The sequence below is a fragment of the Caballeronia sp. LZ032 genome (assembly GCF_031451315.1).
Classification (GTDB): Bacteria; Pseudomonadota; Gammaproteobacteria; order Burkholderiales; family Burkholderiaceae; genus Caballeronia.
Genome location: NZ_JARUXP010000002.1, coordinates 500,600 through 558,270, shown reverse-complemented (window position 1 = coordinate 558,270; position 57,671 = coordinate 500,600). Strand labels below are relative to the sequence as shown.

General features: G+C 65.3%; 50 protein-coding genes (1 of these 50 cut by a window edge). 36 read left to right on the top strand and 14 right to left on the bottom strand.

The annotated features are described in order from the left end of the window. Nucleotides 1-564 carry the 3' portion of a GntR family transcriptional regulator gene (locus tag QCE69_RS18000; protein WP_309921086.1) on the top strand. The gene continues 192 nt to the left of window position 1, outside the view, so the window shows 564 of its 756 coding nt (coding positions 193-756); the start codon falls outside the window, past its left edge; the stop codon is at nt 562-564. Nucleotides 565-579: 15 nt separating this feature from the next. Here QCE69_RS18000 and QCE69_RS17995 read toward each other — a convergent pair whose 3' ends face one another. Together QCE69_RS17995 and QCE69_RS17990 are read right to left on the bottom strand one after the other, a co-directional pair. Continuing rightward, entirely contained in the window at nt 580-1,323 is a 744-nt protein-coding gene (locus tag QCE69_RS17995) for a GntR family transcriptional regulator (protein ID WP_309791185.1), read from the bottom strand. A gap of 30 nt (nt 1,324-1,353) precedes the next feature. Beyond that, complete coding sequence (locus QCE69_RS17990; protein ID WP_309921082.1) at nt 1,354-2,991, bottom strand: GMC family oxidoreductase N-terminal domain-containing protein; 1,638 nt, start codon at nt 2,989-2,991, stop codon at nt 1,354-1,356. Nucleotides 2,992-3,129: 138 nt separating this feature from the next. Here QCE69_RS17990 and QCE69_RS17985 point away from each other — a divergent pair, with 138 nt between their 5' ends. Genes QCE69_RS17985 through QCE69_RS17975 form a run of 3 tightly spaced genes read left to right on the top strand, consistent with a single transcriptional unit; the run spans nt 3,130 to nt 7,194 of the window. Continuing rightward, nucleotides 3,130-4,308: a mandelate racemase/muconate lactonizing enzyme family protein gene (locus QCE69_RS17985; RefSeq protein ID WP_309921079.1), complete on the top strand. Its 1,179-nt coding sequence runs from the start codon at nt 3,130-3,132 to the stop codon at nt 4,306-4,308. Nucleotides 4,309-4,347: 39 nt separating this feature from the next. Continuing rightward, entirely contained in the window at nt 4,348-5,730 is a 1,383-nt protein-coding gene (locus QCE69_RS17980) for an MFS transporter (protein ID WP_309921076.1), read from the top strand. Between the two features lie 15 nt (nt 5,731-5,745). After that, entirely contained in the window at nt 5,746-7,194 is a 1,449-nt protein-coding gene (locus QCE69_RS17975; RefSeq protein ID WP_309932134.1) for an NAD-dependent succinate-semialdehyde dehydrogenase, read from the top strand. 30 nt (nt 7,195-7,224) lie between these two features. Here the strand turns inward: QCE69_RS17975 and QCE69_RS17970 are convergent, their stop codons facing one another. The 5 genes from QCE69_RS17970 to QCE69_RS17950 form a co-directional block, all read right to left on the bottom strand. Continuing rightward, nucleotides 7,225-7,476, bottom strand: coding sequence for a hypothetical protein (locus QCE69_RS17970; protein ID WP_309932133.1), 252 nt, complete (start codon nt 7,474-7,476; stop codon nt 7,225-7,227). A gap of 104 nt (nt 7,477-7,580) precedes the next feature. After that, nucleotides 7,581-8,720 carry a porin gene (locus tag QCE69_RS17965; protein WP_409021210.1) on the bottom strand — a complete coding sequence of 380 codons (1,140 nt, stop codon included), beginning with the start codon at nt 8,718-8,720 and terminating at the stop codon, nt 7,581-7,583. 226 nt (nt 8,721-8,946) lie between these two features. After that, on the bottom strand, nt 8,947-10,485 hold the full coding sequence (locus tag QCE69_RS17960) for a tripartite tricarboxylate transporter permease (protein ID WP_309921063.1): 1,539 nt from the start codon (nt 10,483-10,485) through the stop codon (nt 8,947-8,949). Between the two features lie 3 nt (nt 10,486-10,488). After that, the gene (locus QCE69_RS17955) at nt 10,489-10,896 is read right to left on the bottom strand and encodes a tripartite tricarboxylate transporter TctB family protein (RefSeq protein ID WP_309922877.1); all 408 of its coding nucleotides are present in this window, start codon (nt 10,894-10,896) and stop codon (nt 10,489-10,491) included. 176 nt (nt 10,897-11,072) lie between these two features. Further along, the gene (locus QCE69_RS17950) at nt 11,073-11,405 is read right to left on the bottom strand and encodes a carboxymuconolactone decarboxylase family protein (RefSeq protein WP_309791174.1); all 333 of its coding nucleotides are present in this window, start codon (nt 11,403-11,405) and stop codon (nt 11,073-11,075) included. Nucleotides 11,406-11,589: 184 nt separating this feature from the next. On the opposite strand from QCE69_RS17950, the gene QCE69_RS17945 reads away from it, so the two are divergent. The 10 genes from QCE69_RS17945 (at nt 11,590) to QCE69_RS17900 (ending at nt 22,400) form a co-directional block, all read left to right on the top strand. After that, the gene (locus QCE69_RS17945) at nt 11,590-13,053 is read left to right on the top strand and encodes an FAD-binding oxidoreductase (RefSeq protein ID WP_309932132.1); all 1,464 of its coding nucleotides are present in this window, start codon (nt 11,590-11,592) and stop codon (nt 13,051-13,053) included. 12 nt (nt 13,054-13,065) lie between these two features. Continuing rightward, the gene (purB, locus tag QCE69_RS17940; RefSeq protein WP_309932131.1) at nt 13,066-14,430 is read left to right on the top strand and encodes an adenylosuccinate lyase; all 1,365 of its coding nucleotides are present in this window, start codon (nt 13,066-13,068) and stop codon (nt 14,428-14,430) included. A 17-nt stretch (nt 14,431-14,447) separates the two neighbouring features. Beyond that, on the top strand, nt 14,448-15,425 hold the full coding sequence (locus QCE69_RS17935; RefSeq protein ID WP_309921058.1) for a LysR family transcriptional regulator: 978 nt from the start codon (nt 14,448-14,450) through the stop codon (nt 15,423-15,425). An 81-nt stretch (nt 15,426-15,506) separates the two neighbouring features. Beyond that, on the top strand, nt 15,507-16,478 hold the full coding sequence (locus tag QCE69_RS17930; RefSeq protein ID WP_309921056.1) for a tripartite tricarboxylate transporter substrate binding protein: 972 nt from the start codon (nt 15,507-15,509) through the stop codon (nt 16,476-16,478). A 46-nt stretch (nt 16,479-16,524) separates the two neighbouring features. Beyond that, nucleotides 16,525-17,523: a tripartite tricarboxylate transporter substrate binding protein gene (locus tag QCE69_RS17925; protein WP_309932130.1), complete on the top strand. Its 999-nt coding sequence runs from the start codon at nt 16,525-16,527 to the stop codon at nt 17,521-17,523. Nucleotides 17,524-17,575: 52 nt separating this feature from the next. Continuing rightward, nucleotides 17,576-18,439, top strand: a complete 864-nt coding sequence (locus tag QCE69_RS17920; RefSeq protein ID WP_309932129.1) for a sulfurtransferase — start codon at nt 17,576-17,578, stop codon at nt 18,437-18,439. Nucleotides 18,440-18,455: 16 nt separating this feature from the next. Further along, complete coding sequence (locus QCE69_RS17915; protein ID WP_309932128.1) at nt 18,456-19,460, top strand: D-2-hydroxyacid dehydrogenase family protein; 1,005 nt, start codon at nt 18,456-18,458, stop codon at nt 19,458-19,460. 43 nt (nt 19,461-19,503) lie between these two features. Further along, the gene (locus tag QCE69_RS17910) at nt 19,504-20,886 is read left to right on the top strand and encodes an MmgE/PrpD family protein (RefSeq protein WP_309932127.1); all 1,383 of its coding nucleotides are present in this window, start codon (nt 19,504-19,506) and stop codon (nt 20,884-20,886) included. Between the two features lie 7 nt (nt 20,887-20,893). Then, on the top strand, nt 20,894-21,613 hold the full coding sequence (locus QCE69_RS17905) for an MBL fold metallo-hydrolase (RefSeq protein WP_309921043.1): 720 nt from the start codon (nt 20,894-20,896) through the stop codon (nt 21,611-21,613). 4 nt (nt 21,614-21,617) lie between these two features. Then, nucleotides 21,618-22,400, top strand: a complete 783-nt coding sequence (locus QCE69_RS17900; protein ID WP_309921040.1) for a sulfite exporter TauE/SafE family protein — start codon at nt 21,618-21,620, stop codon at nt 22,398-22,400. Nucleotides 22,401-22,407: 7 nt separating this feature from the next. Here QCE69_RS17900 and QCE69_RS17895 read toward each other — a convergent pair whose 3' ends face one another. The 3 genes from QCE69_RS17895 to QCE69_RS17885 form a co-directional block, all read right to left on the bottom strand. Continuing rightward, nucleotides 22,408-23,367 carry a formylglycine-generating enzyme family protein gene (locus QCE69_RS17895; protein WP_309921037.1) on the bottom strand — a complete coding sequence of 320 codons (960 nt, stop codon included), beginning with the start codon at nt 23,365-23,367 and terminating at the stop codon, nt 22,408-22,410. Then, complete coding sequence (locus tag QCE69_RS17890; RefSeq protein WP_309921034.1) at nt 23,364-24,992, bottom strand: arylsulfatase; 1,629 nt, start codon at nt 24,990-24,992, stop codon at nt 23,364-23,366. Before QCE69_RS17890 ends, QCE69_RS17895 begins: the two co-directional genes overlap by 4 nt. Before the next feature lie 72 nt (nt 24,993-25,064). Then, nucleotides 25,065-26,339 carry an MFS transporter gene (locus QCE69_RS17885; RefSeq protein ID WP_309921032.1) on the bottom strand — a complete coding sequence of 425 codons (1,275 nt, stop codon included), beginning with the start codon at nt 26,337-26,339 and terminating at the stop codon, nt 25,065-25,067. A 297-nt stretch (nt 26,340-26,636) separates the two neighbouring features. Here QCE69_RS17885 and glpD point away from each other — a divergent pair, with 297 nt between their 5' ends. Then, nucleotides 26,637-28,205 (top strand): glycerol-3-phosphate dehydrogenase, encoded by a 1,569-nt coding sequence (gene glpD / locus QCE69_RS17880; protein WP_309932126.1) that lies wholly within the window; start codon nt 26,637-26,639, stop codon nt 28,203-28,205. Nucleotides 28,206-28,254: 49 nt separating this feature from the next. Next, the gene (gene glpK / locus QCE69_RS17875; protein WP_309932125.1) at nt 28,255-29,784 is read left to right on the top strand and encodes a glycerol kinase GlpK; all 1,530 of its coding nucleotides are present in this window, start codon (nt 28,255-28,257) and stop codon (nt 29,782-29,784) included. A gap of 21 nt (nt 29,785-29,805) precedes the next feature. On the opposite strand, the gene QCE69_RS17870 is transcribed toward glpK, so the two are convergent. Together QCE69_RS17870 and QCE69_RS17865 are read right to left on the bottom strand one after the other, a co-directional pair. Further along, nucleotides 29,806-30,450, bottom strand: a complete 645-nt coding sequence (locus QCE69_RS17870) for a TetR/AcrR family transcriptional regulator (RefSeq protein WP_309921027.1) — start codon at nt 30,448-30,450, stop codon at nt 29,806-29,808. Between the two features lie 149 nt (nt 30,451-30,599). After that, the gene (locus QCE69_RS17865) at nt 30,600-31,487 is read right to left on the bottom strand and encodes a LysR family transcriptional regulator (RefSeq protein ID WP_309921025.1); all 888 of its coding nucleotides are present in this window, start codon (nt 31,485-31,487) and stop codon (nt 30,600-30,602) included. A 109-nt stretch (nt 31,488-31,596) separates the two neighbouring features. Here QCE69_RS17865 and QCE69_RS17860 point away from each other — a divergent pair, with 109 nt between their 5' ends. From QCE69_RS17860 to QCE69_RS17840, 5 genes are read left to right on the top strand one after another with little or no spacing between them, the layout of a single operon-like run. Then, on the top strand, nt 31,597-32,490 hold the full coding sequence (locus tag QCE69_RS17860; protein ID WP_309932124.1) for a CoA ester lyase: 894 nt from the start codon (nt 31,597-31,599) through the stop codon (nt 32,488-32,490). 14 nt (nt 32,491-32,504) lie between these two features. Further along, a complete protein-coding gene (locus QCE69_RS17855; RefSeq protein WP_309932123.1) occupies nt 32,505-33,695 on the top strand; it encodes a CoA transferase in 1,191 nt (396 codons plus the stop codon). Nucleotides 33,696-33,711: 16 nt separating this feature from the next. Further along, nucleotides 33,712-34,521 (top strand): amidohydrolase family protein, encoded by an 810-nt coding sequence (locus QCE69_RS17850; RefSeq protein WP_309932122.1) that lies wholly within the window; start codon nt 33,712-33,714, stop codon nt 34,519-34,521. Nucleotides 34,522-34,549: 28 nt separating this feature from the next. Continuing rightward, on the top strand, nt 34,550-35,914 hold the full coding sequence (locus QCE69_RS17845; protein ID WP_309932121.1) for a TIGR00366 family protein: 1,365 nt from the start codon (nt 34,550-34,552) through the stop codon (nt 35,912-35,914). Between the two features lie 24 nt (nt 35,915-35,938). Beyond that, complete coding sequence (locus QCE69_RS17840) at nt 35,939-37,273, top strand: 2-hydroxycarboxylate transporter family protein (RefSeq protein ID WP_309932120.1); 1,335 nt, start codon at nt 35,939-35,941, stop codon at nt 37,271-37,273. Nucleotides 37,274-37,492: 219 nt separating this feature from the next. Here the strand turns inward: QCE69_RS17840 and QCE69_RS17835 are convergent, their stop codons facing one another. Continuing rightward, nucleotides 37,493-37,663: a hypothetical protein gene (locus tag QCE69_RS17835; RefSeq protein WP_309932119.1), complete on the bottom strand. Its 171-nt coding sequence runs from the start codon at nt 37,661-37,663 to the stop codon at nt 37,493-37,495. A 42-nt stretch (nt 37,664-37,705) separates the two neighbouring features. Here QCE69_RS17835 and QCE69_RS17830 point away from each other — a divergent pair, with 42 nt between their 5' ends. Further along, a complete protein-coding gene (locus tag QCE69_RS17830; RefSeq protein WP_309921002.1) occupies nt 37,706-39,985 on the top strand; it encodes a phosphocholine-specific phospholipase C in 2,280 nt (759 codons plus the stop codon). A 33-nt stretch (nt 39,986-40,018) separates the two neighbouring features. On the opposite strand, the gene QCE69_RS17825 is transcribed toward QCE69_RS17830, so the two are convergent. Continuing rightward, nucleotides 40,019-40,957, bottom strand: coding sequence for a LysR family transcriptional regulator (locus QCE69_RS17825; RefSeq protein WP_309932118.1), 939 nt, complete (start codon nt 40,955-40,957; stop codon nt 40,019-40,021). Between the two features lie 285 nt (nt 40,958-41,242). Here QCE69_RS17825 and QCE69_RS17820 point away from each other — a divergent pair, with 285 nt between their 5' ends. From QCE69_RS17820 to QCE69_RS17755, 14 genes are all read left to right on the top strand, one after another. Next, nucleotides 41,243-41,986 (top strand): hypothetical protein, encoded by a 744-nt coding sequence (locus QCE69_RS17820; RefSeq protein ID WP_309932117.1) that lies wholly within the window; start codon nt 41,243-41,245, stop codon nt 41,984-41,986. A 230-nt stretch (nt 41,987-42,216) separates the two neighbouring features. Continuing rightward, nucleotides 42,217-42,831 carry a M15 family metallopeptidase gene (locus tag QCE69_RS17815; RefSeq protein ID WP_309932116.1) on the top strand — a complete coding sequence of 205 codons (615 nt, stop codon included), beginning with the start codon at nt 42,217-42,219 and terminating at the stop codon, nt 42,829-42,831. Between the two features lie 152 nt (nt 42,832-42,983). After that, the gene (locus QCE69_RS17810) at nt 42,984-43,799 is read left to right on the top strand and encodes an IclR family transcriptional regulator (protein WP_309932115.1); all 816 of its coding nucleotides are present in this window, start codon (nt 42,984-42,986) and stop codon (nt 43,797-43,799) included. A 153-nt stretch (nt 43,800-43,952) separates the two neighbouring features. Further along, nucleotides 43,953-45,281 carry an MFS transporter gene (locus QCE69_RS17805; RefSeq protein WP_309932114.1) on the top strand — a complete coding sequence of 443 codons (1,329 nt, stop codon included), beginning with the start codon at nt 43,953-43,955 and terminating at the stop codon, nt 45,279-45,281. Nucleotides 45,282-45,317: 36 nt separating this feature from the next. Continuing rightward, nucleotides 45,318-45,968, top strand: a complete 651-nt coding sequence (locus QCE69_RS17800; protein ID WP_309932113.1) for a DUF4286 family protein — start codon at nt 45,318-45,320, stop codon at nt 45,966-45,968. A gap of 704 nt (nt 45,969-46,672) precedes the next feature. Beyond that, nucleotides 46,673-47,749: a type VI secretion system protein TssA gene (gene tssA / locus QCE69_RS17795; RefSeq protein ID WP_309932112.1), complete on the top strand. Its 1,077-nt coding sequence runs from the start codon at nt 46,673-46,675 to the stop codon at nt 47,747-47,749. A 59-nt stretch (nt 47,750-47,808) separates the two neighbouring features. Further along, the gene (tssB, locus tag QCE69_RS17790; protein ID WP_309920978.1) at nt 47,809-48,381 is read left to right on the top strand and encodes a type VI secretion system contractile sheath small subunit; all 573 of its coding nucleotides are present in this window, start codon (nt 47,809-47,811) and stop codon (nt 48,379-48,381) included. 118 nt (nt 48,382-48,499) lie between these two features. Further along, nucleotides 48,500-49,957: a type VI secretion system contractile sheath large subunit gene (tssC, locus tag QCE69_RS17785; RefSeq protein ID WP_309906520.1), complete on the top strand. Its 1,458-nt coding sequence runs from the start codon at nt 48,500-48,502 to the stop codon at nt 49,955-49,957. Between the two features lie 61 nt (nt 49,958-50,018). After that, entirely contained in the window at nt 50,019-50,501 is a 483-nt protein-coding gene (locus QCE69_RS17780) for a type VI secretion system tube protein Hcp (protein ID WP_309920975.1), read from the top strand. Nucleotides 50,502-50,622: 121 nt separating this feature from the next. Beyond that, nucleotides 50,623-51,153, top strand: coding sequence for a type VI secretion system baseplate subunit TssE (gene tssE, locus QCE69_RS17775; RefSeq protein ID WP_309932111.1), 531 nt, complete (start codon nt 50,623-50,625; stop codon nt 51,151-51,153). Beyond that, nucleotides 51,153-53,021 (top strand): type VI secretion system baseplate subunit TssF, encoded by a 1,869-nt coding sequence (gene tssF, locus QCE69_RS17770; protein ID WP_309922873.1) that lies wholly within the window; start codon nt 51,153-51,155, stop codon nt 53,019-53,021. The genes tssE and tssF overlap by 1 nt, the downstream gene beginning before the upstream one ends. After that, the gene (tssG, locus tag QCE69_RS17765; protein ID WP_309932110.1) at nt 52,985-54,151 is read left to right on the top strand and encodes a type VI secretion system baseplate subunit TssG; all 1,167 of its coding nucleotides are present in this window, start codon (nt 52,985-52,987) and stop codon (nt 54,149-54,151) included. Before tssF ends, tssG begins: the two co-directional genes overlap by 37 nt. Further along, a complete protein-coding gene (tssH, locus tag QCE69_RS17760) occupies nt 54,144-56,747 on the top strand; it encodes a type VI secretion system ATPase TssH (protein ID WP_309932109.1) in 2,604 nt (867 codons plus the stop codon). Before tssG ends, tssH begins: the two co-directional genes overlap by 8 nt. Nucleotides 56,748-56,789: 42 nt before the next feature. Next, the coding region (locus tag QCE69_RS17755) for a type VI secretion system tip protein TssI/VgrG (protein ID WP_309932108.1) at nt 56,790-57,671 on the top strand (882 nt) is incomplete at its 3' end.

The following is a 57,671-nucleotide window of genomic DNA, read 5'->3' as shown; positions in this document are numbered from 1 at the left end:
GAGAACATCCTGATCCGGCATCAAGGGCTGGGCACCTTCGTCGCGCAGCATCGGCGTGACCGGCATTTCTTCCGCTATTTCCGCGTGGCGCGGCGCGATGGCGACCGCGCCTATCCCGTGGTGACGCTGGTCAACTTCAAGCGCGCGAAGACGCCGCCGGCGGTGGCCGCGCGGCTGGGCATCGCCGAAGGGACGCGGCTGTTCGTGTTCACGAACGCGCTCGCGCTGCATGACAAGGTCGTGGTGGTGGACACGGTCATGCTGCCGGAAACCAAGTTCCCCGGCCTGACCGAAAGCATGTTGCGCGAACGGCCGAACACGCTCTACAACTTCTATCAGGATGCGTTCGGCATCAACGTGACCAGCACGGATGAACGCCTGCGGGTCGCGCGCGCGAGCGAGCTGGAAGGCAAGCTGCTCGAACTCGAAGCGGGCGCGCCCGTGCTGGAAGTGGAGCGCGTGGCCTACTCGATCAACCAGAAGCCGGTTGAGTATCGGATCACGCACATCAACACGGACGAGTACGAGTATCTGGCGGGAGGGGCGCGGAATGGGGAGAGTTGATCGGACGGGGGCCCGTCACTTCTTCTTGACGAGCGTTCCGCCCAGATCCATCTCGAGGCGCACCACGTCGCCGCGATAGACGACATCGGCGTAATAGATCACCACGCCGTCACGGTCATTGAACACGCGCTCCACGCGCGCAATGGGCGATTCAGCAGGCACGCGCAACAGCCGCGCGGTTTCCGCGTCGGCGCTCCCGATCGTCAGGGTCTGATGCGCCTTCGCAATGGGACACGGCTTCAGATCCATCAGCAGCGGAATGACCGTTTGCGAGCGAAAGCGCTCGGGTGACTTGGAGAAAATGCGCTCGTCCAGATAGAGCGAGATGACGCAGTACGGCGCCCCCTCTGTGGAATGCACGCGCTTCATGTGCGTGTACGCGGGCGCGAGCGCGCCGAGCGAAGCGCCCACCGCCGGCGCGCGGCTGTTCTCGTCCACCGTGAGCAGCTCCGGCGTGGTCGAACGGTACATCTCCGCGAGTTCCTGCAGGTTGGTCACGACCTGCACCGGCTTGATGGAGGGCGCTGCCGCCGACACGAACGTGCCGCGTCCGCGCTGCGGCGTCAGCGCGCCTTCGGTCATCAACATCTGCACGGCCTGCCGCGCGGTCACGCGCGCGACATCGAACTCGTCGGCGATCTGTTCGAGCGTCGGGATCAGTTGCCCCTGCTGCCAGACGCCGCGCGCGATGCGGTCGCGCAGCGCATCGGCGATCTGAAGGTACAGCGGAATGGGACTGGCCAGCGAGGCACGTGTCATTGTCAGCATGTCTGGACTATAGAGCCTCTACTATAGTGCCTCGGCAAGCGCGGGCGCCGCGATGCGTCCCTGTACGAGCGCCGCGCCCTTCTCGCCGATCATGATCGCGGCCGCGTTCGTATTGGTCGAGATCATGTTGGGCATCACCGACGCATCGATCACACGCAGCCGGTTCACGCCACGCACACGCAGTTCGGCATCGACGACTGACCGGTCGTCGGAACCCATGCGGCAGGTGCCGACCGGATGGAACACCGTGCCGCCCTTCTGCCGCGCAAACGCCTCCAGTTCCGCGTCGCCGCGCAGACCCGCGCCCGGCAGATGTTCCTCGCCGGTCACGAGCGAACGGAAGGTCGGCTGATCGTAGATCTCGCGCAAAATCTTCAACCCCGCCACGAGCGTCTTCACGTCCTTCGTCTCGCGCAGATAGTTTGCGTGGATGAGCGGCGGCGCGAACGGATCGCCGCTGCGCAAACCGACGGTGCCCGACGATTCCGGGCGGCATTGGGTCGCCGAAGCGGAGAATCCCGAGAAGCCGTGCAGCGGGTCGCCAGGCTTGTCGACCGAAAGCGGCATCACGTTGAACAGGACATCGGGACGGCCGCGTTCGGCATGCTCGGTCGCGACGAGCCCGCCCACCTGCCCCGCGCCGACCGTCAACGGGCCGCGCTTGCCGAATAACCACTGCGCGCCCATGCCCGCGAGCTTGAACGGATTGCGCACGTCGTCGTTCAGGGACATGCGGTGCTTGAGCTTGACGATGACGCGCGCCTGATAGTGATCGCGCAGATTGCGTCCGACTTCGGGCGCATGCACGCGCGCGCCGATGCCATGCTGTCGGAGCAGCGCCGCATCGCCGATACCCGACAGTTGCAGCAGTTGCGGCGATTGCAGCGCGCCCGCCGCGAGCAGCGTCTCCTGACTCGCGCGCGCCTGATGCGCGACGCCGTCGAGCACATATTCGACGCCCACTGCATCGTCGCCTTCGAAGAGCACGCGCGTCACATGCACGCCCGTCTTCACGGTGAGATTCGGGCGCTGCCGGACCGGATGCAAAAACGCCGTCGCCGCGCTGCAGCGCCAATGTCCCGCGATGGTCAGTTGATACGGCCCGAGCCCGTCATCCTTCTCGCCGTTGAAGTCTTGCGTGCGCGAAAAGCCTGCTTCCTCGCCCGCACGCAGCCATGCGTCGCAGTAGGGATGATCGTTGCGCAGGTCCGAGACCCCCAGCTCGCCCGAGGCGCCGTGATATACCGTCTCGCCGCCCGCGTACTTCTCCGAGCGCTTGAATAATGGCAGCACGTCGCGATACGACCAGCCGTGTGCGCCGAGCGCGTCCCAGTCGTCGTAATCGGCGCGCTGTCCACGGATATACAGCAAGCCGTTGATCGCGCTGGATCCGCCGAGCACGCGCCCGCGCGGCCAGACGATGGGCCGCATGCCCGTGGTGGCTTCCGGCTCGACTGCGAATTGCCAGGAAAAGCGCGTGTCGTAGATGCTCCGGAAGTAACCGACCGGCAGCTTCAGCCAGAAGTGACGGTCATGCCCGCCGGCCTCCAGCAGCAATACCCGGCACGCCGGATCCGCGGACAGCCGGTTGGCCAATACGCATCCCGCCGATCCCGCGCCGACGATCACATAGTCATAAGCGTCCTGTTTGTTCTGCATGGCGTGTCTCCTGTTGCTCTGATTGTGAACCGGTGGCCCTTGCGGGAAAGCCCGCATCGATACCGATTGCAAAATTCTAAAACATGGTAGTACTATAAACCATACTTTCTAACTTGAAAAATCATCAGGAGGCAGGCAATGACCGAAACGCGACGCGGAGCGTTTCCACGGCTGGATCCGCATGGCATCGAGCCGGTGAGCATCGCGCGGGTGGAAGCGTTCGTGTTCCGCGCCCCGATTGCGACGCCGGTGCGCACCTCCTTCGGCACGATGACGGACCGCCCCGCCGTGTTCGTGCGCATCACGGATTCGGACGGTGTTCAGGGTTTCGGCGAAGTCTGGTGCAATTTCCCGTCGGTGGGCGCGGAGCATCGGGCGCGTCTGGTGGAGTCCGTGTTCGCGCCGATGCTCGTCGAGCATCCGGTCGTGCATCCCGTCGATACCTTCCACATGCTCACGCAGCGCACCGAAGTCCTCGCGCTGCAATCCGGCGAGCCGGGACCGTTCGCGCAGGCCATCGCCGGCCTCGATCTGGCGCTGTGGGATCTGTGGGCCCGCAAGGCGCAGTTGCCGCTGTGGCGTCTGCTCGGCGGCGCATCCGGCGACATCGAGGTGTATGCCAGCGGCCTGAATCCGGTTGGCGCGGAAGCGCTGGTGCGCGAGAAAGCCGCTGAAGGTTATCGCTCGTTCAAGCTGAAGGTCGGTTTCGGGCGCGAGCGCGATCTGGGCAATCTGGCGCGCCTGCGCGAGATCATCGGCGAGCATTGCACGCTGCAAGTCGATGCCAACCAGGCATGGGACCTGCCTGCCGCGATCGAGATGGCGCATGCCTTTGCGCCGTTCGATCTGGGCTGGCTTGAAGAGCCGCTGCGCTGCAACCGTCCGGTGGCCGAATGGCGCGCGCTGCTCGAGCAATCGCCGGTGCCGATTGCAGGCGGCGAGAATCTCGCTGACGCGCAGAGCTTCGCGATGCACATCGAGCAACGCGCCTACGACGTCGTGCAGCCCGACGCCGCCAAGTGGGGCGGCGTTTCCGGCTGCTGGCCGGTGATCCAGGCGACGCGCGCGGCGGGCCTGCGCTACTGTCCGCACTATCTCGGCGGCGGCCTTGGGCTGCTGGCTTCGGCGCACCTGCTGGCGGCGGCGGGCGGCGACGGCATGCTCGAAGTCGACGCCAATCCCAATCCGTTGCGCACCTTGCTGTGCGGGCCGATTGCCCAGCCACACGACGGGCGCGTGGCGCTCGGCGAATTACCCGGCATCGGTTTCGTGCCGCCGCTCGACGAACTGGCGGCACAGTTCAAGCAAGCGTCATAAACAAACACATCAGACGTGGACAGACAGGAGACACAGGACATGGACAGGTTGGTCGTCAAATCGGCGCAGGACATTGAGCGCTTCGTGGATGCGCACCCTTCGGACAAGCGCACGCTCTTGCTCACGCTGGTCGCACTCGGCGGCATCTTCGTGGATGCCTACGACTTCGCGAGCCTGGGCGTCGGCATCGTGCAGTTGCGGCAGGCGTTCCATCTCACGCCGGCGGAAGTCGGCCTCATCACCGCGATCATGGCGCTGGGCGCGTGTCTGGGCGGAATCGTCGGCGGGCGTTACATCGACCGGATCGGGCGCTTCAAGATTCTCATCATCAACGTGGCGCTGCTGGTGGTGGCGGCCATCGGCGCGGCGCTCTCGACCAGCTTCGAAATGCTGCTGGCGTTCCGTCTGCTGATGGGCATCGGCGTCGGTCTCGACTTTCCGGTGGCGCTGTCCTATGTCGCCGAGATCGTCAACAAGAAGTCGAAGACGGCAAGCGTCGGCGCATGGCAGGTCATGTGGTACGTCGCGGCATCGTGCAGCGGTCTCGTTATCCTGCCATTCGACACCGCCATGTTCGGCGATCATCTGTGGCGCTTCGCGATTGGCTTCGGCGCGATTCCGGCGCTGATCATCCTGCTGGCGCGCTACTTCTTCGCCGATGAAAGCCCGCGCTGGGCCGCGCACAATCTGCCGCTGGACCAGGCCGCGAGGATTCTCGAGAAGACCTACAACATTCGCGTCGATCTGCAGCCGTCGGGCTTCGCGGAGAAACGCGAGGCGAAGCAGAGCCTGTCAGCGCTGTTCCAGGGCAAGTATCTGCCGCGCACCATTCTCGCTTCGGCTGTGTGCATCACGCAGGCCATCGAATACTTCTCGGTGGGCTTCAACATCCCGTCGATGTCGCAGGCCATCTTCGGCAACTCCATGGAAAACGCCATTCTCGGCGCCGTGTGCTTCAACGTGTTCGGCATCATCGGCGCGGCGCTCGGCGCGAAGTATTCGGGAAGAGTCGGCGTACGGCGCATGTCGATGCTCGGCTACTGCATCGTCGCGCTGAGCCTGCTCCTGTTCGGCACGATGCATGCGCATCTGAGCCCGTACGTCATGGCGCTGCTGCTCGCCACGATGATCTTCGGCCATTCGATCGGACCGGGACAGGGCATGACGCTCGCAACGCTCTCCTACCCAACCGAACTGCGCGGGCTCGGCTCCGGCTGGGGCCAGGGCATGGCGCGCGGCGGCAGCATCTTCGGCTTCTTCCTGTTTCCGATCATCATGGCGTCGGCGGGCATGGCCACTACGTTGCTGTACATCTCGGTGGTGCCGGTCATCGGGCTCGTGATCGCGCTGATGATCAACTGGGATCCGATCTACGAAGACACTCATGCGGCGCCCAAGGCAGTCTCGGCGTCGCGTACTTAAGGAGACATTCAGGCCATGGCAGCACACCAACCGAATCGCGCGTATTCCGACACGCTGCTTCACATTGGCGGCGCCTGGTGCACAGGCGGTCGCACGCGGCCGGTCGTCAATCCGGCGACGGAGGACATCATCGGCAGCGTCGTGCTCGCGGAAGAGCGGGAACTGGAGGACGCGGTGCGCGCGGCGCAGCACGGCTTCGCAGTCTGGCGCAAGACCGCCGCGTTCGAACGCAGCAAGCTGATGCGCCAGGCCGCTCACAACGTGCGGTCGTGGGCGGAAGCCATCGCCGTGGCGATGACGATGGAGCAAGGCAAGCCGCTCGCGGAAGCGCGTCTGGAGACGCTCGCCGCCGCTGACACCATCGAGTGGTTCGCGGAAGAAGCGCGCCGCACCTACGGCCGCGTGATCCCGGCGCGCGCCGGCGGCGTCACGCAGATCGTCACGCGCGAGCCGGTGGGCATCGTCGCCGCCTTCACGCCGTGGAATTTCCCGCTCAACCAGGCGGTGCGCAAGGTATCGGCGGCGCTGGCGGCGGGTTGCTCGATCATCCTCAAGGGACCCGAGGAAACGCCCGCGAGCTGCGCGGCGCTGGTGCAGGCTTTTGTCGATGCCGGTTTGCCCGAAGGCGTTCTCAATCTCGTCTTCGGCGTGCCGGCGGACGTGTCGAGCTACCTGATCGCCCATCCCGCGGTCGCGAAGATTTCGTTCACAGGGTCGACGCAGGTCGGCAAGTTGCTTGCGTCGATGGCGGGTCAGCACATGAAGCGCGCGACGATGGAACTGGGCGGTCATGCGCCGGCCATCGTCTTCGCCGACGCCGACCTGCCGCGCGCGGCGAAGCTGCTCGCCGCCGCCAAGTTCCGCAACGCCGGACAGGTGTGCATTTCGCCGACGCGCTTTCTCGTCGAAGAGAAGGCATGCGAGGCCTTCACGCAGCATTTCGTCGCGGCAGCGCGTGCGCTCGAAACCGGCGACGGTCTGCATGAAGGCGTGCAGATGGGACCGCTCGCGAATGCGCGGCGCGTCGAAGCAATGGAGCGGCTGGTAGCCGATGCCCTTGCCCACGGCGCGAAGCTGGCGCTCGGCGGACATCGTCCGGAGAGGCGCGGCTTTTTCTTCGAGCCGACCGTGCTGACCGGCGTGCCGCTCGCGGCGCGTGTGATGAACGAGGAACCGTTCGGTCCCATCGCGCCGATCGTCTCGTTCCGCACCTGCGATGAAGTCATCGCGGAAGCGAACCGCCTGCCCGTGGGGCTGGCGGCGTATGCTTACAGCGGCGCGGCCGGCACGCTCGCCGCGCTGTCGCGTGATATCGAAAGCGGCATGATCTCGCTGAACCATCACGGACTCGGCCTGCCGGAAACGCCGTTCGGCGGCGTGAAGGAATCCGGCTACGGGTCGGAAGGCGGCACCGAAGCGATGGAAGCGTATCTCGTCACGAAGTTCGTATCGCAGATGGCTTAGTGGAAAGGGACGCTTCGGAGCGGAGGCCTCTCAGTCCAGGCGATCCGCTCGCGCCAGATGTCTGGCGTGAGCCTGCCGGATCGCAGCATCGAAATCGGGCTCGGTGGCGAGGTGCCGATGGTTCACGCTGACGAGCCAGCCCTCACTGGAACGGCACCAGCGAATGCGGCCTTCCTGACAGGCCAGACAGAACCAGCGCCATAGCTCGGCGTCGCCCCGATTCGCGCGTCTGGCCGCTTCGGTCCGCACTCCGTCTTCGCGCTGCTGCATCAAGGTCGGCACGTCCGCGCCCTCTTCGACACACGATATTGGCGCGCTTCATCGAGCGGCGAAACGCGCAGTTTCCTTGCGGCGACACCTGGCGTGCCGGGTGTCGCCGCCCTTCATCAGAACCGCTGCCGCATCCCGATGACAAAGCCCGTCTGGTCATACCCCGCCGCAACGGTCTTGTAACCGCCCACGCCGAGCGCCGAATTGCCTTCGTTATGCGCATATCCGGCGGTGGCGTAGATATCCGTGCGCTTGGACAGCACGTAGTCCGCGCGCAGCACGAGCAGCCACGGATCCGCATCCGAAGAATTCACATCCTGCAGATAGCCCGCCGCGCTGACGAAGAACGCCGGTGTCACGGCGTAGCGGCCGCCCAGCCAGTACATGTTCGCCGAGCTTGCATCGGAGCCGTTCGCCAGCGCAATCGGGCTCGCGGGCAGGAACTGGCGCGACGCCTGCAAATATCGATAGCCCGCGAACGCCTTCAGCGCACCGATCTCATAGCTCAGCGCGGCCGTCGCGCGCCGCTCGCGGGCCGTGTTGGTCGTCACCGTATTGCTGTTGCGCTGCTCGTACGACACGCTGGCGCCCAGCGGTCCCGCGCCATAGGTCAGCGAACCGCCGAAGTAGCGCCCCGTCAGTTGCGCGCCGGGGACTTCAGCGCCGTAGCCGGTGTCGTAGCGCGTGCTGTACATCGCGGCTGCCTTGAACGCGCCGAAGCTGCCGAGATACTTCACCGAGTTGTCCGCGCGCGCCGACATCGCGTAGTCCACCGACAGCGCCGAATAGCGCGACGACACCGCCATCGGATCGAAGGCGATGGCCTGGTCGTACAGCAGCGTGTTCTGGCGGCCCAGCGTCACGCGCTGTCCTTTCGTCGCGATGCCGACCCACGCCTGCCGGCCGAACAGCCGCGTCGTGGTCGCGGCGTTCGCGCCGATACCCTTGGTGGATTGCGCCGTTGCGCCGTCGTTGATGTTGAAGCCGTCTTCGAGCGTGAACACGGCCTTGACGCCGCCGCCGAGATCCTCGACGCCCTTCAGCCCCCAGCGCGATCCCGACGAATTGCCAGACACCACGCGCGTCTGCGCGCCGCCCGCCGACGTGTTGTTGACGTGTTCCACGCCTGCATCGACGATCCCGTACAGCGTCACGCTGCTCTGCGCATGCGCGCCTGCGGCGCAGAGCAGCGCGCCTGTCATTGCCGTGATGCGCAGCGCCCCCGTGGGTCGTCGATTGTTCGTTGTGGTGTGCATCCAGGTGTCTCCGTTGTGGTCGTTGGCAAGAGAGCGCCTCGCGCGGCGCGGGATCGGGCGGGCAAAGGGAAGTCATCGGGAGATGACGAGACGAGACGGCGCGCACACCGGTTCGGGAACCGGCGCGGGTCGTTCGGATGGCGATGGAATATCCGTCCCGATGCGCAACGCATCGGGCGGCAAGGGCCGGCGCCGCCTCATGACGCGGCGGCCCGGCCCGGAGAGGTCAGCTCGTCGTGCGCAATTGCGCCGTCTGCTGACGCTGCCTGCGCTCACGGTGCATGGCGCGCATGCCGAGCCACACCTGCACGAGAATCAGCACGGCGCTGATGCCCATGAACACCGCGCTGATCGGATGCTCGACGAACACCAGCAGGTCGCCGCGCGAGAGCAGCAGCGCGCGGCGGAAGTTCTCTTCCACCATCGGTCCGAGCACATAGCCGAGCAGGATCGGCGCCACCGGGAACTTGAGCGACGCGAAGATCGCGCCCGCAACGCCGAACACCAGCACCTCGCCGATCTCGAACAGGCTGTTGTTGGTGCTGTACACGCCGATCGCAATGAAGAACAGCGCAGCCGGATACAGGAAGCGATACGGCACGCGCAGCAGACGCACCCACACGCCGATCAGCGGCACATTCAGGATCACCAGCAGCACGTTGCCGATCCAGAAGCTCGCGATGAGCCCCCAGAACAGATCGGCATGTTCGGTGATGAGACGCGGGCCCGGCTGGATGCCGTGAATCAGCAGCGCGCCGAGAATCAGCGCCATGGTGGCGTCGCCGGGAATGCCGAGACTCATGGTCGGGATGAAGTCGACCTGCGTCTTCGAATGCGCGGCCGCTTCGGGACTTGCGACGCCCGCGATCATCCCCGTGCCGAACTTCTCCGGATTGCGCGATACCTTGCGCTCCAGCGTATAGGCGATGAAGGTCGTGATGGTCGGGCCGGTGCCGGGCATCGCGCCGAACAGCGTGCCGATGAACGTGCCGCGCAGCAGCGGGAAGAACGCCTCGCGCAACTCCGCGCGGCTCGGCCGCATGTCGCGCAAACGGATGCGGGTCTTGCCGCCCACCGCCTGGATGCGGTTCACGCTGCGCAGGAACTCCGCCACGCCGAAGATGCCCAGTGCGAGCGCCACCAGCTCCACCTTGTCCGACAGCTCCACCATGCCGAAGGTAAAGCGCGAGATGCCGGTGTTGACATCGGTGCCGGCCACGCCCACCAGCAGTCCGACGGACGTCATCGCCACGCCCTTGAGCGCCGAGCCGCGGCTCATCGTGGCGCCGGCCAGCAGGCCGAGCAGCATGATCGCGAAGATCTCGGTCGGACCGAACTTGAAGGCCATCTGCACGAGCAGCGGCGAAGCGAAGATCATCACGATGATGCCGAACGACGCCGCGAAGAACGACGCCACCATCGTGATGCCAAGCGCGGTCCCGCCGCGGCCCTGCTTGGCGAGCGGATAACCGTCGAGACAGGTGACGGCATGCGGCGGATGGCACGGCAGGTTCAGCAGGATTGCGCCGATTGCGCCGCCATACTGCGAGCCGTAGAAGATGCCGGCCAGCATCAGCACGGCGGGCACCGGGCCCATCGAATAGGTGAGCGGCAGAAGAATGGAAATGGCCGAGAGCGCGCCCATGCCGGGCAACACGCCGATCAGGTTGCCGACCAGCACGCCGACAAACGACCACATCAGGTTGTGCATCTCCAGCGCGACGCCGAAGCCATGCCACAGATCAGCCAGCGATTGTCCGATCATGGCTCAACTCCACTGGAACAGCGGCAGTTGCACTTGCAGCAACCACCAGAACACCACGACCGCGACCACGCACATGGCGGCCGCGAGCAGGAAGGCATCGCGCAGGTTGTTCTTGCGGTCGCCGAGCGCGGCGATGAACACCGTCGCGAAAGTGGCGGGCACGAGGCCGCCGTGATTGCCGAGCACGATGAACGCAACGATGCCGAGCAGAATGCAGATCCAGCCGCGCCATTCGGGCTTCTGCCTGTCGCCGGCCGGTTCGACGGCCACGCTGGTCAGCGCGATGCCCAGCCCCGACAGCGCCATGATCGCGCCGACCGCCACCGGGAAAAAGCCCGGCCCCATTTCGCGCAGGCTGCCGATGTCGTAGCTCGAGCCTTTGAAGATCGCGCCCAGGCCGAGCAGAATCATCAGCCCGCCCGCGTAATAGTCGCGTCGCTGCGTCGACGCTGCCGGATGCTGTTCAACCACGTCTGTCTCCTTTCATGTCCGTCTGTGCCGACGGCATTGCGCGCCGTGCGCGCCCGCTGGCTATCGATCAGGAACGCGGCTGGCGCGTCCCGATCGATGCCGGTTTCGCGCCGCTCTCAGGCAGCGTCGAAGAACTTCATGGCGAGGCCGCCGTGCGCCGCGGCTGCGCCCGCGCACAGTGCCGCCGACAGCAGGATGGCTTCGCTCATTTCTTCCTTCGTCATGCCCGCGGCCTTGCCCTTCTTCGCGTGCGATTCGATGCAGTATGGGCAGCCCGTGGCGTGCGCGACGGCAATGGCGATCAGCTCGCGGTACTTCAGCGGAATCGCACCGTCTTCGCGGCCGACGATGTTGTTCAGGTTCGCCCACGCCTTGAACTCTTCCGGCGCGGCCTTGGCCATGCCCATGCGGTGCGCGCTGTCTTCCTTGTCGTAGTAATGGGATGTCATCTCGATGCTCCTGGTTTCTTATGGTGGAGGGATTGTGCGATTCAGGTCACGCTGCGGTGAGCCGCGATCACGATGACTGATTATCTACAAATTAGATGAACATGCAATAGATTATTCCGATAGTGGCTAATCACCGGAAGTTGGGATATCGTTCGGTCATCGTCGAACCAACCGAGTGGCCCTGATGCTTCGTGACCCGCACGCCGAAACTTCCTCAACTTCCACCGCGGACGCCTTCCTGAGCGGGCTGCGTGAGATCGTCGGCCCGCAGGGCGTCGTCACTGAAGCCGCTGACCTCGAACGTTACGAGCGCGACTGGCGCGGCAATTTCCCGGGCCGCGCGCGCGCCGTGGTGCGTCCGTCGACGACCGGACAGGTCGCGGCGGTCGTGCGTTTGTGTGCGGCCGAGCGCGTGCCGGTGGTGCCGCAGGGCGGCAATACGGGGCTGGCGGGCGGATCGTCGCCGGACGAGTCGGGCCGCGAAGTGGTGTTGAGCCTTACGCGCATGAACCGCGTGCGCAGCGTGTCGCTGGAAGATCACGCGATGATCGTCGAGGCCGGCTGCATCCTGCAGAACGTGCAGGAAGAAGCGGCGCGCCACAACCGGCTGTTTCCGCTGTCGCTGGCGGCCGAGGGCAGCGCGACCATCGGCGGGAATCTGGCGAGCAATGCCGGCGGCGAACAGGTGCTGCGCTACGGCAATGCGCGCGATCTCACGCTGGGCCTCGAAGTCGTCCTGCCCGACGGCCGCATCTGGAACGGCCTCTCGCCGCTGCGCAAGGACAACACGGGCTACGACCTCAAGCATCTTTTCATCGGCAGCGAAGGCACGCTCGGCGTCATCACGGCGGCGTCGCTGAAGCTGTTTCCGCTGCCGCGCCAGCAGGCCACCGCATGGCTCGGGCTCGACACGCCGCAACAGGCCATCGACGTGCTGGTGCTGCTGCGCGAAACGCTCGGCGATTGCGTGACCTCCTTCGAACTGATCGGCAGCAAGACGCTGGAACAGGTGCTCGCGCATATCGAGAACACGCGCGCCCCGCTGACGGAGGCAACGCCCTGGTCGGTGCTCGTCGAGGTCTCGGAAGCCGCGCGCGACGCGCAACTGGCCGAACGCTTCGAAGCCGCGCTCGGCGATGCCTTCGAACGCGGCCTCGTGCGCGACGTGATGATCGCGCAGTCGTCGGAACAGGCGCATGCGCTGTGGCATATCCGCGATCACGTGCCGGAGGCGCAGCGCCGCGACGGCCCGTCGATCAAGCACGACCTGTCGGTGCCGATCTCGCAGATTCCGCGCTTCATCGAGGAAACCGGCGCCGCGCTCGAAGCGGCGTTTCCCGGCATCCGCCTGATCACCTTCGGTCATGTCGGCGACGGCAACCTGCACTACAACCAGAGCAAGCCCGCCGGCCAGAGCGACGCCGACTTTCGCGCGCAGATCGAACGGGTGCATGAGATCGTGCATGAACAGGTCGCGAAGATGAGCGGCTCGATCTCGGCGGAACACGGCATCGGCCGCCTCAAGCAGGACGCGTTGATGCACTACAAGGACCCGGTCGCCCTCGACCTGATGACGCGCGTGAAGCGCGCCTTCGACCCCGACACTCTGTTCAATCCGGGCCGCATGCTGCCCGCCGACAAAAAGTAAAAGGAGATATCCATGAGCGTTTCCGTATTCGACATGCTTGCGCTGCAACATCTGTGGAGCAGCGAAAAGCTGCGGCAAATCTATTCGGAGGAACAGCGCATCCAGAAGTGGCTCGACTTCGAAGCCGCGCTCGCCAATGCGCAGGCGGCGCTGGGCATCATTCCGAAGGCGGCGGCGCAGGCCATCACGGAGAACGCGAAGGTCGAGAAGATCGACATTCCGCTGATGGCGAGCGAGATCCGCCGCATCAAGCATTCGCTCGTGCCGCTGCTCAAACAGTTGCAGGCCCACGCCGGCAAGGAAGGCGAATGGGTGCATTACGGCGCGACCACGCAGGACGTGCTCGATACCGGCACGATCCTGCAACTGAAGGACGCGCACCAGGTGTTCATGCACGAGTTGCGCGCCATCGGCCGGGAACTGGCGCGTCTCGCGAAGCAGCATCGCGATACGGTGATGGTCGGCCGCACGCACGGCGTCCAGGCGCTGCCCATCACCTTCGGCCACAAATGTGCAATCTGGCTCGACGAAGTGTCGCGCCACTATCAGCGCATGGAGGAATGCGAGAAGCGCGTGTTCGTCGGCATGCTGATCGGCGCCGTGGGCACGCAGGCCTCGCTCGGACCGCAGGCGCGCGAAGTGGAAACGCGCACGCTCGAAGCCCTCGGCCTCGCCGTGCCGACCATCAGCTGGGGCCCGTCGCGCGACCGCGTCACCGAATACGCGAACCTGCTGGCGATGATCGGCGCGACGATGTCGAAGATCGGCAACGAGCTGTTCAACATGCAGCGCAACGAGTTCGGCGAAGTGGAAGAACAGTTCTCCGACGGCAAGCTGGCCTCCTCCACGATGCCGCACAAGCGCAATCCGACCGCTGCCGAGAACATCGCCGGGCTGTCGCGCGCGCTGCGCTACAACGCCGCGATGATGACCGAGGCGATGGTGCAGGAGCACGAGCGCGACGGCATCGCGTGGAAGACCGAATGGAAGGCGCTGCCGGAATGCTGCCTGATCTCCGGCGCGCTGCTGGAACAGACCACGAAGCTGCTGGCCGGCCTGCGTGTCGATGCGGACGCGATGTCGCACAATCTCGACAAGATGCGCGGCTATCTGCTGACCGAGCGCGTGATGATCGAGCTGGGCGAGCGCGTCGGCAAGCAGACGGCGCACCATTGGCTGTATGAAGCGTCGATGCACGGCATCGCCAACAAGCTCGATTTCGCCGATGCCATGCGCACCCACGAAGGCCTCGCGAAGGTGCTCGAGGAGAACGACATCGTGCGCCTGACCGATCCGGCCGGCTATCTCGGCCAGACCGGCGCGAGCATCGACCGGACGCTCGCCGCTCAGGAAGCGGCGGGCTGGATGAACGACTGACTCCACCTTTTTTCGGCATGAAACTCGAAGACATCAATGCATTCGTGGCGGTGGTCCGCTATGAATCCGTCACCGGCGCCGCGGAGGCGCTGCTGACGCGCCAGCCGCTCATCAGCCGGCGCGTGCAGAACCTCGAGCGCGATCTCGGCGTGGAACTGCTCGACCGCCATACCAAGCCGCCCCGGCCCACGCCGCTCGGCCGCCGCGTGTATGAGCGCTGCGAGGCGGTGCTGCGCGAAGTGGCGTCGATCGACGATCTGGTGCGGGGCGACTCGCCGCCGGGCGGGACGCTGCGCGTCGGGGTGTCGGAGGTGATTGCCGAACTCGCGCTGCTCGACGCCATGCCCCGGCAGATGGAAGAGACGCCGGGGCTGTCCATCCAGATTTCGTCGGGCTGGAGCACGGACGTGATCGCGCGCCTCAAGGCCGATGAACTCGACGGCGCCATCGTCGTGTTGCCGGGCTCGACCCAGTTCGACCCGGGCCTGAGCGCCACGCGCCTGGGCGAGCTGCACATGGTGGTGGTGGCGCGCAAGGGCGCAATGCCGGCGCACACGCTGCATCTCGCCGATCTCGGCGGCATGGGCTGGGTGCTGAATCCCGAAGGCTGCGGCTTCCGCGACGGCCTCTTCAGCGCGTTCCGCGAGCGCGGCATGCCGTTGCAGGTGAACGTGGGCGCGTTCGGCGCGGAGCAGAAGCTGGGACTCGTCGCGCATGGCGTGGGCCTCGGCTTCGTGCCGGACTGCATGCTGGCCGCGAGCGCCTATGCGGACGATCTCGAAGCCGTCGATCTCGACGACTTCTCGCCGCGTCCGTGCATCTGGCGCGTCGTGCCGGCGCATGCGGAGCGCTCGGCCGCGCAGGTCGAACGTTTCGGCGATGCCGTGGTGCAGGCGCTCGAAAAGCTCGCCGCCGACACCGCGCCAACGCTCCCGCGCCGTCCGGCTCGTTCCAGCGCCGTGCGCGCGCGCAGCGGCGCCGAGCCGCGCAAATAAATCCAGGGGCTGTGCAGAAAAGCGGCGTGCGTGCCGGTCGCGCGCCGCTCTGACAAAACTAACCGGAAGGAGACGACTCGCATGAAACTCACCCGCCTGCTCGGCGCAATCGGCCTCGCCTGTTGCGCGATCCTGCCGGTCACCAGCCACGCCGACGATAGCTATCCGACGCAAACCATCCGCCTCGTGGTCGGCTTTCCGCCGGGCGGCGGCGGCGACCTCTACGGCCGCGCGCTCGCGGCGGCGCTCGCCCCGATCCTGCATCAGACCGTGATCGTCGACAACCGGCCCGGCGCGGGCGGCATCATCGCGGCGGAGACGGTCGCGCACGCGAAGCCGGACGGCTACACGCTGCTGCTCGCGATGAGCGGCAACCTCGCGACCGCGCCCGCCATCCGCAAGCGGCTGCCGTACAAGGTGCCCGAGAGCTTCGCGCCCATCGCGCTGGTGGCCGAGGCGCCGCAGGGGCTGATGGTGTCGGCGAAATCGAAATACCACACGCTCGCCGATTTCATCAGCGCGGCCAAGGGCGGCAAGCTGAGCTATGCATCGACGGGCACCGGCTCCGCCGCGCAGCTCGGCATGGAAATGTTCAAGCAGGCCGCGGGCGTGGACGTGCTGCACGTGCCGTACAAGGGCTCGGGCCCGGCGATCAACGACCTGATCAGCGGCCGCGTCGATGCGTTCTTCGCCACCTATCCGCCGCTCGCCGGCCAGATCAAGGGCGGCCAGTTGCGCCTGCTGGCGAGCACGGCCGAGAAGCGCAACGCGCAGATGCCGGACGTGCCGACGATGAAGGAAGCCGGCGTCAACATGACGCTGACCCAGTGGTACGGCCTCGCGGCGCCTGCGGGCACGCCCGCGCCGGTCGTCGCGAAGCTCGAACAGGCGACCATGCAGGCCCTCGCCGCGCCGACGGTCAAGGAACTGTTCGACCGCGAAGGCGTGGTTCCGGGCACGCTCACCGGCGACGCGTTCTCGAAGTACATCGTCGAGGACATCGGCCGCTATCGGCAGACCGTGCAGAAGGGGCACATGCAGTTGTTGCAATGACGCGGCGCGCTTGCGGTGCAGGCCATCGATAACAACGGAGACAAGCATGCGTTCAACCCGAAATGCGAAGAACGAGGTTCCGGCGCGTCTGCTGCGCGCTGTGTCGGCCTGTGTGCTGGGCCTGGGCATCGGCGTGGCGGCCATGCCTGCGGCGCACGCAGGCGGCTATCCGGACGGCCCGATCAAGCTGCTGGTCGGCTTTCCGCCGGGCGGCGGCGGCGATACGTACGCGCGCATCGTCGCCACGGCGCTCTCGAAGAGTCTCGACAATCCCGTCGTGGTCGAGAACCGTCCCGGCGCGGGCGGCGACATCGCGGCGGATATCGTCGCTCACGCGAAGCCCGACGGCTACACGCTGCTGCTCGCGATGAGCGGCAACTTTTCGGTCGCACCGGTGGTGCATCCGGACCTGCGCTACAAGGTGCCGGGCAGCTTCGCGCCCATTTCGATGGTGGTCGAAACGCCCTTCGGCCTGCTGGTCAGCGCGAAGTCGAAATACAAGACGATCCAGGACTACGTGGCCGCGGCCAAGGGCGGCAAGCTCACTTACGCGTCCACCGGCACGGGCGGCGCGGCGCAATCGACGATGGAGATTTTCAAGAAGAAGGCGGGCCTCGACATCCTCAACGTGCCCTTCACCGGCTCGGGCCCGGCGACCACCGCGCTGCTCGGCGGCCAGGTGGACAGCTTCTTCGCGCCTTATACGCCGCTCGCCGGGCAACTGACCGACGACGGCATGCGCCTGCTCGCGACCAGCGGCGCGCAGCGCAATCCCGCTTATCCGGACGTGCCGACCTTCCGCGAACTCGGCTGGGCCGTGGGCACGACGCAATGGTACGGCGTCGCCGCACCGGCCGGCACGCCGCCCGACGTGGTCGCGAAGCTGAACCAGAACATCCAGCAGCTTCTCAAGCAGCCCGACGTCGCGAAGCAACTGACGATGAACGGCGCGGTGCTGACCAACACCTCGGGCGACGCCTTCGCGAAGTTCATCGAAAGCGATATCGCGGATTACCGCGCCGTGGTCAAGCCGTTCAATCATTGAGCGCGCCGCGAGCGAGACCTTCAACTTCATTCTTTCAAGCAACAGGAACCCCATGCGCTTCGACACGCTGATTTCCCCCGAACAACTCGCCGCGCTGCTCGCCGATGGTTCGGCCAACGTGCTGGTCTGCGATTGCAGCTTCGACCTGACCAACCCGGACGCGGGTCTCGCGAGCTATCGCGAAGCGCACGTGCCGGGCGCGGTGCATCTGCATCTGGAAAGCGAACTGAGCGGCCCGAAGACCGGCCAGAATGGCCGTCATCCGCTGCCGTCCGTCGAGGCCTTCGCCGCCGCGATGGCGCGCGCCGGCGCGAACGACGCCACGCAGATCGTCTGCTACGACAGCGCGGCCGGCATGTACGCGGCGCGTCTGTGGTGGCTGGCGCGCTGGGCCGGTCATCGCGATGTCGCGGTGCTCGACGGCGGCCTGCCTGCCTGGCGCGGCGTGGGTCACGCGGTGGAAAGCGGCGAGCGCACGGCGTCCGCGCCGGGCAGCTTCACGGTCCGCACGCCGCTCGTCACGACGGTCGATTTCGACGCCGTGCGCGCCAATATCGACAGCGGTGAGCGCGTGGTGCTCGACGCCCGCGCGGCCGACCGCTATCGCGGCGAGAACGAAACGCTCGATGCCGTGGGCGGCCATATTCCGAAGGCGCGCAACCGCTTCTTCCGCGACAACCTCGACGCCGGCGGCCGCTTCAAGCCGGCGGATACGCTGCGTGAGGAGATCGGCGCGATTGCCGGCACGACCGACGGCGCGGTGTTGATCGGCCAGTGCGGTTCCGGCGTGACCGCCTGTCACAACCTGCTGGCGATGGAGATCGCGGGCATTCGCGGCGCGGCGCTCTACCCGGGCTCGTGGAGCGAGTGGAGTTCGCGCCAGGGCGCGCCGGTCGCTACCGGCGCACAGGCGTAACCGGCGCGCGGCCGCGATGAAGATCGCCATCCTCGACGACCATCAGGACGCCGTCCGCAAGCTCGACTGCTTCCGGCTGCTCGACGGTCACGATGTCCAGGTGTTGCACGACACCATCAAGGACCTCGACACGCTGGCCGCGCGCATCGCCGATGCAGAAGTGCTGGTGCTGATCCGCGAACGCACGCCGGTGCCGCGCGCACTGCTGGAGCAGCTGCCGAACCTGCGCTTCATCGCGCAGACCGGCAAGGCGAGCGCGCATATCGACCTGGACGCGGCGACGGAGTTCGGCATTCCCGTGACCGAGAGCCGCTTCTCCGGCGTCGCCACGGCGGAACTCGTGTGGGGGCTGATTCTCGCGGCGGCGCGGCGCATTCCGCAATACGCGGCGAACCTGAAGGCGGGCGTCTGGCAGCGCAGCGGCCTTGAAGACGATGCGACGCCTTACGGCCACGGTCTCGGCGTCGCGCTGGAGCATCGCACGCTCGGCATCTGGGGTTATGGGCGCATCGGCCGGCGTCTGGCGCAGTACGCGACGGCCTTCGGCATGCGCGTGCTGGTGTGGAGCCGGCCGGAGTCGCTCGCGCTCGCGGCGGAACACGGTCATGAACTTGCCGCCGACGCGCACGACCTCTTCACCCGATCCGACGTGCTGACCTTGCAGGTGCGCCAGAACGACGCCACGCGCGGCACCGTCACGCTGGATCATCTGCTGGCGATGAAGCGCGACGCGCTCTTCGTCAACACGAGCCGCGCGGGCCTGGTGCAGCCGGGCGCGCTCGCCGAAGCGCTGGCGCGCGGGCGGCCGGGCCTTGCCGCACTCGATGTCTTCGACGAGGAACCCGCGCTGCGCGATGCCTTCGTGCAGATGCCCAACGTCGTCTGCACGCCGCATCTCGGCTATGTGCAGAAAGAAAACTACGAAACGCTCTTCGATGCGGCGTTTCGCGACGTGCTCGCCTGGCAGGCCGGGACGCCGCGCAACCTCGTCAATCCGGCGGCATTCGGGCGACGGCACTGAACCGCCGGCCGCCATCCAGTCACAGCATTCCACGGAGACCCTCATGAGCGAAGCTTCGAGCGCCCGCTACCCTCTCACACGCGAACTTGCCGAGACCTGTCTCGCACGCGCCCGCGACCCGCTGCCGGCTGAAGTCATCGAGATCGCGAAGCACTCGCTGCTCGACTGGCTCGGCACGCTGACTTCCGGCTGGGCGGATCCTTCGGTGGGCATGCTCGAAGCCGAGATTCGCGCGGAAGAAGCCGCGCCGCGCGCGACGCTGCTCGGCAGCGGCGCGCGGACCAGCGTGCGCAACGCGGCGCTGGTCAACGGCATGGCTTCGCACGTGCTCGATTTCGACGACGTGCATCTCGGTTCGCGCGTGCATCCGTCGGTGCCGCTGTGGTCGGCGATTCTCGCGATCGGCGAACGCGACGGCCTGCCCGGTCAGCGCGCCCTCGCCGCCTTCGTCGCGGGCGTGGAGATGCAGAGCCGCATCGCGCTCGTGATGGGCGAGGAACACTACAAGCGCGGCTGGCACAACACCGCGACCTTCGGCATGTTCGGCGCGGCGCTCGCCAGCGCGACGCTGCTCGATCTCACGCCCGCGCAGACGCAGCACGCGCTGGGCATTGCCGCGACGCAATCGGCCGGGCTGCGCGCGGCGTTCGGCACCATGTGCAAGCCGCTGCATGCGGGCCACGCGGCCGCGAGCGGCGTGCTCGCCGCGAGTCTCGCGAAGCGCGGCTTCACCAGCCAGACCGACATGCTCGAATGCGAGGCCGGTTTCATCGAGCTGTACGCCAGCGCGCGCGACCACGACGCGATTGCACGCGCGCTCGCCAACGCGCCGGACTATCAGGCGCGCACGATTCTGTTCAAGTACAACGCGTCGTGCTACGGCACGCAGGGTTCGATCGAAGCGTCCAAGCTGTTGAGAGAACAACTGGGCGCGCGCCTCGACGACATCGAGCGCATCGAGATCCGCGTCGAGCCGCAATATCTCTCGGTGTGCTGCATTCCATCGCCGACGAACGGACTCGAAGCGAAGTTCAGCATCGCGCAGATGGTTGCGCTGACGCTGGCGGGCTGGAGCACCGTCGATGCCGCATCGTACGGCCCCGCCGCGCTCGACGACGCGCAGGTCGGCCGGCTGCGCCGGCTCGTGACGATCACGCCCAATCCGCAGCAGCCGCGCGCGAGCGCCGATGTCGCGATCGTGCTGAAGGACGGCACGCGCCTCGAACAGCACGTCAACACGAGCCGCCCCGAACAGGATCTCGCCCGACAGGAACGCAACCTGAGCGCGAAGGCCGGTTCGCTGCTGGGCGAGCGGCTGGAGGCGGCACAGGTGGACGGCATCGTGAAGAGCGTGCTGGGCTTCGAAAAGGTCGGGAACGTCGGCGACTTCATCGCGCGCTTCGCCCAGGCGCTACGCAAGGATTGAGCACGCCATGATCTTCCGACAACTCTTCGACAGCGCCTCCTGCACCTACACCTATCTGCTCGCGTCGCGGCCGGGCGGCGAGGCGCTGATCATCGATCCCGTGAAGGAGAAGCTCGACCAGTACCTGCAACTGATCGAGGAACTCGGCGTGGAACTCGTGCATGCCATCGACACGCATACGCACGCCGACCACATCACCGCGCTTGGCGACCTGCGCGACGTGCTGGATTGCACGACGATCATGGGCGAACGCACGCGCGCCGAATGCGTGACGCGCCATGTGCGCGACGGCGAGCGCATCGACGTGGACGGCATCACGCTGGGCGCGCTCTACACGCCCGGCCATACCGATGAGTCGTTCAGCTTCGTGCTGCAGCCGGACGCGCCGCGCGCCGTGTTCACCGGCGACGTGCTGCTGATCCGCGGCAGCGGCCGCACCGACTTCCAGGGCGGCGACGCGCGCCGTTCGTGGGACTCCATCGTCAACCGGCTGTTCCGCCTGCCCGAGCCTACGATCGTCTATCCGGCGCACGACTACAAGGGCATGAGCGCGTCGAGCATCGGCGAGGAACAGCGCTGGAATCCGCGCATCGCGGGCAAGACCGAGGACGAGTATGCGCGCATCATGGCGTCGCTCGACCTGCCCTATCCGAAGATGATGGACGTGGCCGTGCCCGCGAACCTGACCTGCGGCCAGCCCGCGTCCACACCGCGACGGCAGGGCTGAACGCATGCCCGCACCGTCTCTCATCCAGATCCTTCTTGCTTTGCTGTGCGGCGGTTTCGTGAGTTTCATGCTCGGCATGATCGGCGGCGGCGGGTCCATCCTCGCCATTCCGCTGCTGCTTTATGTGGTCGGCCTGCACAACGCGCATGCGGCCATCGGCACGGCGGCGCTCGCGGTGGCCGCGAGCGCTTATCTCAACATGATCCCGCATGCGCGCGCCGGACGCGTGCGCTGGGACGCGGCCTTTACCTTCGCGGCGAGCGGCGTGCTCGGCGCGGCGCTGGGTTCGACGCTCGGCAAGCTCGTCGACGGGCACCGTCTGCTCGACTACTTCGCCATTCTCATGTGCATCGTGGCCGTGCTGATGCTGCGCAGCACTCCCGCCGACGCCGACGACACGCGCGCCGGCACCTCGCGACGCTATCCGCAGCTGTGCGGCACGGGGCTGGGCGCGGGCGGACTGTCGGGCTTCTTCGGCATCGGCGGCGGCTTCCTGATCGTGCCGGGACTGATGTTCGCCGCGCAGATGCAGATTGTGGAGGCCATCGGCACCTCGCTGTTCGCGGTCGGCACCTTCGGCCTCACCACCGCGATCAACTATTCGATCTCCGGCGACGTCGACTGGCCCGTGGCCGCGGTGTTCGTGCTCGGCGGCACGGTCGGCGGCTGGATGGGGGCGCGCGCGGCCGGACGGCTCGCGCATCGGCGCGGCACGCTCAACCGCGTGTTCGCCGGGGTGATCGTGCTGGTGGCGGGCTACATGCTGATGCATGCGTCGCAGGGGTGACGGACTTCTACCGATGCGCGATCCTGAACCCGATATTGCTCGCCGACGTCCCCGGCACATTCGAACTGCGCGCCGCAACGCGATAGCGGTTGCAGTACGAATCGTGGCAGAGGAATGAGCCGCCGCGCATCGAGCGCCTGCCCGTAGGTGTATCGAAGCGCGGATCGCGTGCAGCGGTCGCGACGTGATAGTCCGGTGCGTACCAGTCGGCGCACCATTCCCAGACATTGCCGCACATGTTGTAGAAGCCGAGACCGTTCGGCTCGAAGGCATCGACGGCCAGCGGACCGGCATTCCATCCGGGCGCGGTGGAATGCGGGAAATCGCCCTGCCAGATGTTGCAGCGGGGCCGCCCGTCCGGTTCGAGTTCGTCGCCCCAGGGATAGCGCTTGCCTTCGAGACCGCCGCGCGCGGCGAATTCCCATTCGGCTTCGGTCGGCAGGCGGCCGCCTTTCCAGGCGCAGTAGGCGTGCGCATCGTCCCACGACATATGCACCACCGGATGCCGCGCCCGGTCGCGAATGTGCGAGCCAGGCCCTTCAGGACGCTGCCAGCAGGCGCCTTCGACATCCAGCCACCAGTGCAGGCCCGGCGCCACGCGACGCATCCCGGCGCGCCGTGCTTCCGGCACCTGAAGATAGAACACGAACGACGTGCCGAGCTGCTCGGCGGTGGTGATGTAGCCCGTCGCCCGCACGAACGCGCTGAACTCGCCGTTCGTCACGGTGGTCGCCGCGAGCGCGAAGTCACTGACGCGCACGCGGCGTGCGGGGCCTTCGCCATCGTCGGCAAAACCTTCGGCGAGATCGGTGCCCATCTCGAACTCGCCGCCGCGAACTTGCACCCACGCATCGGGCTCGCCAGTCCGCGCGATGTCCTGCGCTTGCGACTCCACGTGAACAGCACGCTGCGGCGTGCAGCAAGCCCGCTTCGTGCCGCCCTCGTGCAAGCCCGGCGTCTCCATCATTTGTCCTCTTCCTTTTCCCAGAACGCAGGCTCGTCCTGCTCCGCCATCAGCGCCAGGATCTTCTCGCGCGGAATCACGCCGCAGCGCGCGGCCCATTCGTCGTAGCGCGCCGCCATGTCCTTCACGCGATCCGGATGCTGCCCGGCGAGGTCGTTCAGTTCGGTGCGATCCGCGTCCATGTCATAGAGCTCCCACGGATTCGGATAGCGCCGCACCAGCTTCCACGTACCGATGCGCACCGCCGCGTTGCCTTCGTGCTCCCAGAACATCGGCGGGCGGGCTTCCCCGCCCTTCTGCTCGAACGACGCCCGCAGCGAGTGACCCTCCAGCGGCGCGATGGCGTTGCCGCCATGCTGCTGCGGATAGTCGGTGCGGGTGATGTCGAGCACCGTCGCCATGACGTCGGGCAGATAGCCCGGCGAGTGACGGATCTCGCCCTTCGCCTCGATGCCGTCCGGCCAGTGCACGATGAACGGCGTCGAAATACCGCCTTCGTGAATCCAGTGCTTGTAGAGCCGGAACGGCGCGTTCGACAGATTCGCCCAGGCCGTGCCATAGCTCTGGTATGTGTCCTCGCCGCCCGGCATCAGCGCCGGGTTATTGCCGAACTGGACTTCGGCGCCCTTGCGCGTATGCGATTTGGCGATCTTGAGATTGTTGACGAGATCATCGACCGTGACGCCTTCCGGAATGTCCTCGGCGCACGCGCCGTTGTCCGACAGAAAGATGATCACGGTGTTGTCGAGTTGCCCGGCGCGCTCCAGCGCCGCGACGATACGCCCGATGCCCTGATCCATCCGGTCGATCTGCGCCGCATACACCTCCATGCAGCGCAGGCGCCAGGCCTTGTGATCCGCTTCGCTCCATTCGGGCTGCGTCGGGTCGCGGTCGCTGAGACGCCAGATGTCGCGCAGGATGCCGTCATCGACGAGCCGCTTCAGGCGCTCCTCACGCAGCGCGTCCCAGCCTGCGTCGAAGCGGCCCTTGTACTTGGCGATGTCTTCCTCATGCGCATGCAGCGGCCAATGCGGCGCCGTGTACGCGACGTACTGGAAGAACGGCGTGCCGGCATGCTCGGCGACATGCTGCTCGATGAACGAGACCGCTTCGTCGCTAATGGCATCGGTATAGAAGAAGTCGTCCTGCTCCTTCGCCTCGTGCTCGATATTGGTGTTGCCGCGCGTGAGCGTGTTCGGATCGTAGAAGCTGCCCGCGCCGATGATCGTGCCGAAGAATTCGTCGAAGCCGCGCTGCATCGGCCAGGTGTCGCTGGGTTCGTCGAGGCTGCTCGCCACATGCCATTTGCCGCTCATGTAGGTGCGATAGCCGTTGGTCTTCAGCACTTCCGGAATGGTCACGCACTGCTTGTTGAGATTGCCCGCATAGCCTTCGGGACCGTAGTCGTAGGTCAGCACGCCGATGCCCGTCTGATGCGGATGCAGGCCCGTCAGCAAGGACGCGCGCGACGGGCTGCAGCGCGCGGTGTTATAGAACTGCGAGTAGCGCAAGCCGTTGCGGGCAAGCCGGTCGAGGTTCGGGGTCTCGATTTCTCCGCCATAGCAGCCGATGTCGGAGTAGCCCATGTCGTCGTTGAGAATCAGGATGATGTTCGGTTTGCTTGCCATGCTGGTCCCGGTGCCAAAAATGAATGAAGGTGCGCGGGTTCGTCGATCCCCGCGCCGAAGTCGCAATGCCGTTCAGGTCTGTGAGTTCAGGTTGGTCTTCAGCGTGCCGTGCGCGTCGCGTTGCGGTTCATGCGCGAACCACACGAAGACGGCAGCGACGATCAGCGAGACCGGCAGCGCGAGAATGGCGCTCTGCAAACCGAGTTCCTGCGCCAGGATACCGCCCGACAGCGGCCCCAGCACCGCGCCGACTTCGCCGCCGAACAGCGCCACGCCGAAGGCCGTGCCGGCAAGACGCGGATCGGTCGAATCCATCACCAGTGCGATGGCCGTGGAGATATACGCGCCGAACACGCCGCCGAGCACCATCAGCGTGAACAGCATCGGTGCGCTTTGCGCCTGCGTAAAGCCCCACAGACAGATGGCCGACACCGGCGTGAGCAGGCTGATGGTGCGCTTGCGGCCGATGCGGTCCGCGAGGAAGCCGCTCAGCACGAGGCCGATCGACACGCCGCCGAACAGCGTCGCCGACATCAGTCCGCCGTTGAGGAAGGACATGTGATGCACCTTGATCGCATACGCCGGGACCCAGGTGGCGGCCATCCAGAAGGTGAAGTTGTAGAGCCCGTGCATGACGAAGACGACCCACACGTTGCGCATGCGGATGACGTCGCGGATGCGCGCGCCGCCCTTCTCGATATGCAGCGCGACGGCTTCGTCGTGGCCCGGCGTCTCGGTGCGCGGACGCTCCTTGATGCGGCGCATGAACAGGACGCCCGACAGCAGCGTGATGACGCCGCAGATCGGCCAGACCGCGCGCCAGCCCATGTGCGCGCCGACGACGGTCGCCGCCGCGATGCCGGCCAGCGTGCCCAGGCTGTAGCCCGTCTCCCAGATGGCCAGCGCACGGCCGCGCTGCTTGTACGGGAAGCTCTCGCTGACCCAGGCGGCGGCAGCCGGATACTGGAGCCCTTCGAAGATGCCGGTCATCACGCGCACGGCGGCGAAGGACTTGACGCCGGTAACGAGACCGGTGAGACAGGTGGCCGCGCCGAAGCCGAACACGGAGAGCACGGTCATCGGCTTGCGGCCGTAGCGGTCCGCGAGCAGGCCGCCGAAGAAGGTCGAGAGATAGCCGACGAAGAAGAACGATACGAGGCCGCCCGCCGTCGCATAGGAGATGCCGAACTCCGCGATGATGAGCGGCAGCAACGGGCCGATGAGACCGCGGTCCGCGAAGTTGAGCAGCCACGTGAACCAGTTCCAGAACAGGACACGCCGCGCGTAGCCGGGCCAGTCGGGCCCTTGTCTGTACACCACCTGTCCGAGTTGCGTGCGCTCCTGCATGGCGCGGTCTCCTTGTGTTTGCCGTAGCGGGCGCAATGGACGCACCCGGATTTTGAGATACAAGGCGAACTATAAGGAACAATTTCGAAAACTAAAAGTTCACTTTCGAAAATATTGGTCAGGGTATACGCTGAGCAAGCTTATATTTCTTCCTCGCTGCCTCTGCTTGTTCTGCGCAGGAATGGCTGGCGTGCAAGCGTCTTTACTTTTTCGCCGTTGTTCGTTAAATTTTCGCAAACGAACATTTCGTTCCTTTGCGTCAACTTCGTGCCGGACACCCTGGAGAGTGAACAGACCATGCAAGGCTTGATCTACGACCTGCTCGTGGCGGGCGGCGGCATCAACGGAGTGGGCATCGCGCGCGATGCCGCCGGACGCGGGCTCTCCGTCTTGCTGGTCGAACAGGACGATCTGGCGTCGCACACGTCGTCATCGAGCACGAAGCTCATTCACGGCGGACTGCGCTACCTCGAGTACCGCGAGTTCGGTCTGGTGCGCAAGGCCTTGCAGGAGCGCGAAACCTTGTTGCGCTCGGCGCCGCACATCATCTCTCCGCTGCGCTTCGTCATGCCGCACATGCCGGCACTGCGCCCGGCCTGGCTGATCCGCGCCGGACTGTTTCTCTACGATCATCTGGCGAAACGCGAACTGCTGCAGGGGTCGAGCGGCATCGACATGCGCCGTCATCCTGCCGGGGCGCCGCTGATCGACAGCATCGAGCGCGGGTTCATCTACTCCGACGGCTGGGTCGACGACGCCCGGCTCGTCGTGCTGAACGCCCTCGATGCACGCGAACGCGGCGCGACCGTGCTGACGCGGACGCGGCTCGTCAGCGCGTCGCGGCAGGAAGGCGTGTGGCACGCGCGCATTGGCGGCGGCGAAGGATCGCTCTCGACCGTGCGGGCACGTGCGATCGTCAATGCGGCGGGTCCGTGGGTCGGTGAGTTGCTGCGCAACGGCATCCACACCCGCGAGAAGCCGCAGCATCGCGTGCGACTGGTAAAGGGAAGTCATATCGTGGTGCGCCGTCTCTTCTCCCACGATGACGCCTACATCTTCCAGAACCCCGACAAGCGCATCATCTTCGCGATTCCCTACGAGCGCGACTTCACGCTGATCGGCACGACCGACCTCGAGTTTCACGGCGATCCGGCGCGGGTGTCCATCGACGCCGAGGAAGTGCGCTATCTGTGCGACTCCATCAATCGCTATTTCAAGCAGAAGATCGCGCCGGCGGATGTCGCGTGGAGCTATTCGGGCGTGCGTCCGCTGCTGGAAGACGAGCACGCGCAGAACGCTTCCGCCGTGACGCGCGACTATCGGCTCGAAACCGATCATCCCGATGACGAAGCCCCGTTGCTCTCGGTCTTCGGCGGCAAGATCACGACCTATCGGAAGCTGGCGGAAGAAGCCGTCGACACGCTTTGCGAGGCGCTTCGACACGACGGCCGAACCTGGACCGCCGGTGTGCCGCTGCCGGGCGGCGACCTGCCTCGTGCGGACATTCACGCGTTCATCGCGGCGTTTCGGTCGCGACATCCCTGGCTGCCTGAGTCACTGGCGCGCCGTTACGCGCATGCCTACGGTACGCGCGCGGACACGCTCATCGGCGCGGCGCGCAGTCTCGACGATCTCGGGCCGTCGCTCGCGCCGGGCATCGCTCTTCACGAAGCCGAATTGCGCTATCTGCGCGACGTCGAATGGGCCAGGACTTCCGGAGACGTGCTGTGGCGCCGCTCGAAACTGGGCCTGCACATCGCGCCGGATTCGCGCCACACGGTCGCCTCCCGCATCGACGACTGGTTCGCCCGGCAGGACGCAGCGGCGACCGACATCGCGGGGCCGTCGCCGGAACACGCGGCCTAAAGCGCACGCGAGGATTGCGCGGGCCAAGAACAATATTCGGAGACGGACAATGAAACGGCGCTTCATCCTGAGCCTCGACCAAGGCACCACCAGTTCACGCGCGATGCTGTTCGACGCCCAAGGACGACTGGTGTCATCGGCGCAGAAGGAGTTCACGCAGCGGTATCCGCGTCCCGGCTGGGTGGAACACGATCCGTGGGAACTCTGGTCGACGCAGTCGGGCGTCGCCGCCGAAGCGCTGTTGCGAGGCGGCGCGGAAGCCGGCGATATCGACGCGATCGGCATCACCAACCAGCGCGAGACGACCATCGTGTGGGACCGGGAGACCGGCAAGCCCGTCCACAACGCCATCGTATGGCAGGACCGGCGCACCGCCGACCTGTGCGACACGCTCAAGGCGGACGGCCTGTCGGCGATGGTGCGCACGAAGACGGGCTTGCCCATCGACGCGTATTTCGCCGCGACCAAGATCCGCTGGATCCTGGACAACGTCGAGGGCGCGCGCGAGCAGGCGGCGCGCGGCAAGCTCGCGTTCGGCACAGTCGACAGCTGGCTCATCTGGAATTTCACGAAGGGCGCGCTGCACGTCACCGACATCACCAACGCGTCCCGCACGATGCTCTTCAACATTCACAAGCTCGACTGGGACGACGACCTGCTCGACGCCTTCGACATCCCGCGCAACCTGCTGCCCGAAGTGTGTGCGTCATCGGAATGCGTGGGCCGCACCGCAGCCGGCGTGCTGACCGCCGAAGTGCCGCTGGCCGGCATCGCGGGCGATCAGCATGCCGCACTGTTCGGCCAGATGTGTACACGTTCCGGCATGGCGAAGAACACTTACGGCACCGGCTGCTTCCTGATGATGAACACCGGCACACAGCCGATCGAATCAAAGAACGACCTCGTCACGACGATTGCATGGAAGCTTGGTGACGAAGTCCATTACGCGCTGGAGGGCAGCATCTTCATCGCGGGCGCGGTGGTGCAATGGCTGCGCGACGGACTGGGCATCATCCGCAGCGCGGCCGAAGTCGAGGCGCTCGCGCGCAGCGTGCCGGACTCCGACGGCGTCTTCTTCGTGCCGGCTTTTGCGGGACTCGGCGCGCCGCACTGGAGCGCCCGCGCGCGCGGCACGCTGTTCGGCGCGACGCGCGGAACGACGGCGGCGCACATCGCGCGCGCGGCGCTGGATTCGATAGCTTATCAATCGGCGGATGTGCTCAAGGCCATGGAAGCCGACTCGGGCATGCATATCGATGAATTGCGCGTCGATGGCGGCGCCTGCGCCAATGATCTTCTGATGCAGTTTCAGTCCGACCTGCTCGGCATCGACGCGGTGCGTCCGCGCATCATCGAAACAACCGCGCTTGGCGCAGCCTGTCTGGCAGGACTGGCAACGGGATTCTGGCCTGACATCGAAACGGTGCAGCAGCAGTGGCAGCAGGACCGGCGCTTCAACCCGTCGATGCAGCCCGCACGCGTGGCGGCCAGCCTGAAGGACTGGCGGCGCGCGGTGGCTGCCGCCAAGGCCTGGGGCGACGACACCGCGTTGCCTGATTCATCGCATCAGAGGGCGTGACGGCGATCGCCCCGGCAAAGCTTATTGCGTCTTCTTGTGCGAAGTGAGATAGGCCAGCAGCATGTCGGTATGCATCGCCGCGATGGCTTCGTAACGCGGCTGCTCGCTATAGTTGCGCCCGATGAACGCATTGATCGAGAAGCGGTTCGACACCACGTAGTACCCCATGCCTACTACCGTGATGTAGAAGTCGAGCGGATCGATGCCCGGCCGGAACTCGCCCGACGCCATGCCGCGCTCGAGGATCTCGCGCATGATGGCAATCACCGGGGAGATGGTTTCGCGCAGCGTGCTCGACCGCTCCAGGTATCGTCCTTCATGCAGGTTTTCGTTATTGATCAGACTCAGCCATTGGGGGTTTTCACGCAGATGATCCCAGATGGACTCGGCCAGCTTGCGCACGGCCTCGGAAGGCGGCAGGCCCGTCAGATCCAGACTGACTTCACGTTCTCCGAAGCGCCCATACATTGTTTCGATAACCGAAACGTACAAGCCTTCTTTACTCGTAAAGTAGTAATAGAGCATGCGCTCATTGGTCTCGGCCGCGGTGGCGATGGCGTCGACTCGTGCGCCGGCCAGGCCGAACCGGGTGAACTGTTCGGTGGCTGCCTCCAGAATGCGCCGCCGTGTTCCCTCCGGGTCTCGCTTTATTTTTGGTTCGCTCATGATAGCGCTCGCTCAGTTATCAATCCGGAAACGGATTATCTGCATTATGCCGCGCATCATTCGACAGTTAGTCAAAGTATGCATGCGGATTGTTGCTGCCTTGACGTCTCTGTGACAAGACGTTCTCCTATGGCTGATCATTCCTTCGTTCACCCCTTCGCAATGCTCGCCGCGACCGCCTCGTCCGCGCAGCGCAGCAAGCCCTGAATCAGCCGCGCGCGCGGCGACGAACGTTGCCAGACCATGCCGAAGCGGCGCGGCTCTGCTTGCATCGGCAGAGCAAGGCGCGCAATGGACAGCGCGGCGGTCATCGGCGAAACGATGTCCGGCACGAGCGAGACGCCCAGTCCGCGATCGACCATCATCGCAATGGCCATCAGCGAATTCAGTTCGAACAGCTCGCGCGGCACGATGCGTGCAGCCCGGAGATAGTTGTCGGCCTGCTTGCCGCCGCCTAGCGTTCGGTCATAGCGGACGAACGGCTCGCGCCGGAGCAACTCATGCGGATCCTCGCGAGCCAGCCTTCCGGGCGCCAGCACGACGAGCGGCTCCTCACGCAGCAGGTGCCAGTCATAGGCCTTCGGCAACGCGAACGACGGATGCAGGCAGATGGCGACATCGAGATCGCCGCGTTGCAGCGTGTCGTACAGCTCCATCGAGGTGCCCGCGCGAATCAGCACCTTGGCGCGCGGAAAGGCGCGCGCAAAGTTGGCGAGCACATCGGGCAGCAGACTCAGCAGCGCCGTCGTGATGGTGCCGATCCGCAGTTCACCGGTCGGCTCGCCTTCCAGCGCGTGTGCCTTGAGATCCGCGATATCGGCAACCAGGCCGCGCGCCCGCTCGATCACGCGATGCCCCGCCTCGGTCGGAATCACCGTGCGGCCCGAGCGCACGAACAGCGTGATGCCGAGCTCGCGTTCGAGCGACGCCATTTGCTGTGCGATCGCCGCCGGCGTCACGCCGACGCGCCGCGCCGCTTCCGCCATCGAACCGGTATCGACGACGAGCAGCAGGTTGGAAAGGAACGCTGATTCCATAACGTAGATTTACTTTTGTTTGAAGATAGACGCGGATAGTTTATCTAAAACCTGAGCCTGCGTAGACTGTTTGATAAAGCAAATACAGTTCAGAACAGTTGGGAGACACATGAGAAGCAAGCTCTTCGTGCCGGCATCGCGCCCGGAACTCTTTGCCAAGGCGCTCGCCGGCGCCGCCGACGCCCTCTCGTTCGACCTTGAAGACAGCGTGACGCCCGAGCGCAAGCCGCAGGCGCGCGCGGACTTGCGCGTACTGCTCGAAAGCAGCGACGCCCTGGCGAGCGACAAGACGCTGATCGTGCGCGTGAACGCGCTGTCCACGCCGCATTTCGCCGCCGATATCGGCGCAGTGGCGCGCAACGGCGTCTCCCTCGTCAACCTGCCGAAGCCCGAACATCCCGACGACGTACTGGCCGCCGCCGCCGCGCTGGAAGCCGCCGAACGCGCCAACGGCGTGAGCGTGCCGATCGGCCTGCTGCTCAATGTCGAGTCGCCGCGCGCATTGCGCCAGGCCGCCGAGCTGGCCGCCGCGCATCCGCGAGTCGCGGGGCTGCAACTCGGGCTGGGCGACCTGTTCGAGCCGCTCGGCATTGCGCGGCGCGAGAACGCGGCCATCGAACAGGCGATGTTCGCGCTGCGCATCGCGGCGGGCGAAGCGAACGTCTTCGCCTACGACAGCGCCTTCGCCAACATCAAGGACGCGGACGGCTTTTGCGCGGAGGCGCAACTGGCGCGCGCGTTCGGCTTCATCGGCAAGAGCTGCATTCACCCGAGCCAGATCGCGATTGCCAACGACGTCTTCCGTCCTTCCGACGAAGACATCGCGCACGCGGTGCGGGTCGTCGTTGCCGCGCGCGAAGCGGATGCAAAAGGTGTCGGCGCGTATGTCGTCGATGGCCGGATGATCGATCCGCCGTTCGTCGAACGCGCGCGCGTGCTGGTCAGCGACGCCGCGCGGCTCGGCCTGCTCTCCGACGAGCAGCGCGCCGTTGCGGGAATTTGAAAGGAGAAGGTTTCATGGAACAGAACATTGGGCGCGGCGGGCCGCTCTCCGGCGTGCGCGTGCTCGACCTGAGCGCCTACATCGCCGGTCCTTATGGCTGCACGCTGCTGGCGGATCAGGGCGCCGAAGTCATCAAGATCGAGCCGCCCACGGGCGACAACCTGCGCAAGTACCCGTCGACGCTCGAAGCGGAAAGCCGCGCGTTTCTCGGCGTGAACCGCGGCAAGCGCGGCCTCGCGCTCGACCTGAAGCAGCCGGAAGCGCTGGACGTGTTGCTCGCGCTCGTGAAGCAGGCCGACGTGCTCGTGCATAACTTCCGTCCGAGCGTGCCGGCGCGGCTCGGCATCGCTTACGAGCAGCTGCGCGAAGTGAATCCGCGGCTCGTGTATTGCGCAGTGACGGGCTATGGCGAAACCGGTCCGAACAAGGACAAGGCGGGCTACGACCAGGTCCTGCAGACGATGACCGGCATGTGTACGCTGCAAGGCCCGGCCGACGGCCCGCCAGAAGTGCTGTACGGCTCGGTGGTGGATTACTACGCGGCGGCGCTGGTGGCGTCGAGCGTGGCGTCCGCGCTGTTCGCGCGCGAGAAAAGCGGCGAAGGACAGTACGTGGGCGTATCGCTGCTGCGCAGCGCGCTGACGATGCAGTCCGCGCGTCTCATCTGGGCCGACGGCGAACCGAAGGACGTAGGCCGCGACATGCGTTCGGGCGGCATCACGGGCATTCATCCGACGCGCGAAGGGTATCTCTATCTTTCCGCGAACACGCCGCATTTCTGGAAGTCGCTGTGCGAGCTGACCGGCCTCGACGCGCTCGCCGCCGACGAACGTTACGACAGCGTGCGCAAGCGTGCGATTCATCGCGATGAAATCGTGCCGCAACTGCATGCGGCGCTCGCGCAGCGCAGCGCGCTCGAATGGGAAGCGCGCTTCGGCGACGCGGTGCCTTGCGCCGCTGCACGCAGCGTGGAAGACATGTTCGACGATCCTCAAGTCCTCGCTGAAGAGATGGTCACGCATTTCGAGCATCCGGGCCTCGGCGGCTATCGCGGCTTCCGGCATCCGGTGCGCTTCGGCGCGACGCCGCTGCCCGAGCCGTTCGCCGCGCCCGCCTTCGGCCAGCACAGCGATGCGCTGCTGCGCGAAGCCGGCCTGAGCGAAGCGGACATCGAAGCATTGCGTGCGAAGCGCGCCGTGCTGTGAACGGAGACCTGCCGCGATGAAATGCGATTCCCACATTCACATCTATGACCGCGCGTTCCTGAAGCAGCCGGAAGCGGATGGCTTCGTCGCCGATGCCGATGTCGCCGCGTATCGCAAGGTGCAGGCGCGCATCGGCACGGAACGGGTCGTGATCGTGACGCCGCGCGTGTACGGCACCGACAACGCCGTCACCGTCGATGCCATCCGCCAGCTCGGTATCGAGCATGCGCGCGGCATTGCCGTGCTGCATCCGGACGTGTCCGACGACGAACTCGCCGCGCTCGACCAGGGCGGCATACGCGGCATCCGCTTCACGCTCTACACGGCCGCGAATGCGGCGGTCGGCTTCGAGATGGTGGAGCCGCTCGCGCGGCGCGTCGCCGAACTCGGCTGGCACGTGCAGCTGCACTGGACCGCGGAACAGATCGTCGAGCACGAAGCGCTGTTGCGCAGCCTGCCCGCGACGATGGTGTTCGATCACCGCGCGCGCCTGCCGCTCGCTGACGGCGTGCGTCACGCGGCCTTCGACATCGTGCGCAGTCTCGCCGACGCGGGCCGCGCCTGGATCAAGCTGTCCGGTCCTTATCTGGATTCGGCGGCGGGCCTGGAGCAACGCTACGCCGACATCACGCCGATGGCGCGCGCCTGGGTCGATGCCCTGCCCGAGCGTCTCGTATGGGGCAGTGACTGGCCGCACGTGACCGAGACGCACAAGCCCGACGACGCCATGCTGCTCGATCTGCTCGGCGAATGGGCCGAGGACGACAGGACCCGGGAACGCATTCTCGACACCAACCCCGCCGTGTTGTACGGCTTCGCGATCTAAAAAGAACAAGACTCACAGGAGACACCGCATGAAATCCACCGCCGCGCCGACGCCCGTGCGCAAGACCCGTTTCACCGAAGCCACCATCCGGCTGTTCGAGCGCACCATTCCCGACCCGTTCGTGCTCGCGATCCTCATCACCGCGATCGTCGCGGTGCTCTCGCTGATCTTCGCACCGCATGCGTCCGTGCCGGGCATGATCGGCGGCTGGTACAAGGGCTTCTTCGGCATCTTCACGTTCGCGTTCCAGATCACGCTCGTGCTCGTCACGGGCCATGCGTTCGCGCACGCGCCGCCGGTGCAGCGCCTGTTCAAGGCGCTCGTGTCGGTCGCGCGCACGCCCGCGCAGGCCGCCACGCTGACCTTCGTGCTGGTGGCCGTGACCTCGTTCTTCAACTGGGGCATGGGGCTGGTCGTCGCGGCGCTGCTCGCGCGCGAAGTGGCCAAGCGCCTGCGCGTGGACTTCGCGTGGATCGTCGCGGCAGGGTTCTCGGGCTGGGTCGTGTGGGCCAGCGGCATTTCGAGTTCCATCGCGCTGGCGCAATCGACGCCAGGCAGCGCGATGAACGTCGTGCAGAAGCTGACGGGCGCGGTGCTGCCGTTCGGCGAGACCGTGTTCACGCGCTTCAATCTCGTGCCGACGCTCGTGATGCTCGTCGTCATGCCCTTCGTGCTCACGTGGCTCAAGCCGCGCGACGAAGACGCCGTGGTGCTCGACACCGACAAGCATCCCGACGCCCCGGTGCGCAAGCGTCCCGAAGGCAAGCTGAGCTTCGCGCAGGCCATCGAGCATTCGTTGCTCGGCAGCGCGTTCATCGGCGTGATGGGGATTGCGCTGATCGTGCTGGCGCAGGTGCAGCACATCCCGTTCTCGGGCGTGAACGCGGTGATCTTCGTGATGTTCATCGGCGGCGTGATCTGCCATGGCTATCCGCTCGCCTATGCCGATGCCATCAAGAACGCCGCGAAGCAGACCGGCTCGATGATGCTTCAATACCCGCTGTACGGCAGCATCATGGGCATGATGGACGCCACCGGTCTCCCCGACGTGATCTCGCACTTCTTCATCACGATCTCGAATGCGCACACGCTGCCGTTCTGGAGCTACATCTGCTCGGTGATCGTCACCTTCTTCATTCCGAGCGGCGGCGGTCACTGGGCCGTGCAGGGGCCGTTCGTGGTGCCGGCGGCGGTCGCGCTGCATGCATCCGTGCCGGCGACGACGATGGCCGTCGCCATGGGCGAGCAGGTCTCGAACATGTTGCAGCCGTTCTGGGCCGCGCCGGTGGTCGCGATGGCGGGCGTCGGCGTGCAGCGCGTGCTCGGCTTCACCGTGATGACCTTTGCCGTGGGTTTGATCGTGTATGGTGCGGCCTTGCTCATTTTCATCTGACCCGCGATGAACGGAGAACCCTCGATGAAGTCCGCCGCACCCTCGGTCGCCACGCGCGAGAACCCGGGCCTGAAAGAACGCTGGTGGCGCGTGTTCGACGTGCGCATCGGCGCGTTGCCGCTGCCGGTCTATGTGCTGCTGATCCTCGTGCTCGGCGCGATGACCGCGCACGGCAAGCTCGCCGCCGACCTGCCGACCGGCATCGCGCTCGTCGCGGTGGGCGGCTTCACCTGCGCCGAACTGGCGAAGCGTATTCCGTGGATCCGTCACATCGGCGCGACCTCGATCTTCGCGGCCTTCATCCCGTCAATGCTGGTGTACTACCACCTGATGCCCGCGCCCATTGCGAAGGCTGTCACGACCTTCACCAGGCAGTCCAACTTCCTCTATCTGTTCATCGCGGCGATCATCGTCGGCAGCGTGCTGAGCATGGACCGGCAGACGCTCGTCAAAGGCTTCGTGCGGATCTTCGTGCCGGTGGCGGCGGGATCGGTGGCGGCGGCGCTCGTCGGCACGACTGTCGGCACGGTGCTCGGACTGGACCTGAAGCACGCGCTCTTTCTCGTCGTGGTGCCGATCATGGCGGGCGGTGTCGGTGAAGGCGCACTGCCGCTCTCGGCGGGCTATGCGCAGATTCTCGGCGTCGAGCAAGGGCCGCTGTTCGCGCAGGTGCTCTCGGCGGTGATGCTCGGCAACATCGCGGCGATCTGCTGCGCGGGTCTCCTGAGCTATCTCGGCACACGCCGTCCGCAGCTCACCGGCAATGGGCGCCTGACACTCGCCCAGGCCGACGACGACGTCACCGAAGCCCGCGCACCCTCCTTCGAGTTCGATGTCAGTTCGGTCGCGGCTGCGGGCGCGACGGCCATCGCGCTGTATCTGGTGGGCGTGCTGAGCCATCAATACTTCGACTGGCCCGCGCCGGTCGTGATGCTCGTGCTGGTGGTCGCGGCGCAGTTCTTCCAGCTCGTGTCGCCCCGCGTGCGCGGCGGCGCGCGCTTCATGTACGGCTTCTTCTCCACCGCCGTGACCTATCCGCTCATGTTCGCGATCAGCGTTGCGATGACGCCGTGGGGCGAGATCGTTGCCGCGTTCCATTGGGTCAACATCGTGACGGCCGTGTCCACGGTGCTCACGCTGACGCTGACCGGCTTCCTCGTCGCGCGCCGCATGGGCATGTATCCGGTCGAGGCGGCCATCGTCAACGCCACGCATAGCGGCCTCGGCGGCACCGGCGACGTCGCCATCCTGACCGCCGCAAACCGCATGGAATTGATGCCCTTTGCCCAGATCGCCACGCGCATCGGCGGCGCGATCACGGTCATGATCGCGCTCGCGGCCTTCGCCTGGCTGCACTAGCCGCTGCAAGGATATTTCCCTCGCCTGGCGCTTCCCCGCGCCAGCTTGACCTCCGCTTATCCCGTCTTTACGAAACCACTTTCCGCACCTTTCACATTTCTGCAAGAAAACCCCGCTAGATTGACGGTCTGAATCAGGCGCCCGGTTCCATCGGCACGAAGCTTGTCCTCAAGTTCGTGTCGTCCGTCGATCAACCCGCTCCATTCACCTCAAGACCACCTACATGACCCGCTTCTTCAAGCCGGGCAGGCCGCTGCTCGCGAGTGCAATCGTTTGCGCTACGCTCGTGCTGACAGCCTGCGGAGGCCATGACTCAGGCTCCGATGCGCCTGCGTCCAGCGACGCTTCCACCTGCAAGACCAGCCACTGCGCACCCGCTCCCTGAGCCACGCCGCCCCTCCCGCCTCTCCCATAACGAGCCCACAAGAACGCATGACTTTCAGTCCATCGAAGAGAAACTTCCTCCGCTCGTCGCTCGGCACGGTCGCATCGGCAGCGGTGCTCTCGACCTTTCCGCCCGCGATCCGCCGTGCCCTCGCCATCGATGCGAACAACGTCACCGGCACCATCAAGGACGTGCAGCACGTCGTGTTGCTGATGCTCGAGAACCGTTCGTTCGACAGCTATTTCGGCACCTTCAAGGGCGTGCGCGGCTATGGCGACCGCTTCGCGATTCCGTCGCCGACGGGTTCGAACGTCTTCTACCAAAGCTATACCAATGGCGGCGCCACCAGCACGCTGCTGCCCTATCATCTCGACGAAAGCCAGGGCAACGCACAGCGCGCCGGCAGCACGCCGCACAGCTGGGCCGATGCGCAAGCGGCTTGGGACAACGGCCGCATGGCGGCATGGCCCACTTCGAAGAAGCCCTTGTCGATGGGTTACTACGAGACCGTCGAAGTGCCGTTCCATCGCGCGCTCGCGGATGCCTTCACGCTATGCGACGCCTATCACTGCGGCATGCATACCGGCACCATCGCCAATCGCCTGTTCTACTGGACCGGTACGAACGGCCCCAACGGCGTGACGCCGGGCGGCAACGTGCCGGTCAGGGTGGCCGCGCTCAACAATGAATTCAACGGCGGCAACGACGTGGGCGCATCCACGGACGGCTGGACCTGGACGACCTATGCGGACCGGCTGCAGTCGGCCGGCGTGAGCTGGAAGGTCTATCAGAGCCTGATCGACAACTTCGGCTGCAACGAGATGATGAGCTTCCGCCACTGGCGCGCGGCCATCGAGCAGATGCCGGCGGAGCGGCGGCCGCTGTATGTCGCGAGCACGGACATCACGCAGGCGGTGACGGCGGCCGGTCCGTTCTACGATGCCTCCATCGACGACCCGCTGAGCCCGCTCGCGAAGGGCTTCGGCAACACCATGCCGCAAGGCTTCCTCGAAACCTTCCGCGACGACATCCAGAAAGGCACGCTGCCGGCCGTCTCGTGGATCATCCCGCCTTCGGTGTACAGCGAGCATCCGGGGCCGTCCAGCCCGACGCAAGGCGGCTGGTACGTGCAGGAAGTGCTCGACGCCCTCACCGCGAATCCGGAGGTGTGGAGCAAGACGGTGCTGCTCGTGAATTACGACGAGAACGACGGCTTCTTCGATCACGTGCCGCCGCCGAGCGCGCCGTCGCATGCGGCGGATAACTCGATGGCCGGCGCCAGCACGCTGTCGGACATCGAAATGGCGCCCGAATACCACAACTTCACGCCGGCGACGAGCAAGCAGCCCGCCAGCGACGGACGGCCCTACGGCCCCGGGCCGCGCGTGCCGATGTGGGTGATCTCGCCATGGAGCCGCGGCGGCTTCGTGAACTCGCAGGTCTTCGATCACACCTCGACGCTGATGTTTCTCGAGAAGCGCTTCGGCGTAGTGGAGCCGCAGATCAGCAGCTATCGACGGGCCGTGTGCGGGGACCTGACGTCGTGCTTCGACTTCGTGAGCCCGAACAGCGCTACGTTGGCGGCCTTGTCGGGACGCACCACAAAAGACTCCGCCGATTCGCTCGCCACCTCGCAGGCAGCGTCTGCGGCGATTGCCGTTCCTGCGGCGACGGCGGCATCGGCGGTGCCCGCTCAGGCCACGGGATCGCGCCCGTCGCGTGCCCTGCCCTACGAGTTGCATACGACGGCGCATATCAGCGCGGGTTCGGGCGGCATCGCATTGGAGTTCGCCAACGGCAGCGCGAGCGGCGTGGGCGCGGTCTTCCACGTGTACGACCGCAATCATCTCGATCTCGTGCCGCGCCGCTATGTGGTCGAGGCGGGCAAGTCGTTGACGGGAACCTGGACCGTGCCCGCCGCCGACAACGGCCGCTACGATCTCTGGGTGCTCGGTCCGAACGGCTATCACCGCGAGTTCGTCGGCAACCTGAACGAAGTGAGCGCGGCGGCGAACCCCGAGATCCAGGTCTGCTATCTGCCGTGCGATGCGACATCTGTCAGCGTGAAGCTGCATAACCGCGGCAACCAGCCCGTGACCTTCACGGCCGCCGCACTCGCCTATCGGACCGATGGACCGTGGAGCAAGACGGTTGCGGCCAACAGCATCGGCGAACTGAGCTGGCCGGTGACCGACAGCGGCAACTGGTACGACTTCACGGTGACGAGCAGCACGTCAGCCGCATTCAGGCGGCGCTTCGCGGGACGGATCGAGAATGGCAAGGATCTCGTCTCCGACCCGGCCATGGGGATGAAGACGGGCGCTTGATGAGCACACGGCGCCCCGCGCGGGGCGCCGGCTTCATTCTTCTTCGTTCAGCGCATCGAGCAGCAGCGGCAGCCATTGCGCGGGCTCGCCCCGGCGATGGATCAGCGCCACGGGCCATGGAGGCAGGCGGGGCGTCATGTTGAGGATCCTGACTTGTTCGTCCACCGCCTGATTCAGCAAGACGAGGGAGGGCAATGCGCTCACGCCGACGTCGTCGGCCACCATTTGCAGGTTCGTCAAGGGCTGCTGCGACTCGATCACCGGAACCGGCGGCGGCAGACCTTCGAGCACGAACATCTCGGCAACGGCGTTGCCGACGATGGAATCCGATGGCGGCAGGACCCAGCGCTTGTCCTTGAGCATGTCCCACCGTACTTCATCGAGCTTCGTCAAGGGATCGTTCACGGAAGCGATCACCACGAGATTCATGGTGAACAGTTTCCGGAACTGAAAAGATCTCACGGCCGAACGGGGAAGCGCGAAAGTCGTGATGACCGCATCCAGTTCGCCCTGTTCCAGCCGAAACAGCAATTCGGGTACGTGCGCTTCCTTGAGCCTGACGCGCAACTGGGGATTCGAGCGAGTGAGTTCGCGAAAGACGACGGGCAGATAACCTTGCGCAATGAAGGGCGCCGCACCGATCTTGATCAGGAGGTCCGGGTGATCGCTGAGTGTTTCGCGACGCAGGCGTTCGAGATCATCCAGCAGGAGCTTGGCGCCTCGCAGGACGGTTTCGCCATATTGCGTGGGCACGACACCGCGGGAATCCCGCTCGAACAGCGCCACGCCGAAGGTTTGCTCCATTTCCGCGAGCGTCTTGCTCAATGCCGGCTGCGTGACATTGAGCTGCTTCGCCGCCGCATTCAGGCTGCGGCACTCCTTAAGCGTTACCAGAATTTGCAGATGACGAAACTTGAGCCAACCAACCAGTCGGTGCGATTTTTCACGACTATTTTCGCCGAATGTGCTCAACGTGATTCTCAAAACTCAAGTGGTTGAAATGTTATCACCAATATCTGGATAAACGCCTTGAATTCTCTTGCTGAATGCGCAATACAACTCGCCGCATTTTCGATTGTTGAATGAATCATTGTTCAAGGCAAAGTCCGTTTTTAACCGTGCAATGCCGTACAAACGATAGCCGGAATCCGGCCTCGCTCAAGTTCGGCCGCGCACTGCCGTTATCCGCCAGAACGGCGAGTCATCGCCTCCTCACAACGTTTGCCGCACGGGCAAACTCACTCGATAAAAACCAGCATGAAACGTGTCGTTGCCCTCTCCGCGCTTACCTTGGTCCTGGCAGGATGTGGCGGAGGCGGCGGCGGTTCGGATGCCGCGCCAGCCACGCCCGCACCGAACGCCGCACAAGGTCTCTATTCCGGCAGCGACGCATACGGCCACACGATCGGCGGCGCAGTGCTCGACAGCGGCGCGTTCTACTTCGTCTATGTCGATACGGCCAGCAACACCTTCGGCCTCGTGCAAGGCACGGCGACTGCCTCTCACGGCACCTTCCAGTCCGACAACGCACGCACCTTCGACATCACTGGCGGCCGCACCAGCGACACCCCGGTGCTCGCCGGCTATAACGGGCGCAACAGCATCCAGGGCGCGCTGTACACGAGCGCGGCGAAACAGAGCAGCAGCACCTTCAACCTGGTGTACGACTTCGCCTATGAACGCCCTATCACGCTCGCGGCAGTCGCAGGCACCTATTCGGGCGCGGCCGGATCCACGCGCGGCGGCGAAGCGACGAGCTTCACCATCGGCCTGGACGGCTCGATCAAGGGCGCCGGACCGAGCGGCTGCACCTATGCCGGAACGACCCGCCCGCACGGCGACAAGAACGTACTCGACGCCACCATTACGTTCGGTGCCGCACCTTGCCTGTATCCGGGCGCGACCGTGACGGGCGCGGTGTTCTTCAACAACAGCGAGCTGCTGGGCGCACTGACGCTGGCAGACCGCTCGGATGCATTCGTGGTTGCCGCCACCAAATAAGGCATGACGACAGTCCGAATAAGCAGGGCTGTCGCGCTTCCCTACATTTTCGTTATGTGCGCCGAGCAGCGCACGCGTGAATCACGCTATTGACGAACAATGCGCGAAGAAACCATGATCGACTGGAGATTCAAACAAGAAACTCATTCACGCTAAAGGAATCTTCAATGCTGACACTGGCGCACCCAAGCATAAAACGAATGGAATACATTGAGTGCGGTGAAGCTTTCGTGAACTTGCAAGGCATTCATGAGCGCATTGCCGTGGACATGAGCCGCCAGCTCATTTCCAGCGCTGGCGATTACTTCTGCTGGTCCCGGCATGATGTGGCGAAGCGGCTCGTCACGGCGGCACGGAGCCTTCCGCCGCACCTTCGGCTGCTGGTGGTCGAAGCGTACCGGTCGCTCGATGTACAGCGCAGCTACTTCCGCGACTACACCCACGTGCTCAAGCGCGACTATCCCTGGCTCGATGGCGATGCCCTCTACGAGAAAGTCAGCCAATGGGTCGCGCCGCCGGAAGTGGGCGGCCATCCGACGGGCGCGGCCATCGACCTGAGCTTGCAGCATATCGATGGCGGTCACGTCGACATGGGCACCGTCCTCAACGCCAACGACGCCGAGTCATCGGGCGCCTGCTTCACTGACAGCGCCTTCATCACGCGTGAAGCCGCCCGCAACCGCGCCATTCTGCGCGATGCCATGAGCGCCGCCGGCTTCGTGAACTATCCGTCCGAATGGTGGCACTGGTCCTATGGCGACCGTTACTGGGCCGTGGTCTCCGGCAAGCCGCATGCGGTCTACGGGCCGGTCGAAGAGTTCGAAGTAGAAGGCGTGCGCGTCTAGCCTCCCAGCGCAAACGGCGTCTCGCATCCCTCGTACAAACCCCAATCTCGCAATTCTGGAAAGTCTTTGCAAACCGCAAATTCTTTCCAATATACTGTGGGCACGCGGTACAAGCGGCAGGAGCCGGTTGCCGGACCAAGCGAGAGGACAGCATGAGTGCGGTGGCGGATCGAATCCTGCGGGTACTGGAAGAGCTGGCGAACGCGCCGGAAGGCAGGACGCTTTCCGAAGTCGCAACCGCGCTCGATGTCCCCGTCAGCGCCGCGCATCGGCTGCTGGCCGACCTGATGGAACAGGACTACGTGCGCAAGGACGAACGGCGCGGCGAGTTCATGCTCACGATGAAACTGCCGTCGCTCGGACTGCGTTTCCTGAGCGCGGGCGGCGTCGTGGACGTTGCCCAGCCGATCCTCGAAAGGCTCGCGTCGACTTCGGAAGAACTGGTCCGCCTCGCCATCCTCGACGGCGAGCAACTGATCTACGTGGCCAAGGCCCAGGGCGCGCGCCAGGGCATTCGCTACGATCCCGAGATGGGCAGGCCCGTCACGCTGTCATGCAGCGCCGCCGGCATCGTGTGGCTGGCCGGCATGAGCGACGAAGAAGCCATGCGCCTGGTGTCCAGACAGGGCTTCGGCGCGCCATCGGACTTCGGCCCGCGCGCGCCGACCACCTTCAAGGCGCTGCTGCCGCTCATCGAAGCCGCGCGCGCCAACGGCTTTGCCACCACCCAGGACATGTTCCTTCCGGCCATGAGTTCGATGGCGACGCCGGTGCGGACGCCGACCGGCGAAGTGCGCGCCATCCTGATCATCGCAGGCCCGATGTCGCGTCTCACCGAAGAGCGCATGAGCGCGCTCGTGCCGGCGTTGATGTCCACGGCGGCTGAACTGTCCGAAGCCAGCGGCGTGTCGCCGATGCTTCGCCGCGCCATGCAGGGTCCCAATTACGCAGTGAGCATGTCGGCATAACTTCGGGCGCGTTCGTCGCCTGTCGCATCAGCATTTTCATTTTAATTAGCATCCCGATGCGAAGGGACGCGCACGCCTGCACGATCGGCAACAGCATATCTTCCGGGAGGAGACAAATTGGAATCGGCACACGCAACAAGCAGCAAGCAATCGATGGCGAACCGCGCCGTCAGTGCGGCGACCTTCGGCACCGCACTCGAATGGTTCGACTTCACGCTATACGGTTCGGTGGCCGCCACGGTCCTGCCCAAACTGTTCTTCCCGGCGATGGAGCCCAGCTCCGCCCTGCTCGCCTCGCTGGCCACCTTCAGCGTGGGGCTGGCGGCACGGCCGCTGGGCGCGATCATCTGCGGCCATTTCGGCGACAAGATCGGCCGCCGCAATCTTATGCTCGGCACCGTCTCGGTGATGGGCATCACCTCGGTGCTGATGGGCCTCTTGCCCACCTACGCGCAGATCGGCATGCTCGCGCCGATCCTGCTCGTCCTGTTGCGCATCATCCAGGGCTTCGCGCTGGGCGGTGAATCGACGGGCGGTCAGCTGATGGCGCTGGAACACGCACCCGCCGACCGGCGCGGCAAGTACTCCGGCCTGATCGGCATGTGCGCGCCGCTCAGCCAGATCCTCGCCAATGCGGTCCTCTTGCTGTTGTCCGCGACCATGAGCGCCGATGCCTTCACGCGCTACGGCTGGCGCATTCCCTTCGTGATGAGCGTCCTGCTCGTGCTCGTGGGCATCTATATCCGGCTGCGCGTCGCCGAGACGCCCGCCTTTCTGCAGATGAAGCAGTCCGCCGTCGCGTCGGTCAGCAGTCCCCTCAAGGATGCATTCCGCCTGCACTACAAGACCATCATCCGCATGATGCTGTTCTTTTGCGGTCCCACCGCGCTGTTCTATCTCGCGGTCGTGTTCACGCTCGGTTATCTGACCAACACGCTCGGCGTGCCGAAGCAAACCGGCTTCACGCTGCTGATGATCGCCAACGCATGTGCCGTCGCCGGCTCGATTCTCGGCGGCCTGCTGAGCGACCGCATCGGCCGCAGGCGCGCGCTGATGCTCGCCTCGGCGGCGACCCTCGTCATCATGTTGTTCTATTTCCCCGTGCTGGGCACCCGCAGCTTCGTGCCGATGGCCATCGCAATGGGCCTGTTCATGGGCTTCACGCAAGTGCAGACCGGCATCCAGCCCGTCGCGTTCGCCGAAGCCTTCCCGACCAACGTGCGCTATTCCGGCTCGGCGCTGGCCTTCACCGGCGCGAGCCTGTTCGCGGGCGGCCCGATTCCGGTGGTCGCGACGTGGCTGCTGAACCTGAGCCATGGCTCGCCGTGGCCACTCGTCGCGCTGGTCGCGGCATTGAACGTGTTGTCCTTCTGCATGATCGCGATCGGGCCGGAGACCGCCGGCGTGGATCTGAACCGCCTGGATTCCGCCGATGAAGTCCTCGGCAAACGCGACGCCGGCGCGCAGCAGGCCAGCTTTTGAGCGACATCTTATCCATCAAATCGAACGAGGAAGCCGATGAACGAATCACACCGCGGCCTGCTGGCTATCTGGAGCACCATCGCTCCGGAAGCCGAAACCGACTATCTGCACTGGCTCACGCGCGAACATGTGTTCGAGCGGGTGAGCGTGCCGGGCTTCTGCTCGGGACGTGTCTTCAAGCGGCGCGACAGCAAGCCGTCCGAGTACCTGATGCTCTATGAACTCGACCATGCCGAAGTCATGTCGAGCGAGGGCTATCTGACGCGGCTCAACGCGCCCACGCCGTGGACCCAGCGCATCATGCCCACGCTGATGCACTTCCGGCGCGGCGGCGGCACGCTGAGCCATGAAGCGGGACATGCGCGCGGTCATGGCAGTCACATCGCGATCGCACGCTTCGAAGATGACATACCCGCTGCGCTGACCGGCGAGCGCCTGGATGCGCTTGCGCAACTGGACTGGGTCGTCGCGGTCCGCGTGATGCGCGTGCAGTCCGATTCGACATCCATCTCCACGCGCGAGAAGTCGATGCGCCGCAGTGAGGAAGGCGCGTTCGCCGGACTCATCGTGATCGAAGCGTTGGACCGCGCTTCGCTTGATCGTGCGGTCACGGCAGCAAGCCGTGACGTTCCGGAACTCGACGGCGCGTTTCGACTTCACGACGCGGTCTTCGGCAGTCGTCGATAACTTCGACGCATGAAACGAGGCGCGTGATGAAAAGCCCCATCAAGCGCCCCATGTCCTGCAAGATAATGAGAGCCTCGAAAGAACCATGGTCGTGTGACAAGAATCCCTGTTTCCGTAGAATATTCCAGTAATATGGATTCGTTGATTTGTAAGTTATACCCGTCAACGATTTCTGCTATCGATCGATTTGCCGCAACAGAATTCAAAACATCAAAAGCGCGCAGTCGTCATGCAAAACAGTGATATGTCCATTATTGGTTTTCAGCGTCTAACATTGACTCCGTCGATTGTGAAGATGCAGTTCCGGTGCAGCGGATCGGCTTGAACGCCGCGCAGGAACTCGAGCGGAACCAGCAAGCCAGCGGCCCGCCTGCCTCTCAAGTCAGGAAGCAGCAGCGCCGCGCGCAAGCAGGATGCGCGCATCATTCAGACGCAAATCATCCCTGAATCGAAGCCCGGTTGCCCGTCGCGCAGTCCAGCGACGGTCGTCCGGTTCCCGTAATTCGTCCCGCGTGCTTTCACGCCTGAGTCTGACGCGTCCGTCATTTCCATGACGTCGATCGCGACGTATTTCAAACCGCCTGACTTCTTTTTTTCCAGCCCCAATGGATGTATTCCACGGCGTCTGGAATGAAAGCCGGGACGGCAGCCGATTCTTATTCGTCGAACGCAAGATGCACATCTCGTCAGATAACGCAGCCGCCATGGAAGCCGATCCGCATGACAGCTCGCTGCTCGAGCCCGTCGCGGATGAGGCGCCGTGTGGTGACGAGCTGAGCTACGACCAGGCGTTCATCGATCTCGAACGACTCGCTGTCGGCAAGACCGAACAGCAGTTCGGCTCGACGATCATCCCCGCTGAAAACCCGGACTGGCATCAGGTGGCTTTGCGGGCGAGCGGACTGTTGAAGCGCACCAAAGATCTGCGGGTCGCCACGCTGCTGACACGCGCATGGGTCGAACTGGATGGGCTGGCCGGATACCGGCGCGGCGTCGCGCTGATCGCCGAATTGCTGGAGCGTTATTGGCCGGCGCTGCATCCGCGCATCGAGACCGATGGCGAAAGCGATCCGCTGATGCGCATCAATGCGCTGCGCAATCTCGGCGATCCCGAAAGCATCGGACGTGCAATCCGCAACGCCACCATCCTGCGCCTGAAGCAAGGCAGCCTGAACATGCGCGACGCCGCCGCCCTCCTCGATGGCCATGCCTCGCAGGCGGCGGCATCGCTGAATCTGGATGGACCCGAACTGCGTCAGCAGCTTGTGCTCGCGGCGAATGCGCCGCACAGCCTCACCGCGCGCATCCCGGAGATTCTCGCGGCACTGAAGCACATCGCGCAGACCGTGCAGCGCGAACTCGGCGATAGCTGGGTGCCGGACTTCCGCAGTGTCGAAGCGCCCTTGCGCCTCATTGGCGATGCCGCGCAGCCGCTTCGCGGCCAGGTTGCCGACGCGCCGCTGCCGCTCGATGACCACGGCTCACCGCATGAAGCGCTCGCCGGCGCGCTGCCCGATAGCACAGCCGAGCCGCTGCCGAACCCGGTGCATCACGCGTTGCGTTCGCGCGCCGAAGTGATCGCGTTGCTGCAGAAGGCCTGCGCCTATCTCGAGTTTCACGAACCGGGGCACCCGGCGCCGCTCCTCATTCGTCGAGCGATACGGCTGATGGGCATGAGCTTCTACGAGATCGTGCGGGACATGATGCCGGCCGGCATCCCGCAACTCGACGTACTGGCGAACAGCCCGAAGCCGGGCGAACCACCAGTTCAGCCAGGCTGAACGATGCGGCCTGGACGGCCAACCCATGCGCACACGAGCAAGCTTACTGGAGGCAATCCGTGACGAAAGCAAAACAGACCCGATCGCGTCAGGGCGGTCAGCAATTCATCGGCAGGAATCGTGCGCCGCGCGTGCAGATCGAATATGACGTCGAGATCTACGGCAGCGAGCGGAAAGTCGAGATTCCCTTTGTCATGGGCGTGATGGCGGACCTGGCGGGCGATACCCGCAAGGTGCAGCCCGAGATCGGCGAGCGCAAGTTCCTCGAAGTCGATATCGACAACCTGGATGAACGCATGAAGTCCATCCAGCCGCGCGCTGTGTTCCAGGTCCCGAACAAGCTCGGCGGCGATGGCCGCCTGCAAGTGGATCTGACCTTCGAGAGCATGGACGACTTCACGCCGGGCCGGATTGCGCGCAATGTCGACTCGCTCAGTCATCTTCTGGACGCGCGGACCCAGCTCGCCAATCTGCTTTCGTACATGGACGGCAAGAATGGCGCGGAAGAACTCCTCGCAAAAGCGCTTGCCGATCCGGCGCTGCTCAAGGCGCTCGCCAAAAGCGCGAAACCGCAGGACGACGCATCCACGGCGCCGTCCGACGCAGCGCAGCCGGGCGAACAGGACGCCTGAGCGCGTCCCTGCCTCGCGAACGCCACGACATGGACAGCGCAGACTTCACTGACGGAATAAACGCATGACGACCACCAGACACGCCGAGCACGCCGAGCACGCCGACCACCCGCAGACGATGGAGGTGGATCACTTCAGGGATCTGCTGAACAAGGAGCTCAAGCCGACGACGGATCAGGCGCATCAGGCCATCGAAAGCGCGGTGAAGACGCTTGCGCATCAGGCGCTCGAACACGCCGCCGTGATGTCCGCCGATGCCTATCAGGGCATCCAGGCCATCATCGCGGAGATCGACCGGAAGCTGTCCGACCAGATCAACGAGATCCTGCATCATCCGGCCTTCCAGAACCTCGAATCGGCCTGGCGCGGCCTGCACTACCTCGTCACCAACACCGAAACCGACGAGATGCTGAAGATCCGCTTCATGCCGATCTCGAAGAAGGAACTGGCGCGCACGCTCAAGCGCTACAAGGGCGTGGCCTGGGACCAGAGCCCGGTGTTCAGGAAGATCTATGAAGAAGAGTATGGACAGTTCGGCGGCGAGCCGTTGGGCGGACTGGTCGGCGACTTCTATTTCGATCACAGTCCGCCCGATGTCGAGATGCTGGGCGAGCTGTCGAAGATCGCGGCGGCGGCGCATTGCCCGTTCATCGCGGCGGGCTCGCCTTCGGTCATGCAGATGGATTCATGGCAGGAACTTTCCAATCCGCGCGACCTGACCAAGATCTTCCAGAACACGGAGTACGCCGCCTGGCGCGGTCTGCGCGAGTCGGACGATTCCCGCTATATCGGCCTGACCATGCCGCGCTTCCTGGGCCGCCTGCCCTACGGCATCAACACGCTGCCGGTGGATGAATTCGACTTCGAAGAGAACACCGACGGCGTCGATCACCGCAACTACATGTGGATCAACTCGGCCTATGCGATGGCCGCGAACATCAACCGTTCGTTCAAGCACTACGGATGGTGTACGTCGATTCGCGGCGTGGAGTCGGGCGGCGCGGTGGAGAACCTGCCGATGCATACGTTCCCCTCCGACGACGGCGGCGTCGACGCCAAGTGTCCGACCGAGATCGCGATCAGCGACCGTCGCGAAGCCGAGCTGGCGAAGAACGGCTTCATGCCGCTCGTGCATCGCAAGAACTCCGACGTCGCCGCGTTCATCGGCGCGCAATCGCTGCAAAGCCCGAGCGAGTACTACGACAACGCCGCCACTGAAAACGCGCGCCTGGCGGCACGGCTGCCGTATCTGTTCGCCTGCTGCCGGTTTGCGCATTACCTGAAATGCATCGTCCGCGACAAGGTCGGTTCATTCAAGGAACGCCGGGACATGGAGAGCTGGCTCAACGACTGGATCATGAGCTATGTCGATGGCGACCCGGTCAATTCCTCGCAGGAAACCAAGGCGAAGAAGCCGCTTGCCGCCGCCGAGGTCATGGTCGAGGAAGCCGACGACAACCCAGGCTATTACACCGCGAAGTTCTTTCTACGCCCGCACTATCAGCTCGAAGGGCTCACGGTTTCTCTTCGGCTGGTTTCCAAGCTGCCATCGTTAAAGGAAGGCAGTGCTTCGTAGCAACGTTCGTCACGATCACCGTGGCGATACCCTTGTTTCATTTAATCCCGGAGAACTGAAAATGGCTGTTGATATGTATATGCGGGTGGATGGCGTAACAGGCGAATCGAAGGATGCGAACCATCAGGGCTGGTCGAACGTGCAGTCCTATGCGTGGGGCGCGAACCAGCCCGGCAGCATGGCTTCCGGCAGCGGCGGCGGCTTGGGCAAGGTGAGCTACAGCGATCTGCAGGTGACGGCGCCGATCGACAAGGCATCGCCCGCCATTTTGAAGTACTGCTCGAACGGCAAGCACCTGCCGACGGTGGAAATCTCCGTCTGCAAGGCCGGCGGTACACAGGTCGAGTATCAGCGCATCACGCTCAGCGAAGTGCTGGTGACGTCCGTCACCCATGCCGCCGCCAGTACGGGCGATGCCGTGCTCGTGACCTACACGTTCCAGGCCGCGAACGTGCAGCAGCAGTACTGGGAGCAGACCGACCAGGGTAATCGCGGCAGCGCGAGCACGCTCTCGTGGAACATCAAGCAAAACCAGGAAGCCTGACGCACCGAGTCTGAATGTGTGGCGCCGGGCGGACGCATTCGCCCGGCATGCAACGTCATGATCCTGGACCCTTTGCCGGCCGCAAGGCCCCGACCCACTCGCATCAACCACCGCGAGCAGCATGCGCAAATTGCCATCACGTCATACGCAACCGGCCGGACGCCGGCTGACGCCCGTCTTGCTTGACCGCCTGACCGATCAGGCGCCGCACGAAAGGCGCGAAGCGGACGGCGCCTTCATGCTGACGCGCGCGTTGCTGCGCGAATCGGTGCTGCGCGACTTGCGCTGGCTGCTCAACACGACGAACCTCGAAGCGACTGTCGATCTCGCCCCGTATGCGGGCGTGCGCGAGTCCGTCATCAACTTCGGCACGGGCGCGCTGGCGGGCCTGCGGATGTCGGAGATCGAATGGACCGACATCGAACGGACCATCCGCGAGGCGATCCTGGCGTTCGAGACGCGCATCGTTCCCGACAGTCTGCAAGTGAAGTGCGTCGAGAACAACAGCGACTCCCTGTTGCATCACAACCTGCTGGTCCTGGAGATTCGCGGACAGATCTGGGCCGTGCCCTATCCCTTCGAGTTCGTGTTCCGCTCGGAAGTCGATCTCGAGAACGGCTACATGGTGCTGCAAGCGCCGGGGAACGAATGATGGACGGCCGCCTGCTCGACTATTACAGCCGCGAACTGAGCTATCTGCGCGAACTGGGCGCGGAGTTCGCCGCCGAGTATCCGAAGATCGCGGGCCGGCTCGGCATGCGCGACACGGAAGTCGTCGATCCGTATGTCGAGCGTCTGCTCGAAGGCTTCAGCTTCCTGGCCGCGCGCATCCACCTGAAGATGGATGCCGAGTTCCCGCGCTTCTCGCAGCGGCTGCTGGAACTGGTTTATCCCGGCTATCTGTCGCCGCTGCCCGCCATGGCCATCGTGCAGATTCCGCCCGATCTCGACGTCGGCAATCTCGCGAGCGGCTATACCCTGCCCGCCGGCACCGCCCTGCGCGCCAACGTGACCGCGGGCGAACAGACGGCCTGCGAATTCAGGACCGCGCACGAGGTCACGCTGTGGCCCATCCGCATCACGGCGGTGCGCATGGAGCCGGCGCCGGAAGACTTGCCGTCCGCCTTGCTCGACCCGCAACGCACCGTGCGCAGCGTATTGCGCATCCGCCTGGAAACCGACGGCGCGGCGCGCTTCGCCGACCTGCCACTCGAACGCCTGAGCTTCTTTCTCGGCGGCCAGACGCAGCAGGCGCAGCATCTGCTCAGGCTGCTGCTGGGCGAGCGCGTGGTGGCCGCGGCTGTGCGCGATCCGGCCAGCAAGACGCCGCTCTACCGAAGCCTGCCCGCCGATGCGATCCGTCACGAAGGACTCGATGCCGGCCAGGCCCTGCTGCCGGACGACATGCGCGCATTCAGCGGGCATCGCATCCTGCACGAGTACTTTGCGTATCCGTCGCGGCTGCTGTTCTTCAGCATCGGCGGATTGCGCGACGCATTGCGCACGGCCGGCACGGCGTGCGAGCTGCTGGTGATGTTCGACGAGCGCGCGGAAGAACTGTATCGGTCGGTCGATGCACGCAGCCTCGCGCTCTATTGCACACCCGCCGCCAACCTGTTCCCGAAGCGCACCGACCGCATGCCGGTGTCGCGCCGGCAGCATGAATATCACATCGTCGTGGACCGCTCGCGGCCGCTCGACTACGAGGTGTACCGCGTCAACCGCGTGACGGGACACGGCGGTCCCGAAGGCCGAGAGCAGACCTTCCTGCCGTTCTATTCCCCGCATGCGCATCAGCGCAACAGCGCGGGTTGCTACTTCTCGACGCGCCGTGAACCGCGCCTGTCCAGCGCGCGGCTGCGCGGTCATCACCGCAGCGATTACGCGGGCAGCGAAGTGTTCGTGTCGCTCGTCGATCAGCATGAAGCGCCGTTCAGCGGCGAGCTGCGCCACATATCCGTGGATGCGCTGTGTACCAATCGCGATCTCGCCATCCTGATGCCGCTCGGCGCGAAGGCCGACTTCACGCTGACCGTATCGGCGCCGGCGGGAACCATCAAGGTGCTGAAGGGACCGAGCGTGCCGCGTGCGTCCATCGCGGAGAACGAGATCACCTGGCGTCTCATCAGCCATCTGGGCCTCAACTATCTGACGCTTACCGATCTCGACGGCACGCAGGGCGCCGCCGCCTTGCGCGAGCTGCTCGGGCTCTATGCGGACCTCGCCGATCCCGCGCTGACGAAGCAGATCCAGGGCATCCGCAGCGTGCGCGTCGAGCCCGTGTGCCGCGCGCTGCCGCATGCGGGTCCGATCATGTACGGCCGGGGCGTGTGCATCACCGTGCTGCTCGAGGAAGCCGTCTTCGAACCGTACGACATGCATCTGTTCGGCGCCGTGCTGGACCAGTTTTTTGCGCGCCATGTATCGCTGAACAGCTTCAGCGAACTGGTCATCGAAACCTTGCAGAGAGGAGAGATCGGACGATGGAAGCCCCGGATCGGCTGCCGGCCGACAGCCTGACACAGGCGGTCTACGGCCGGACCGAAGAGGCTCCGTCCGTCAGACCCGCCCCGCCGCCGCGCGAGGAGCGGCTCGACCGTCTGCTGGAGCAGGCGGCGGCCGCGCCCTACGAGTACGACCTGTTCGAGCTGATGCGCTGGATCGATGCCTGTGCGGTCACGCCGGTGCGGCTCGGCCGTGCGTCCCATCCGCGCGACGAGCCGGTGCGCTTCGGTCAGCGTCCGTCGCTTGCGTTCGCACCCGCGGCCCTCGCCGAAGTACGCCGCGATCAGCGCAAGCGCGCGCAGGTCTCGGTATTCGGCTTCGGTCTGTTCGGACCCAACGGTCCGATGCCGCTGCATCTGACCGAATACGCCTACGAGCGGGCGCGCAATCACGGCGATACCTCGCTGGCCGGCTTCGCGGACCTGTTTCATCACCGGCTGATCGCGCTGTTCTACCGCGCCTGGGCGAATGCGCAGCCGTGCGCGAGCCTGGACCGCGCAGGCGACGCCCGCTTCGACGACTACTTCGCGAGCCTGATTCATCTCGGCCAGCCGTCGCTCAAGGGACGTGGCGCGGTGGCGGACCACGCGCGCTACTACATGGCCGGGCATCTCGTCAGGCAGACTCGCAACCCGGAAGGCCTGTGCCGGATTCTCGCCGATTACTTCGGCGTGAAGACGCGCATCAACGAATACGCGCCCGGCTGGATCGCCATTGAACCGGCGCGCCAGTGCGCCTTGCCGCTCCGGCTGGGCGCCAATGCGTCCGGCGCGGGCGCGGTTCTGGGCCGCGCGGTGCGGGATGCGCAGCATGGCTTCGAGATCGTGATCGGGCCGTTGCCGATGGAACGCTTCCGCCAGTTCCTGCCCGATACCGAAGCGGCGATGCAGCTGGCGGACTGGGTGCGCTTCTATGCCGGCGACGAACTGGACTGGAACGTCAGGGTCCTGCTGGCGCGGGCCGATGTGCGCGGCGCGAGCGTCGGCATGCAGCAGCGCCTGGGCTGGGACACCTGGGTCGGCGAGCGCCTGAGTCCCACCGATGCCGGCGACCTCGTGTACGGCCCCGGCATCGTCGCCCATCATGCGCGCCAGCGGCGCGCCGAACAGACCCGAAACGAATCGCCTGTGACCTGCCATGACTGACATCAACCGTCCCGCCCTGTACGGCAAGCTCAATCCGTTCCTGTTCCGCTCGCTGGAAAGCGCGACGTCGCTGTGCAAGCTGCGTGGCAATCCGTATGTCGAGCTGGTGCACTGGCTCCATCAGATGCTCGCCGAAAACGACAGCGACCTGCATCGTCTGATCGTGCGTTTCGATCTCAACGCGGGCCGGCTCGATCACGATCTGTCCGTCGCGATGGACCGTCTGCCGCGCGGGGCCAGCGCGATCGCCGACTTCTCCGCCTTCATCGATGAAGCCATCGAACGCGCATGGGTCTACAGCACGATTGCCTATGGCCGCGCGCGCATCCGCAGCGCGTTCCTGCTGGCCGGCATCCTGAAGACGCCGTCGCTGCGCAATCAGCTGCTCGCCACGTCGCAGCAGTGGGGCAAGCTCGTCCCGGATCTCGTGATGAACGAGATTCCCGCAGTCATCGCCGGGTCCGCGGAGGACAACGACAGCGCCGATACGCCCGAGACCGAAGCCGCCCCGGAAGGCGCCGCCGCCGAGTCCGCGTTGCAGCGCTTTGCCGTCGACATGACGGCGCAGGCGCGCGCCGACCGCATCGATCCGATCACGGGCCGCGAGTCGGAGATCCGCCAGGTCATCGACGTGCTGATGCGCCGCCGTCAGAACAACCCGCTGCTGACCGGCGAGGCGGGCGTCGGCAAGACGGCCATCGTCGAAGGACTGGCCTTGCGCATCGCCGCCGGCGACGTGCCGCCCGCCCTGCGCGACGTCACGCTCTATTCGCTCGACATGGGACTGTTGCAGGCGGGCGCCAGCGTCAAGGGCGAGTTCGAAGCACGCTTGCAGCAGATCATCAGCGAGGTGGAACGCAGCACGCGGCCGGTGGTGCTGTTCATCGACGAAGTGCATCGGCTGATCGGCGCGGGCGGCGCGCACGGCACCGGCGATGCCGCCAACCTGCTCAAGCCCGCGCTCGCACGCGGCCAGTTGCGCACCATCGGCGCGACGACCTGGAGCGAGTACAAGAAGTACATCGAAAGCGATCCCGCGCTGACGCGGCGTTTCGAAGCCATACAGGTGCGCGAGCCCTCGGAGGACGAAGCCGTCGCGATGCTGCGCGGACTGGTCGGCCGGCTCGAACGGCACCATCGCATCATCATTCTCGATCAGGCGGTGGATGCGGCGGTGCGCCTGTCGAACCGCTATCTGCCCGCGCGGCAATTGCCCGACAAGGCCATCAGCCTGATGGATACCGCGTGCGCACGGGTCGTCGTGGGCCGGCATGCGCCGCCGCCGGCAGTCGAGGATCTGCAACGCCGGATCAGCGCGCTCGAAGCAGAACAGGCCGCGCTGGAACGCGAACGGCTGATCGGCCTGCCGGTCGAGATCAGGCCCGCGCTGGGCGAGGCGCTGGCCGAACGGCAGCAGGAACTCGCGGCGTCCGAGGCGCGCTGGAAGCAGCAGCGCGAACAGGTGGAAGCGATCGTCGCATTGCGCGCCGAACCTCACGATCCGCAGGAAGCCAGCGACCGCCGCGCGACGCTTGCACGCCTGCGCACCGAACTCGCCGCGCTTCAGGGCGATACGCCGCTCGTTCAAGTGGACGTGGATGTGGAAACGATCGCGGCGGTGCTGGCCGACTGGACCGGCATTCCCGCCGGCAGGATGCTGCGCAACGAAGCGCAATCGGTGCTCGCGTTGCCGCAGACGCTGGCGCGCCGCGTGATCGGGCAGCCCGCCGCAATGGATGCGATCGCGCGCCGCGTGCAGAACGCGCGCGCCGCGCTGGACGATCCGCAACGGCCGGTCGGCGTGTTCCTGTTGTGCGGTCCGTCGGGTGTCGGCAAGACGGAGACAGCGCTGGCGCTGGCCGAGGTGATGTATGGCGGCGAGCAGAACCTGATCTCCATCAACATGAACGAGTTCCAGGAGTCGCACACGGTATCGACGCTGAAGGGCGCGCCGCCGGGTTATGTCGGCTATGGCGAGGGCGGCATCCTGACTGAGGCGGTGCGTCGGCGGCCGTATAGCGTCGTGCTGCTCGACGAGATGGAGAAAGCCCATCCCGATGTGCAGGAAGCCTTCTACCAGATCTTCGACAAGGGCTGGATGGAGGACGGCGAGGGCCGGCGCATCGACTTCCGCAACACGATCCTGATCCTGACCACCAATGCCGGTGACGCCGAGATCATGCGTCTCGCGCAGGAAGAGCCCGCACCCGCGAGCAGTCAGGTGGAACGGCGCATCCGCGATGCGTTGCGCGAGTATTTCACGGCCGCCTTCCTCGGCCGCCTGACGGTGGTGCCGTTCTATCCGCTCTCCGGGGCCGTGTACGAGGAAATCATCGCGATGCGGCTGCGCACGATCGGACGGCGCCTCGCTGAACAGCACGAGATCGCGTTCCATCACACGCCCGAGGTGGGCCTGCTGATCCACGAGCGCTGCGCCGAGGTGGAGTCCGGCGGCCGTTTGATCGATTCGATCATCACGCAGTCGCTCCTGCCCCTCATCAGCCGCGAAATCATCTCCGCGCTGGCCGAAAACCGCACCTTGAATGAAGTGCGGATCTCCGTCGAGAACAATGAATTTCAAGTCACGCTTTGCTGAACCGGATTTCCCCAGGTCTTAATCGATAGTGAGCAGAAAGAAATGGCACAGGTCGTAACCGCGTATTGCAGCGCATTTGATGTCGGCACTCTCAGTTTCCGCTCCATGACAGGAAACGAAGCCCTTTCCACCCTCTTCGACTTCGAGGTGCAACTCGTCTCGGGCGATGCTTCGCTCGATCTCAAGAGCGCCCTCGGCAAGTCACTCACGCTGGAGATCCAGCCGCAGGTCGGCGCGCTGCGCTATCTCGACGGACAGATCACCCGCTTCGAGTTCAATGGCCGCGAGACGCTCACCTCGCGCAGTTATATCTATACCGCCACATTGCGGCCTTCGCTGTGGTACCTCACGCGTTCCATGAACTGCCGCATCTTCCAGGAGAAGACGGTTGTCGAGATCATCCAGGAAGTCTTCTCCGCTTACGGCTTTCCGGTTACCAACCGCCTGAGCGCCACCTACCGCACCTGGGGTTATTGCACCCAGTTCCAGGAGACTGACTTCGCCTTCGTCAGCCGTTTGATGGAGCAGGAAGGCATCTATTACTACTTCACGCATCAGATGGGCCAGCACACGCTCGTGCTCGTCGATGACATGAGCGGCCACGACGCCCTGCCCGATTACGCCTCGCTCCCTTATCTCGCGCCCGATCAGATTGCGCTGCCCGAGACCGAAGGCGTCGATCGCTGGCACACCGAGGACAATGTCACTACGGGCCGCTACGTCGTCGATGACTATGATTTCCGCAAGCCCAAGGCGGACCTGCAAAGCCAGCAGGCCAACCCGCTCAGCGATGAACACGGCTCGTACGAGAAGTACAACTGGCAACTCGGCTATGTCAATGGCGACGAGGGCAACCATTACTCGCGCGTGCGGCTCGAAGAAGAGCAGACCGGTAGCGAAAGCGCTCATGGTCACACCACGATT

Excerpts from the sequence above, each read along its gene's own strand:
- QCE69_RS17995 (WP_309791185.1), bottom strand. The coding sequence starts at position 1,323 with ATGACACGTGCCTCGCTGGCCAGTCCCATTCCGCTGTACCTTCAGATC.
- QCE69_RS17990 (WP_309921082.1), bottom strand. The coding sequence starts at position 2,991 with ATGCAGAACAAACAGGACGCTTATGACTATGTGATCGTCGGCGCGGGA.
- QCE69_RS17985 (WP_309921079.1), top strand. The coding sequence starts at position 3,130 with ATGACCGAAACGCGACGCGGAGCGTTTCCACGGCTGGATCCGCATGGC.
- QCE69_RS17980 (WP_309921076.1), top strand. The coding sequence starts at position 4,348 with ATGGACAGGTTGGTCGTCAAATCGGCGCAGGACATTGAGCGCTTCGTG.
- QCE69_RS17975 (WP_309932134.1), top strand. The coding sequence starts at position 5,746 with ATGGCAGCACACCAACCGAATCGCGCGTATTCCGACACGCTGCTTCAC.
- QCE69_RS17965 (WP_409021210.1), bottom strand. The coding sequence starts at position 8,720 with ATGCACACCACAACGAACAATCGACGACCCACGGGGGCGCTGCGCATC.
- QCE69_RS17960 (WP_309921063.1), bottom strand. The coding sequence starts at position 10,485 with ATGATCGGACAATCGCTGGCTGATCTGTGGCATGGCTTCGGCGTCGCG.
- QCE69_RS17955 (WP_309922877.1), bottom strand. The coding sequence starts at position 10,896 with ATGATTCTGCTCGGCCTGGGCGCGATCTTCAAAGGCTCGAGCTACGAC.
- QCE69_RS17950 (WP_309791174.1), bottom strand. The coding sequence starts at position 11,405 with ATGACATCCCATTACTACGACAAGGAAGACAGCGCGCACCGCATGGGC.
- QCE69_RS17945 (WP_309932132.1), top strand. The coding sequence starts at position 11,590 with ATGCTTCGTGACCCGCACGCCGAAACTTCCTCAACTTCCACCGCGGAC.
- purB (WP_309932131.1), top strand. The coding sequence starts at position 13,066 with ATGAGCGTTTCCGTATTCGACATGCTTGCGCTGCAACATCTGTGGAGC.
- QCE69_RS17935 (WP_309921058.1), top strand. The coding sequence starts at position 14,448 with ATGAAACTCGAAGACATCAATGCATTCGTGGCGGTGGTCCGCTATGAA.
- QCE69_RS17930 (WP_309921056.1), top strand. The coding sequence starts at position 15,507 with ATGAAACTCACCCGCCTGCTCGGCGCAATCGGCCTCGCCTGTTGCGCG.
- QCE69_RS17925 (WP_309932130.1), top strand. The coding sequence starts at position 16,525 with ATGCGTTCAACCCGAAATGCGAAGAACGAGGTTCCGGCGCGTCTGCTG.
- QCE69_RS17920 (WP_309932129.1), top strand. The coding sequence starts at position 17,576 with ATGCGCTTCGACACGCTGATTTCCCCCGAACAACTCGCCGCGCTGCTC.
- QCE69_RS17915 (WP_309932128.1), top strand. The coding sequence starts at position 18,456 with ATGAAGATCGCCATCCTCGACGACCATCAGGACGCCGTCCGCAAGCTC.
- QCE69_RS17910 (WP_309932127.1), top strand. The coding sequence starts at position 19,504 with ATGAGCGAAGCTTCGAGCGCCCGCTACCCTCTCACACGCGAACTTGCC.
- QCE69_RS17905 (WP_309921043.1), top strand. The coding sequence starts at position 20,894 with ATGATCTTCCGACAACTCTTCGACAGCGCCTCCTGCACCTACACCTAT.
- QCE69_RS17900 (WP_309921040.1), top strand. The coding sequence starts at position 21,618 with ATGCCCGCACCGTCTCTCATCCAGATCCTTCTTGCTTTGCTGTGCGGC.
- QCE69_RS17895 (WP_309921037.1), bottom strand. The coding sequence starts at position 23,367 with ATGATGGAGACGCCGGGCTTGCACGAGGGCGGCACGAAGCGGGCTTGC.
- QCE69_RS17890 (WP_309921034.1), bottom strand. The coding sequence starts at position 24,992 with ATGGCAAGCAAACCGAACATCATCCTGATTCTCAACGACGACATGGGC.
- QCE69_RS17885 (WP_309921032.1), bottom strand. The coding sequence starts at position 26,339 with ATGCAGGAGCGCACGCAACTCGGACAGGTGGTGTACAGACAAGGGCCC.
- glpD (WP_309932126.1), top strand. The coding sequence starts at position 26,637 with ATGCAAGGCTTGATCTACGACCTGCTCGTGGCGGGCGGCGGCATCAAC.
- glpK (WP_309932125.1), top strand. The coding sequence starts at position 28,255 with ATGAAACGGCGCTTCATCCTGAGCCTCGACCAAGGCACCACCAGTTCA.
- QCE69_RS17870 (WP_309921027.1), bottom strand. The coding sequence starts at position 30,450 with ATGAGCGAACCAAAAATAAAGCGAGACCCGGAGGGAACACGGCGGCGC.
- QCE69_RS17865 (WP_309921025.1), bottom strand. The coding sequence starts at position 31,487 with ATGGAATCAGCGTTCCTTTCCAACCTGCTGCTCGTCGTCGATACCGGT.
- QCE69_RS17860 (WP_309932124.1), top strand. The coding sequence starts at position 31,597 with ATGAGAAGCAAGCTCTTCGTGCCGGCATCGCGCCCGGAACTCTTTGCC.
- QCE69_RS17855 (WP_309932123.1), top strand. The coding sequence starts at position 32,505 with ATGGAACAGAACATTGGGCGCGGCGGGCCGCTCTCCGGCGTGCGCGTG.
- QCE69_RS17850 (WP_309932122.1), top strand. The coding sequence starts at position 33,712 with ATGAAATGCGATTCCCACATTCACATCTATGACCGCGCGTTCCTGAAG.
- QCE69_RS17845 (WP_309932121.1), top strand. The coding sequence starts at position 34,550 with ATGAAATCCACCGCCGCGCCGACGCCCGTGCGCAAGACCCGTTTCACC.
- QCE69_RS17840 (WP_309932120.1), top strand. The coding sequence starts at position 35,939 with ATGAAGTCCGCCGCACCCTCGGTCGCCACGCGCGAGAACCCGGGCCTG.
- QCE69_RS17830 (WP_309921002.1), top strand. The coding sequence starts at position 37,706 with ATGACTTTCAGTCCATCGAAGAGAAACTTCCTCCGCTCGTCGCTCGGC.
- QCE69_RS17820 (WP_309932117.1), top strand. The coding sequence starts at position 41,243 with ATGAAACGTGTCGTTGCCCTCTCCGCGCTTACCTTGGTCCTGGCAGGA.
- QCE69_RS17810 (WP_309932115.1), top strand. The coding sequence starts at position 42,984 with ATGAGTGCGGTGGCGGATCGAATCCTGCGGGTACTGGAAGAGCTGGCG.
- QCE69_RS17805 (WP_309932114.1), top strand. The coding sequence starts at position 43,953 with ATGGCGAACCGCGCCGTCAGTGCGGCGACCTTCGGCACCGCACTCGAA.
- QCE69_RS17800 (WP_309932113.1), top strand. The coding sequence starts at position 45,318 with ATGAACGAATCACACCGCGGCCTGCTGGCTATCTGGAGCACCATCGCT.
- tssA (WP_309932112.1), top strand. The coding sequence starts at position 46,673 with ATGGAAGCCGATCCGCATGACAGCTCGCTGCTCGAGCCCGTCGCGGAT.
- tssC (WP_309906520.1), top strand. The coding sequence starts at position 48,500 with ATGGAGGTGGATCACTTCAGGGATCTGCTGAACAAGGAGCTCAAGCCG.
- QCE69_RS17780 (WP_309920975.1), top strand. The coding sequence starts at position 50,019 with ATGGCTGTTGATATGTATATGCGGGTGGATGGCGTAACAGGCGAATCG.
- tssE (WP_309932111.1), top strand. The coding sequence starts at position 50,623 with ATGCGCAAATTGCCATCACGTCATACGCAACCGGCCGGACGCCGGCTG.
- tssF (WP_309922873.1), top strand. The coding sequence starts at position 51,153 with ATGGACGGCCGCCTGCTCGACTATTACAGCCGCGAACTGAGCTATCTG.
- tssG (WP_309932110.1), top strand. The coding sequence starts at position 52,985 with ATGGAAGCCCCGGATCGGCTGCCGGCCGACAGCCTGACACAGGCGGTC.
- tssH (WP_309932109.1), top strand. The coding sequence starts at position 54,144 with ATGACTGACATCAACCGTCCCGCCCTGTACGGCAAGCTCAATCCGTTC.